Raw genomic sequence first — 57,671 nt, forward strand, 5'->3', positions numbered from 1 at the left:
GGAAAGGGGTAAGGGGAAAAGGAGAAAGATTAAATTTATTCCTTTTCCCTTTAACCTTTAACCTTTTCCCCTCCCCCCCTTGTCTCCCCCATCTCCCCGCGTCTCCCCTACTCCCCACTCATGAGCCTTTGTATCAATCCCGTTTGTCCCAAGCCAAATCACCCAAATAATCATCAAAACCGTTTTTGTCAAAGTTGTGGTTCTCATCTGGAATTGCTAGGGCGTTATCGGGTGGAGTCTCTGTTGAGTGACAAAACAGGTTTTAGTAAAGTTTATGAGGTATACGAACAAAATACTCCCAAAATTCTCAAAATACTCAGAGAAGATTTATCAAGTAATCCCGAAGCTGTAGAATTATTTCAGCATGAGTTTACTGTGCTTTTAAAACTCAACCATCCTGGCATTCCTCAGGAAGATAGTTATTTTCAATATCAAACTCGCAATGGTTTAGTTTTGCATTGCATTGCAATGGAAAAAATCGATGGTTATAACTTAGAAGAATGGTTTTATCAGCACAATAAACCTATTTCTCAAGAAAAAGCGATCGCCTACTTAAAACAATTAATAGAAATTTTGGATTTGGTGCATGGCAAACAATATCTACATCGAGATATTAAGCCATCCAACATCATGATTAAACCCGATGGACAATTAGTAATCATCGATTTTGGTACTGCTAATGAAATCGCTAAAAATTCGCTAGATGAAAGCCCTAAAATGACAGCACTGATGTCTTCTGGTTACAGCGCCCCAGAACAAATGAATGGTGAAGCTGTACCACAATCAGATTTCTTTGCTTTGGGACGTACCTTTGTGTTTTTGCTGACAGGAAAACATCCCTTAGATATGTATGATGTGCAGCACAATGTGTTGCGTTGGAAAAATTACACTCTTGATATTTCTCCGTTACTATTAGATTTAATTGATTGGCTGATAGCACCAGATATAGAAAAACGCCCCACCAATGCCCAGGAAATTTGGCAGCGTTTAGCAGAAATTGAAACTAAATTAACAACAAATCATGTTTCCCACATCGATGTTGTTAAAAATTTGGAACCAGAGCGATCGCTAGCAATTACTCCAAATTTTTCCCATGCAAATAACTATTTAGAAAAATTACCTTTACTGGGTATTTTTGCATCACTGCTAATAGTTTTAGGATTACTTAGTGCAGTAGTTATCGCGACGCAGACATCAACAAATTCTTCGCCCCAAAATTACGGACAACTTCCAGAAAAAAAAGGTAATATTGATTATTATCCTTATCGTGAAGGTAAAGATAATCAAGGTAGAATTGCCAAATTTAATATAGCTGTTTTATCACTACAATATAAATGGGTTGTCGGTAGCAATTTTCAAATTCAATATAACGACCAAATTATTAGCCTCAACCTTTTAAAATTGAATTTAGAACAACAAGCTATACAGAATATTATGGAAGAACCTAGTGAAATTATTTCTGTAGGTACAACTTCTTGCAAGGGCAATATAGAATCTCAAGAACGTCTAGCTTTAGAACGCTCCTTACAAATACAACTTTTAGTAAAAAAAATATTTATTAATCAACCCAACATCAAAGGCTATCGCTTATTAAACTTGGGTCAATTTCAACGAACTGATTGTCCAGGAAATCAGGATTTAACTACATATCAAAGAAGTATTATAGTTATTGGTGTTAAAAAACAATCAAGCAGCGTAAATCTAGATGAAGCTTTACGCGACAGGCTAGAAAAAAAGCCTTTTGCTGATTTTAAATTACAAGATTATTCCTTGGGAACGGCTGATAAATTTAAAACCACACCAAATAATTTATAATAAGCTGATGCGCTTTAAAATTGCATAACTCAACTCGTTAGAAAGACGCGGGGATACGGAGACATGGAGACACGGAGATGCAATTTGAATGACGATTAGCTTAAGATAGATTACTTAAGCTCCCATCCCCGAATACCGCTTCAAACCCGCACGCCACAACAAGCGATTCCCACCCAAAAATATTAATATCCAACCCACCATTGAGAAAAATCCTTGCCATAGATTTGTAGGTAGTCCCACCAAAATACTTGCAGGGAAATCAACCAAATATGGAAAAGGTGTAAACATTACTATTTGTCGCACGGGTTCTGGAAAAACTTCTAAAGGTGCTATCAAACCAGATAAAAATAGATAAAACAACAACCAAAAATTTTCTAAAGCACTGGCGCGTTCTGTCCAAAAAGCCAACATAGCAAAAGTGTACTGAATTATAAAACGCAAACTAAAAGCCAGTATCACTGCTAATATAAACAACAGCAATTGGCTGAAACTTGGTAACCAAAAAGCTTGGGGATAAAGAATAAAAAACAATCCCATTAATAAAAAAGCAAAACTCAAACGAGCGAATCTTTCAGAAATATGCCCCGCAAGATGATGCCATACTGGATCTATTGGTTGTAGCAATCTAGGAGAAAGTTTGCCTTCTACTACCTCTCTTTCAAAGTCCCAAATTACCCAAGCTACAGTAAATTGTCTAACAAGAAAAACTGTAATAAAGTAACGGGCAAAATCTACAGGTGATAGACCAAACTGCCCACTCTGGGCTGCTTGTATCCAAATACCCATCAGGATGATTGGCAAAGTTCCAGCCAAAACCCATAAAAAGAGTTCTGCTCGATACTCAACCATATAGGCATAGTATACCCAGAGAAAAGTTAAGGCTTTTCTAATTATTTGTTTCATCTATTTATTTTATTTCCCAAAAAAATTATTCCACACTCAACACTCAACAATCACTCCACAACCCCCGCCTGAAAAACTTGCCCAATTACCTGTTCTATAGACGGTTCAGTAACTGTTAAATCAATTACCTCTAAATCTGCCAAAATCTGAGATACAGTACGAGTGAGCGCCTCTCGTGGTACCAGATAACGCACTGTTCGCCCTTCTAAAAGCTCCACATCACCATAGGTCATGAGTTTTTGTATTGTTACGGGTTGGGCTAACTCAATATCCACTTCCCGATAAGGAGCAAAACGTTCCAACAGTCCATCTAAGCTACCGTCATACATTAAGCTTCCTTCATGAATTAATAGCACCCGTTGACACAAAGCTGTGATGTCAGCCATGTAATGACTCGTTAATAGCACTGTGGCTTGATAAATTTGATTGTACTCACGTAAGAAGTCCCGCACCGCTGCTTGAGCATTCACATCTAATCCCAGAGTTGGTTCATCTAAAAACAATACCTGGGGACGGTGCAAAAGTGCTGCTAATAATTCTGCCTTCATCCGTTCCCCTAAAGATAATTTACGCACTGGTTGGGTGAGTTTACCTTCCAGGGAAAGCATTTCTGTTAATTCTCCTACCCGCCGCTGGAACTCTTTATCAGAGATGTTATACACAGCAGCATTAATTTTCAAAGAATCTAACGCAGGTAAATCCCAAATTAGCTGTTGCTTTTGTCCCATCACCAAAGTAATTTTTTGCAAAAATGCTTCTTGGCGACGAAAAGGAACTTGTCCGGCTACTCTGACTGTACCGCTCGAAGGATAAATCAGCCCCGTGAGCATTTTCAGTGTGGTGGTTTTACCCGCACCATTTGGCCCCAAAAACCCTACCACTTCACCAGGAGCAATTTCAAAGGAAACATCCCGGACTGCTTGAATTGTGCGGTAGGTGCGGCGGAAAAAGTGGGTGATTGTGCCTTTAATACCGGGATTTTTGACCGCCACAGGATAAGATTTACTTAGTTTTTCAGCAATGATAATTGACATATTTTTATCTTAGAACCACAGAAAAACAATTCAAAAGTCAAAATCAAAAAAGACTTTTGTAGTCAATTTTTGATAACAAATTGCCATAGAAATTATTGTTTGAAATTATGGAACTTTGTAGTCAAGGCTTGTAATCCAAAATCTAAAATCCTAAATCGCTATTAGGGTTTTTATCGTTGGCAATTTAAATACACAGAATTTACACTAAATTAAATAACTCCCAAAAATAAACAACAGCACATAGTGATTGACAGTTCACAGTCAACGGTCAACAGTCAAGGCTTCGACTCCGCTCAGCCTTGACCCTGAGCGAAGTCGAAGGGTCAACAGTCTTCTCTGGAATATTTTTCCTTGTAAGTTCCTTTTGAGTGTTTGTCTGTGGTTTTAAATAATCCAATGCGGATTTAATAATCATTAATTCCCAATATGGGAATGATTCAGTTCTAAAGCATAAATTTTACCGCAAACGTCCCGATCGCAGTGTACTAATAATTAGCCACAAACCTAATAAACTAGCGGCTGCAAACAAAACGCTACTTAAAAAAGATAGCTGCGCTGTCTGCGCTCTAGTAGTAATAATTGCTGCTCCCATAATCAGCGAACCCACCAAAATGCTAAAAGACAAGCGGTTAGCAGCATCGTCCATAGTCCGCCGTACACCATCTAAACCCCGCAGGGATAAGTTCCACTGTAGGCTTTCGGAGGTAACTCGGTCTAATAACAGTTCAATTTGTCGGGGAGATTGCAGGGACAGACTTTTAAGGTCTAAGGCTGTTCTTAAGAGCGATCGCACTGGATTATCCCCTAATAACTGCCGACGAAACAAGTCTGTAATTAATGGCTGAATTTCATCGATGAGATTCACCTCTGGGTTAAAAGTACGCGCCACTCCTTCTAAGTTTGCCAGAGTTTTGGCATATAAACCCATGTTACTTGGTAAACGAATTTTATTGTTGCGAGCAACTTGCAAAATTTCGTAAATAATTTGACTGAAATTGATTTCACTCAGGCTGACATTGTAATACTTTCGCAGCATCCTGTCATAATCATTTTCTAATCGCGATAATATTACTGGCTGAGTTGAATCTGCTAACTGCAAAGTCAACTGAGCGCATCTTTGAGCGTCTAAATCTACGATCGCCAACAACATTTCTGTTAATATCTGCTGTGTGCGGGGATCGAGTCGTCCCACCATGCCACAGTCTAAAAGTGCAACCCGGCCATCTTTGAGATAAAATAAATTTCCTGGGTGGGGATCGGCATGAAAAAAGCCATCTATATATAGTTGTTGAAAAAATACCCGAAATAATAAAGTAGTTATTTCTTTACGCTCTACAGCAGGGTCTTTGTCATTGTTATTGCTGTTTAAATCTGCCGACAGAAACGGTACTCCATCCAACCATTCCATCACCAGTAATTTTTCTGTGGTCAAATCCCAATAAATTTTGGCAACTACTATTTGCTTGGGATCGAACCAGCGACTGTTGGATAAATTACGCCGCAGTTGGTCTGTAAAACTTGCTTCCCTTGTGAAATCTAACTCAGCTTCTAGAGCTTTGGTAAATTCCTCAGCGATGGATTTGATTTCATAGGTTTGTCCAAAATCAGTACGCGCTACTAAATCGGCAATACCTTGAATTAAAGCAATATCTTGTGCGATAGTAACATCAATTCCCGGACGCTGGACTTTAAGAGCGACTTCTCGACCATCTATTAATGTAGCTCTATGGGTTTGGGCAATCGAACCCGCTGCTACTGGAACGGGATTGATTGTACTGAAAGTTTCCGCTAGCGGTCGTTTTAGCTCCTTACGGATGATGATTTCCACCTCCGACCAGGGAACTGGCGGTACTTCATCTTGGAGGGTTGATAGTTCTTCTATGTAAGAGGCACTCAGTAAATCTGGACGAGTGGAGAGTAGCTGACCGAGTTTCACATAAACTGGCCCTAAATCTACCAGAATATTTTTTAAAACCGCAGGTGTCGGTAGCTGGGGTTCATCTGCTTTACCACCAGTTAGCAACCTCCGCATATAGTCCCAGCCATTGCGGAGGAAGACTTCAATAATTTCTCGTTGACGGGGAACTGTTTGAGTTAGGAACATTTTGGGATGTGGGGAGTAGGGAAAGGGGAAAGGGTAAAGGGGAAAGGGTAAAGGGGAAAGGGGAAAGGGTAAAGGGTAAAGGGGAAAGGGGAAAGGGGAAAGGGGAAAGGGTAAAGGGTAAAGGGGAAAGGGTAAAGGGGAAAGGGGAAAGGGGAAAGCGATAAATTTAATCTTTCCGCCTTACCCCTTTCCCTTTCACCATTCCCTGGAAAGCCCTGTTTGGCCAATGCCCCATGCCCCATGCCCCATGCCCAATTCCCAATACCCTCTTTTTCGACATTCAAGTTATAATGAGAAAATAGACTTTTTAGCCTCTGCCAAGAGTTTTAACTTTTAGAGCAGGTCGGTGAATCGGGAATCGCTCTGAAGAATTTTCAAGATCTGCTTAATTTCCTGTGTACGTTCTTTTTTAACAACGAGGGTGACGTTGCGATCGCGCACAATCACCACATCATCTAAACCAATAGTAACAACTACATCCTCTGGATTTGAAGCATAAATAATTGCTCCCTGGGTATCTAGTCCTACGTGGGTAGCAAGTTCTACATTTGAAGTCTGTTCTGTTTTTAGTAACCGTTCGATGGCATTCCAATCTCCTAAATCATCCCAGCCAAATTCAACCGGCAAGACGTATGCTAGACTTGTCTTTTCCATGAGTGCATAGTCTATACTCTTCTTAGGTAACTGGGGATAGATATCAGACCCCTGTTGTTGTAATGGTTCGATGATTTCTGGAGCATGGGTGTGTAGTTCCTTGAGAACAACTCCTGCCCGAAAGACGAACATACCACTATTCCAGCTAAAACGTCCCGTAGATAAAAAAGTTTCTGCTATTTCACGGTTGGGCTTTTCAGTAAAGCGGTTGACGTGATAAGCTGGCAACTCATTAAAGCTACCTATTTTTTCACCTTGTTCAATGTAACCGTAACCGGTTGATGGAAAAGTAGGCTTGATCCCCAATGTGACGATGGCTTCTGTGCTTGTTGCCAGTTGCACAGCTGCACTTAATGTGTGTGCAAAGGCTTCTTGGTCAGCAATCCAGTGGTCAGCAGGGAAAAAGCCAATAACAGCGTCTTCTCCATAACGTTGTTTGATTTCTAAACTTGTCCAAGCAACGGCGGCGGCGGTGTCTCTTCCTTCTGACTCAATTAGTAAGTTCTCAGGTGGTAGATCGGGTAATTGTTGTCGTACCCCTTCAGCTATCTGACTAGAAGTGATAACCCACAAGGAATTCCAACTGCCTGCAAGTTTTAACAAGCGATCGGCAGTTGCTTGTAATAAGCTTCTAGAGCTACCATCAAGACTTAAAAATTGTTTGGGTCGGTCTCGCCGACTTAAAGGCCAAAAACGTTCACCTTTACCACCAGCAAGGATTACAGGGAACAATAAAGTATTCATGTTGTCATACACGTCTACTGAAGAACATTACAAGTTTACAGTGAGGTTTTCCACTGGCAATATTTGTAGCTTGCATTAACATACTTTTAGGGAGTGGTTGAGTGGGGAGATAATTGTGATAAAACAAGTCGAATGGTCGGAAAATCAGGTCACATCTGGGCAAGTAGTATTTGAAGATGAAGTGCGATCGCCGGAACTCGAACATCCGGAAAATCAAGCAGCACTTCCATTAGTAGCAGACCCCCAAGAAGAGGTCGAACTCAAAGCGCCAGCAAATAACCGTAGCGTTGTCGAATCGGTGGGTGCAATTCCCAATCAGCTCTCTGAGAGATTGGGCTTGACAATGCCTCGATGGCTGTTATGGTTCATGACGATTGTTATCGGCATCATATTATCTGGTCTGCTGGTGTCAACGTTGGCGTTGTGGACTCCTTTATGGAGCAATTTAGACCGAACAGATGATGATTTAGGAACTGGTACTAAGGACGAACAAAAAGTTCCATTACCAGGGGAATTATGGAGCAAACTTTCTCAGTACAAACTTTCACGACCGATGAATATCCTCATTATGGGGATTGAACCAGTCAGTGGTACTGTTGATGGTTCCCCAGAAAGCTTTGCTGGTAAAAGCGATTCTATGTTGCTGGTACGGCTCAACCCCAATGAAAAATCTGTACGGGTGCTTTCTATCCCCAGAGATACGATGATTGCGATCCCAGAAAAGGGAGAAAAAGGCTTAACTAAAGTATCTGACGCCAATGCCCAAGGCGGGCCAGTCTTGGCTGCACGGGTAGTTAGCCGTACTTTAAACAATGCCCCAATCGATCGCTATATTCGCATCTCCACCAGCGGTTTACGCCAATTAGTCGATCAATTAGGTGGAGTTGAAGTCTTTGTTCCCAAATCAATGGAATATAAAGACTCCAGCAGCCAGCTGTCAATTAATTTAGTTAGTGGCTGGCAAACACTCAACGGCGAACAAGCAGAACAATTTGCCCGGTTCCGCGAACCAGGTTTGGGAGATCTACCAAGAGTGCAGCGTCAGCAAGCACTCATCGCAGCCTTGCTGCAACGCCTCAATAGCCCCACCCTTTTACCCAGGTTGCCTCAATTAACTCGCCTGATGCGAAAATACTTTGATACCAACCTGAAAATGGAAGAAATGATGGCGTTGGTAAACTTCGGTCTTAACTTAGATCGAGATAACTTCCAAATGACTGTTTTGCCTGGTACTTTTAGCCGCTTTAGCAAAGATCCTGATAGCTATTGGCTGAACATGACCGGACAACAAAGCCTATTGAATGATTATGTCGGGGTAAATGTACCTGGTCTAAAACCAGATACACGTCAGGTTCCTAACCTCAAAATTGCTATTCAAAATGCTTCCAATCAACCTGAGCTAACTGAAAAAGTTATTGCTTATCTTAAACAGAAAGGCTTTACTAAAATTTACAAAGTTCCTGATTGGCCAGATAACCAACGTCAAACTCAGATTATTGTGCAAAAAGGTAACCGACGAGTTGGAACTGATGTGCAACAAATCTTAGGTTTGGGTCAAATCGAAGTAGCGGCCATTGGTGATTTAGAATCTGACCTCACAATTCGTATTGGGAAAGATTGGAAATAATCATTGGGCAAACAGGGCATTGGTAATTGCTAAATAAAAAAGCATAAATCACAAAGTCTAAAGTATGAGTTGGGGAAACCTCAGCTCATATTTTGTAAGATAGGACAACAGACTAATGACTAATCAATACGATTCGGTTAAAGGGGAAAGGGGAAAGGGGAAAGGGGAAAGGGGAAAGGGGAAAGGGGAARGGGGAAAGGTTTYAAATACATCCAAATCCCCTTACCCCGGTTGGTGAGCTTGCCTGTCCTGAGCTTTGTCGTTGGCGTTGGCGAAGCCTCTCGTAGAGAAGCCTCTCGTAGAGAAGGGTCGAACCATTAACCTTTTCCCAGACCACAAGGGAAGTTCATACTGCTTATCCGAACCGTATTGAATGACTAATGACCAATGACTAATCACAAATAATTAAAGTTATGAAAAAGATTTTATTCCGCTTTTTGGGTTTGGTTATGATTTTGATACTAGCAGTGATGTGGATAGTACTTAATCCCAAACCTGCTTTTGCTCAACTAAACACAATCAACTACAACAGTACAAATTTGGAAAATCGCGATTTTTCCCATACTGATTTGGCGGGTGTAACTTTTGTCGCGGCAGAAATGCGAGGGGCAAATTTTCAAGGCGCGAATTTAACCAACGCAATTCTAACTAAAGGAGTTTTATTAAAAGCAAATCTAGAAGACGCGAACTTGACAGGTGCTTTAGTCGATCGCGTAACTATGGATGGTGCTAATCTGAAAAATGCCATTTTTACAGAAGCAACTTTAACCCGCAGCCGCTTTTATGATGCTGATGTCACTGGCGCTGATTTTAGCGATGCTTTAATTGACCGCTATCAAGTGTCGCTATTGTGTGAAAGAGCCGATGGCGTAAATCCAGTTACAGGTGTGTCAACGCGGGATAGTTTAGGCTGTAGGTAGATAATCTCAGCGTTGAGGTTCAAAACAGAGATATTTGACTCAAAAAATGGAAAATCAACCTTCTTTATTAGGTTATATATTATTAATTAGTAATCTGTTTTTATTTTGGTATTTTCTGAGAGGTAAAAATTTCAAAATTGATGAGCAAACACAGAATAAACTTAACTTTACTATTAAACCAAAGTGGTTTCTATTTATTGGGTTATTTATCGCACAATTAGGGATAATTTGCTTATATACTATTTTTACGATTATACCAGTCACACAACTAAGTTGTGAACGTGTACCGCAAAATTTGCAAGCTTCCAGTATTGAGCAAAAGTCATCAACAATTATATGTCAACTGAGAGAGTTTGATTTTTTTAGTCATCAAAAAAGCCAAAAAGAAATTTCTGGATTAATTGGAACTCGTTTAGAAAAACAAACTAAAACAGATAAAGAAGGAAAAATATTATATATATATCAAGTTCAGTTGTTAACTAATACAGAAAGTATTCCCTTTAGACGAATTGGTTACAGCGATTATTCTTTAGAAGAAGCAAAGTTAATCATTTTAAAAATTAAGAATTTCTTGGCAGAACCTTTAGAAAAAAGTTTAGTAGTTACGCAAGATGATACCGCAGGCGTTTATGCTGGAATTGGCGGAACCCTATTTTTCTTTCTAGTAGGTTTACTCATCATAGCAGCAGGTTCGTTTATCAACTGTAATTTTGATAAAGAATCAAATAGTTTAATTCTCAGCCGCTATCGATGGTTTGGGATATTGGGAAAATCTGTTTTTTTGTACTCTTTAAATGAAATTGTTGATATTAAAGTTGAAAGTTCTGATTCTAGCGAAGGTGGCATGGTTCATCGAGTTAGCTTAATGTTAGCATCTGGTGAAACCGTGCCTTTGAGTGGTTGCTATAGTTCTGGGTTTCAAGAAAAACAAGAAATAGTTAAGATGATAAAAAGTTTCCTCGCTGCAAATTAGTAGGTGTTTATAACTCAAGATGAATTGGTGCGATCGCACTCAAAATAATCCTAAACTATATTCAGTAGAGACGAAGGTAGCAACATGACTACAACTAAACAAATAGTTACCTTTGAAGAATATTTAACTTATAACGATGGCACTGACACACGCTATGAACTGGAACGGGGAGAATTGATACCAGTGGCTCAAGCTCGTGGCGGACATGGTGAAATCATGCACTTCTTAGAACGTGGTTTTACAACAGAAATTGAGCGACTAGGACTAAATTGGGTTGCGCGTCAAGCTGCTATTGGCATTAGAGTTCCTCAAGTTGGTAGGCGAGATACTTCTAGAGTTCCTGATGTTACAGTTTTGCCTTTGGAACAATGGAAAAGTCTGAGAAACAGAGAAGCTGTCATTGAACTTGATGAAGATCCGCCACTTTTGGTTGTTGAAGTTGTGAGTGCTGGAACCGAAAGCCGCGACCATCGAGCCAAAAGAGCAGAATACAATATTGTTGGCATCCCAGTTTATCTACTAGTAGATTTTCTGGACTTTGACCAAAATGGCAAAGCAATAGATAAGCGCGTAACAGTTCTGACTTTAGTTGAAGGTTTTTACGATGAAGCAGTTTACAGGGGAGAACAAATTATTGAAATTCCTACATTCCCCGAACTGAAACTGACTGTTAACCAAGTTATTAATGCTGGTGTATAGGTATATAGCAAGGAACAGGCAATGCGGGAACGCCTAACGGTGAATGGATTAACCTCCGCAATAGAAGATTATCAGGACTTACGCACAGGCTACGGAAAATCGTAGACGCGGAGCGGCTTGCCGCAGGCTACCACAGAGGCGCAGAGGTCACGGAGAAATAAGAGTTGGAGAGGTTTTTTGCGTAAGTCCTAATTATTTTATCAGGCGATCGCATCTTGAGGAAAAATCATCTTCAAATCCAACAAGGCATCTTCAAACCCAGGAATTCCTACTCGATCGTTTGGTAAATGGATTTGCTTACTGAGATATAGCGCTTTTCATTTGGATGGAATACATGCTTGAACAATAAATTATCGTAAGGGCACAACATTGTTGTGCCCCTATTGTGGTCTATTCAACTGCAAATTGCTGTAAGTTGACCGAAAACAAAAAGGATACAGAGCAACTAAATTTATTTATGGGTGTCTTGAATTTTGAATTTTGAATTCGGAGCAAAGCGACGTGACTCGTCCTTAATTATCAGTGGGAATTTTAATTAAAAACTCTGTCCCTTCTCCTGGTTTGGACAAACATTTAATTTCACCATGATGTTTTTCAACTACAATTTGATAGCTGATAGACAATCCTAAGCCTGTGCCTTTACCTGGTTCTTTGGTGGTGAAGAAGGGGTCAAAAATGTGCGATCGCACTTCTTCTGGCATACCCAAACCATTATCAGCTATTCTAATTAAAACTTGCTGATTAACTATTTGAGTACTAATCCAAATAGTTAAGGGAATCCTGGGGCGTTTTTCCCTTAAATCTAAATATTTTTGCTGTATGGTGTTGAATTTTTCCTCTAATGCATCAACACTGTTACTTAAAAGATTCATGAATACCTGATTTAATTGTGCGGGATAGCATTCGAGTAAGGGTAAAGTACTATATTCTTTGATAATCTCAATAGCTGGGCGATCGCTATTACTTTTCAATCGATGCCCTAAAATCAGCAAAGTACTATTTAATCCTTCATGAACGTCTACTGCTCTCGATTCTCCTTCATCTGTACGAGAGAAGTTTCGCAGTGATAGCACAATCTCATGAATTCGCTCTGCTCCTATCTGCATAGAGTCAACAGTTTTGGGTAAATCTTCAAGAATAAAGTCCAAATCCGTCTTTTCAAATTTCTTTTGCACATCTGGAAGTTGGTGATAAAACTTCACAGCTTCCAGTATTTCTTGAGTATATTCTTTTAAATGTATGAGATTACCAAAAATAAAATTAATTGGGTTATTGATTTCGTGGGCAACTCCAGCTAAGAGTTGTCCTAAACCAGCCATTTTTTCGCCCTGAATTAATCGGCTTTGAGTTTGTTTTAATTCTTGCAGAGTTTGAGTTAATTCTGAAGTTTGACGTTTAGTTTGTTCGAGTAATTCTGCCTGCTGAATTGCAATTCCTAATTGCACTCCCACTTGAGCTAGAAGATTAATTTCTTCTTCTTTCCAATAACGTGGTTGGGAATTTTGATAAGCAACTAACAAACCCCATAATTTTTCACCTTGGCGAATGGGAACGAAGGTTTCGTTGCGTGGAAGTTCATTATCATCATCTGTATCTTCAAAATTTTCTAAAATCAATGGTTGAGTGTTGACTACAGGTTTCCAACCATCTTTAAAGGAATCTGCGACAAATTTACCGCTCCAATCTGAGTTAAAGCGGTAAATAGCAACTCGCTCTACTTCCAGTAATTCTCGCACAGCTTGAGTGGTAGTTCTAAAAATAGTTTTAATATCGAGAGACTGACGTATTTTATCAACAGTTGCAGCTAATAATTCTTGTCGTTCCATTGCTTTTTCTCGTTCTGTAGCTTCTGCTAATTGGACAGCTTGCATTTGAACTTGTTTAATATAAGAATCTTGTTTTAATGCTACTCCTAATTGTTCGGCAATTTGAGTGGCAAATTCAATTTCTGATGGTTGCCATTGGCGGGGAGCATTGCATTGGTGAATACATAGTAAGCCCCAAAGTTCGCCTTGTTTCAAAAGTGGAGCAACCATATTAGCACGCACTTGGAAAGCTGCTAGAATTTGCACATAACAGCCTTGAAAACTTCCTTGATAAATATCAGCGATCGCATTTACTCGACCTTGGGCATAAAGCGGTGCAAAATGTTCGCTAAAGCAGTGGTCGTAAACTTGTTCTCCGATGGCTGAAGTCCAACCATCAGCTACATCTTCGTAAACAAATTCTCCTTCCCAGTCATTTTGATAATCAAAACGGAATACCCCTACTCGGTCGGCTTTGAGTAGTTGCCGCATTTCGGTGACAGAAGTTTGAAAAATTGTATCTAAATCTAAAGATTCACGAATTCTAGCAATTACGCTAGTTAATATCTTTTGTTGTTCTGCTTGATATCGAGCTTCATGTAAAAGTTTATTATGTTGTAAAGCAACCCCTAAATTTTCTGCAATTTGACTGACAAATTCAATTTCTGAAGGTTGCCAAGTTCGAGGGTTGCTACATTGATGAACGCAAAATAACCCCCACAATTCACCTTGCTTCAATAAGGGAACCACCAAATTAGCCCGCACCTGAAATTTGCTCAGAATCGCTGCATGACATTCACTTAATCCCGCCTCGTAAATATCTGCAACTGCTTGCACTCGACCTTGTTGATAATTAATAGCAAACTGTTGTCCAAAACAGTGGTCGTAGACTTTGGCTGCAATTACTGAGTTGCATTCAGTAACAACATCTTCGGAAATAAATTCTCCTTCCCAATCTTTTTGAGGGTCAAAACGAAATACTGCCACTCGGTCTGTTTGTAACATTTGCCGGACTTCAGTGACAGAAGTTTGAAAAATTGTGTCTAAATCCAGCGATTTACGAATACGAGTAATCACGCTGGTTAATGTTTTTTGTTGTTCTGCTTGATACTGAGCTTGTGCTAACAACTCATGATGCCGCAGTATCACACCAATTTGCGTACCAATTTTCGAGAGGGATTCCACTTCATAGGATTGCCATTGTCTAGGGGAGGCATTTTGATAAGCAGCAATAACTCCCCACAGTTTTTCCCCTTGGAGAATTGGCGCAGTTGCAAAGGCTTTTACTTGAAATTGTTCTAACAAAGTAATATGGCAATCTGTTAATCCAGCTTGATAAATATCGTTAACTGTAAACGTCTCATTTTTCAGGTAGCGCCCTCCTTGAGTTTGTTGTAGATAACTATCAGCGATCGCTCCTTGAATTCCAACTAAGGGAGTCCATCCTTCGGCAAATGATTCAGCCACAAAGCTACCACTCCAATCAGCGTTGAAGCAAAAAATAGCAACTCGGTCGGCTTGCAATAGTGTGCGTATTTCTTGGGCTGTTGTTTTAAAGATGATGTCAATATCGAGAGGCGAACGAATTGTATCAACAAGCTGAGCAATTACTTGGTCGCGCTGGGCTGCTTGAGCTAATTTTGCTGCTTGTAATTGGACTTCATGAAGATGCTTTCCTTGTTGAATTGCAACTGTTAAATGGTCAGCAATTTGGCGAATAAATTCAATTTCTGATTCTTTCCAATTCCGAGCCTCACTACATTGATGAATACAAATTAATCCCCATAATTTCTTCTCGCGTAACAAAGGAACAACAAGGTTGGCACGAATTTGAAATTGAGCCAAAATTGTTAGATGACAATCACTTAGCCCAGCTGCATAAATGTCAGTAACTGCTTGCGCTTTTCCCTGTTGATAACTGGTAGCAAATTGTTCTCCAAAGCAATGGTCGTGGATTTTGACTGCCATTGCTGAAGTCCAACCATCTGCAACATCCTCAGAAATAAATTCTCCTTGCCAATCTTGTTCAGAATCAAACTGGAAGACTGCAACTCGGTCAGCATTAAGTAACTGACGCACTTCTGTAACTGTAGTTTGAAAAATCGTCTTTAACTCAAGAGACTCCCGAATTCTTACAATCACACTCGCCAGAGCCTTTTGTTTCTCTAGTTGTTCTTGAAGTTGACTGCTTGACAATAGAAGTTGATTTTCCGCAAAAGTTGAATTGAGTTCCATTGCTATTTATTTCAGGGATTGTTCTACAAAAATTTATGATGTCAAACTTCATCAGGTTGAACAGCGCCAAGCTTATAAGTATGACCAACTTTTTCTTTAAGTATCCAATTCTTGTAAAGAAGATGGTTATTGTTATAGTTCCCTTCTCGTGGCTTATCTTCACAACTTGTTAACAATCAGTTATTAGTCCTTTGTCAACACAAATGACAAAGGGTAAACTCTTTTGGGTATTAGTTCAAAAAAGCAAGCTATCCAAAGGGTTTCGTAGAGAAGTTTGCAATCAATAGAACTTTCTCAGATAAGACAAATGGCAGCTTTTATCCATCGGGGTGCAATTTAAATGTGTTAAAGCTTAGCTCAATTGTTGATTGTTCGCTAATTTGTGTATAAATTAGTATAAAATTTAATGTTTTTCAATATACACAAAAACATATAGACGGACAGTGACTAATACCTCAGCTAATGCGCGCTAAAAAAGCATAACTAACAAAAGTGGTTGTTGACAGTTGACTGTCAACTGTCAATAGCCTCGTTACATCAATGTGCAAGTTAAATGCAAAACCAGTGATTTACACAATCAATTTTTGCCTTGTACTGTGGCTACAAGAGAAAAGGGGCATTGTAATGGAATAATTTAAACTGACACGGAGATGTAAATATGCAGTAATTATACAACACCCAAATTCTTAAATCATCCCGCAATTATGCAACCCTGGATAAAGCAATGTCTGGCAATAAGGCGCTTTGTGTCTACTGAGTTGACTAATTGCCGCTAGACTAATAACTGACTTATCAAAATTAGCCTGACAGACAATAAAATTTAGGTTAAATGTTTTCAGGTATGGACTTTGCAAGAGTATTCAGGTATTCTTCGTGACACAACAAGACCAAAAACCCTCTCGTTCTTTTGCTGGAATTGCTGGCATTGTTGCCATTGCCACATTAATTAGTAAAGTCTTTGGTTTGATTCGACAGCAAGCCATCGCTGCTGCTTTCGGTGTTGGTGCAGCTGCCACTGCCTATAGTTACGCTTATATTATTCCCGGCTTTCTATTGATATTACTCGGTGGTGTGAATGGGCCATTACACAGTGCCATCGTTAGTGTTTTAGCCAAACGCAAACAACAAGAAGCTGCCCCCCTAGTGGAAACAGTAACAACACTGGTGGGTGGATTGTTGTTAGTGGTGACATTTGCTCAAATTTTCTTGGCAGATGAAATAGTTGATTTAGTCGGTCATGGTTTAGATCCTACAACCAGAGCGATCGCCATCGAACAAATCCAAATCATGGCACCGATGGCTTTATTTTCTGGATTAATTGGTATCGGTTTCGGTACTCTCAATGCCGCTAATCAATATTGGTTGCTCTCCATTAGTCCTTTGCTATCCAGCATTACAGTTGTCATCGGCATTGCCTTCATGGCTATGCAACTGGGCAAAGACATAATCAAGCCAGAATACGCTTTCATCGGTGGTATGGTGTTAGCTTGGGGAACCTTGGCAGGGGCAATTCTTCAGTGGTTGGTGCAGCTAGTTGTGCAGTGGCGATTAGGACTAGGTACATTGCGGTTGCGGTTTGATTTTAAAACCCCAGCTGTCCAAGAAGTAATTAAAATCATGACTCCGGCAACAATTTCCTCCGGAATGATGCCAATTAACTTTGCCACCGTGCTTTACTTCGCCAGTCCCATCCCTGGTGCTGCTGCGGGCTTCAACTATGCTAATTTGCTGGTGCAAACTCCCTTAGGAATTATTTCTAACATCATTTTGTTGCCCTTATTACCCATATTTGCCAAGCTTGCAGCTCCAGAACATTGGGACGACTTAAAATTACGTATTCGTCAAGGACTGTTACTCAGTGCCGTCACCATGTTACCTCTGGGAGCGCTGATGGTGGCGCTATCTGTACCCATTGTCCAGGTAGTGTACGAACGCGGTGCTTTTAAGGGGGATGCGACGCAGTTAGTTTCCGAGTTGCTAATTGTTTACGGCATTGGGATGTTTGTTTATTTGGGGCGTGATGTGTTGGTGCGGGTGTTTTATGCTTTAGGCGATGGACAGACGCCCTTTCGCATCAGTACTTTTAATATTTTTCTCAATGCTGCACTCGATTGGATTTTGGTCGGGCCTTTTGGCGCACCTGGTTTAGTATTAGCAACAGTAGGCGTCAATTGCAGTTCTTTATTAATGCTGTTGTGGTTACTCGATCGCAAAATTAATGGTTTACCTTGGCGTGAGTGGAGTGTACCAATTCTCGGTTTAACTGCGGGAAGTGTAGTAGCTGGGGTAGCCAGTTATGGAACTTTGATTGCTTCTGCACAAGTTTTAGGTAAAACCGGTTTAATAGCTTTACTATTGGAACTATGTATATCTAGCTGCGTGGGAATTGCTATATTTGCAGTCATCGCTGCATGGATGAAAATACCAGAGTTGAATACTTTTGTGGATCGTCTGCTTCAACGTTTTGGCAAAAAAAAGAGAGCTTACGCACAGGTAACGGAAAATCCAACCGCAGAGAACACAGAGGAAACAGAGGAATAACAATTGCACAGAGTTAGGGACTTGCAAGTAAAAAATATTCCATAGAAGACTGTTGAGTGTTGATTGTTGACTGTTGACTGTGAACCGTCAACAGTCAATAGACTTCTAAGAGAAGTCAGGAAAAGGGGAAGGGGGGCCTTTCAAGGGCTTTTTTAAATACCTACCCTTGAAAGGATGGGGAGATGGGGAGGTAGGGGAGATGGGGAGATGGGGAGATGGGGAGATAGGGGAAAAGGTTAAAGGTTAAAGGGAAAAGGAATAAATTTAATCTTTCCCCTTTTCCCTTTCCCCTTTTCCCCTTTCCCCTTCCCTATACCCCATGCCCAATGCCCCACTTATAAACGCTCTGTATCTTTGGTAACTAATTTCCAACCATCAGCTTGGTCAATTAGCTTGATTGAGTCTAGTTGCAGATTGTTGAGAAGTGATGTGTGAAGCAGGAAGTAGGGTTGACTGTTGTAGTGCCAATAATATTGTAGTTCGCCAACAGAAGCAGGAATAATGGTGCGATCGCTGTAATAATCCAAGGAAGGACGAGAGTAGGGAAAAGATGTATAAATCTTTTTGGTAGCTGGATTTGCCCGCACAATCATTGCGGCTACTGGTTTAACTGGATAAGCCTCAGATAATTCCCAAACCCAATAATTTGATTTCATTAACAGAAGCAGCGAAATATAACTTCCCCAGAACAAAATCTTCAGAAATTGCCCGTCGCCTCGCTCTGCCAAAATAGATGCTAAGGTCATTGTTAAGGCCACTGCTGCAAAAATTAGCTGTAAGTCGGTTTTCGGTGTTGTACCCCAACTAAAATAAATGCTGCCGGCAGAAGCAACTACAGCTAAAATTGCTAAACCTGCTACCCAAGTACGGGGATAAGATGATACTAAAGGCGAATTTTCTGTCTCTGCTAACTGGATACCAAAAGCCAAGGCTAAGCTGGGATAAATTGGGAATGCATACCAGGGAAGTTTGGTAATCATCAAGGAAATTAGCAATAGATAAACACCACTCCACGCCAGTACTAATTTTGCCCAGCTAAGGTTGCGATTTTCCCAAGTTAAACGTACAGTTTGAGGTAAAAATAATAACCACGGCCATGTATACTTCAAAAGTTCAATGATATAGTACCAAGGTGGTTCAAAATTCATCTGTGCAACTGCACCTATTCTGGTGGATGAATTTACAAGACCAACTTGGGCGAACGTATAACCATAATGAATTAGTTGAGCGCTGTACCAACCAACCACAGGTAAAATACCAATCAAAATGGCTATCCACAGATAGTAACAGGTGAGTAATCGCGGTGTATCCCAAAATAAAAATACGATGGCGATCGCACCTAACAATATGCCTGCTAATCCTTGAGTTAAACAAATTAATCCAAAACCGATACCAACACCAAGGCAATAACGTAAATCCCGGCGCGATCGCAACACGCACAACATCATCACCATCAAAAAACTCACCACCACGCCATCTAACATTGCTAAACGTCCATGACGCACCACGGGTAACATTGTTAGATAAATCAAGGCACTGTAAATAGCTGCCCAACGTTGGCGAAATAATTCTCGACCGATACAATACAGTAAAGGTACTGAAATCGATGTTAAAATTGCTCCAGGAAGCCGCGTAGTGAATTCATTTTCGCCTCCTAGAGAATAAGCCCAAGCAATTAGCAAATGCATTAAGGGGGGCTTGTTATGGTAAGGTTCGCCTCCTAGTGTTGGGTAAAGCCAGCGCATTGAGCCTGCTGGTGCGTGCAAGATTTCTCTAGCGATTTGTGCCACAGTGCCTTCATCCCAATCTCGCAGGGGCAATCCTCCTAGATTGACGCTAAACAGTAACACTGCCGCTAACAGCAACACCACAAGCCATACCCAATCAACCCATCTGCCGACTGTGCGATGCTGTTTTTCTAGATGACCCCAAATAAAGCTTCCTTCTTGCATATTCTCTGGTAATCATTTTACTTGCTGGTTTGATTACATAGAGACCAAAGTGAATCTCCAATGTTGTCACCCAGTAACAACGTCTGTTCTTAACTATTGCTAGTTTCCAAGATTAACTCAACTTTCTTTAATTAGTACTATTTTTCCGGGAAAATTATTTTAATTATTTAACGATCATTTTTATAGATAAATGCTAAAAATAACACCTGTAAAAACAGGCTCATAGTAATTGGAGATTTGAGATTTTGAATTTAAATTAAAAAGACTTTATTCCCAAGCTATTTGCGTAATTTCAAACAATATATTACATCGCATTTTGGTACTAATCTTTCTAAGATACAATGTAAATAAATCTACAAGGTTCGATATTTAATTGAGTTTTTATTACTACTATATGACGTTATAGAAATTCACCAAAATATTGATACACATGGAATAGACTTCTAAGAGAAGTGGGGAAAAGGTTAAGGGGTAAAGGGGAAAGGACAAATAAAAACCCTTTTCCCAATAAAGATGAGTCCCTTTCCCCCCTATGAGCAAAAGTAACTTTTACAAGAGGTCTAATAACTTGTGGGTGCGAACAGTCTTAACCTACGAGAACTTCGAGCCTATGCCCTTACCTTTGTATTTGTATCATTTATCAAGTGAAGACGAATCAGTAGACCTCTTACATAAATATTTTTTGTATCATGCAAAAACGTAGAGATGCAGAGAAGAGAAAACAAAGTCAGGACTTTTGCCAGAGGTTTAGTAATTAAATTGACAATATTTCTGCAACCAGAATTATTAAAAAATGAAAATAACTTGTAAATGCCATTTTTGCTCTTGGCGAACAATTTCAATTTCTTTAATGAATTCCCGAAAGTAAAATCTTCGTTCTGTTTCGGACAAATCTAACCAGAATTGCGGAATTGAAACAGCAACAGCAACAGAACGCAAATTAACCGGAGGGAGAATTGCCAACTTGGCTTCGAGTGCAGAAATTTCTGTACGGAGTTTATAAGCTCTTAATTTTGCGGTTTCGGTATCTAAAATTCCAGTTTCAATTAAAGCAGGTAACTGAGTGAGTATTTCTTGCTGACGAGCGATCGCTTGGCTTAAATTATTTTTGACTGCATCCAACTGCGGAAAATTCATTCCCGCCACAGCTAAAGGTAAGTCATGGCAAACAATTTCAATTGTCTGTTGTAAAACTTCTTGATAGAAAATAGCCGCACACTTAGGGCGTCGGGGACAGCTAATACAACGTAAATACAAATACTCTTGGTCTTGATTGCGTTGGGTGACACGGGTAACCGTTAGATGAGATTGACACTCCCCACAAACAATCAACCCAGCCAAAGAACGCGGCGCACTAGCAGTGCGGGGTGGTAAACGGCTGTTACGCCGTAAAAGTCGGTCAACTTGAGCAGCTTCTTCCTTAGAAATGATGGGAATATGAGTGTCAGAGATAATTTCACCATTTTGGTAAGCTGTATTGCCGCGATAAACTGGATTAGTCAACCAACGCCGTCCAGTGGTAACAGAAATTTTCTTGCCGTATTTCTTCGCCAAGTAGCGGACTGAACCGCGCAGAGAACCGTAGAGTAAAAAATGGTCAAAAAAATCCTTCACCACTGGTGAAGTACTGCGGTCAATGATATATTTCCCCTTACCTCTGCGATAGCCATAGGGAACTTTACCGGGTGGTGGTGCAACCTCAAGACGATTGCGGGCGTGTCCTTGGCGGATGCGACGACTGCGTTGTTCGCGTTGGATTGCGTGTAGCAAATTCAGCAAATCAGCACCAACAGGAGAACTTTCTGAAGTGTAGGGTTGTTCTGTAGCAATTATCGCCACTCCCATTCCTTCGAGTTCATTGAGGCGATCGCTTACTTCTTCTAAAGTATCCCCCAATTCTTCCAAACGACGAATCAGTAAATAATCTACAGCTTCAGTTTGGCAATCTGCGAGTAATTTTTGTAATTGCGATCGCGCAGCGTATCCGGAAGACTCCCCCTTGCCCAAATCTTGATAAACTTTATCAACCTCCCATCCCCAACTGCTGTCATCAGCAGAAGACTCTAACAAAGGATCGGTGTAAGAATAGGCAATGATTTTCATTGGGCATTGGGCATTGGGCATGGGGCATGGGGCATTGGGCATGGGGCATTGGGCATGGGCAAGCAGGAAGTGTGGGAGGTGTGGGAGGAGACGGAGGTGTGGGAGGTGTGGGAGGATGGTGAAAAAATCTTTCCCCCCACACTCCCCACACTCCCCACACTCCCCACACTCCCCATCTCCCCATCTCCCCATCTCCCTCACTGCTGACTTAACTCAACAATATTCCCATCAGGATCTTGAGTAAACAGGGCAGGGCGTCCTGAGGCGCTGGGTTGAATGGGATAATTGCGATCGAGTAACTCTTGTTTAGCGGCTTCCAAGTCAGCAACAGAGAAAGCGAAGTGGGGGTTACGTCCCCATTTTTCGTTTGGGTTTTCAGTGGGGACAGTCGGTGCAACTATGAGATGAATTTGATAGTTGCCGACTTCATACCATGCGCCAGGATATTTCAGAGAACGATCTATTTTGGTTAATCCCAATACTTTGCCATAAAAGTGTTCAGAGCGTTCTAAGTCAGTTACAAGAATTGCTGTGTGAAGACTTTGGGTAATCTGCATTTTCGTAAGTGCGATGGCATTTATTTAAATTTTGGCGTAGTTTAGGACTTGGGGGGAGTAGGAAATATGAGAGATAAAGGTGCAGTTAAAATTATGAAATTTCAACCTGTATTTTCTTCAGCCACTTTACCAAACACAATAGACTTCTTGCAAAAGTCGGGAAAAGGGGGGAAAGGTTTGCTATTTTCCCTTTCCCCGGTTGGTGAGCTTGTCGAACCATTAACCTTTTCCCTTTTCCCAAAATAGTGCAAAAAGCACTTTTGCAAGAGGTCTAATAAAGGCGTCGTCTTCAGAATTCAGGCGAAAGGTTGAAAAATCTGTTCAGCAGTTAAATCTAATTCTGGGAAAATAGGCGAGACGATGCGCTCATTGCCTCTAAATTGAGTAACTTGGTATTCACCGTCAACTAATTGATAAACAGAAATAGTAGGTTGTTTGGGATTACCGAGAAACTTTTTACCACCAATACCTAAATAATCAACAATCCAATATTCTTTTATCCCTATTTCCTCATATTCACCTAGTTTTTTATGATAATCATCCCGCCAATTAATGCTAACAACTTCGATCGCTAAAGCAATGGAATCGGCAAATTTAACTGTAGAATATTTTTGCCAAAGTGGCTCTAATTTTAAAGCAGGACGGTTGAGTAATAGCAAGTCTGGAGAATAGCAAGACTGACTAGTAGGAGATTGGACTAATGCTGTTTTTGGGATGGAATAAGGTAGGCCATTACGAACGTACTCAACGGCAATTTTTTCAACCAAAAACCCGACAATATCCTCATGGTCTCCTGCTGGTTGTGCCATTTCAACAATCACCCCATCATGTAATTCATATCTCCCACCTTCAGGCCGCCATGCTGCAAAATCTTCAAAGGTTACTAGTTTTGGTATGGCTTGAGTCATAAATTGTTACCTTGGCAACTACTTAACCTATACAGCAATCTTATCTTAGGAGTATATCAATATAACTATTTGACATCACTCTGGTAATCTCTCTAACGCCTCCCGTGCGATCGCCCCCCAATATTCTTCTTTATACTCAACATATATCTCCAACGCTGTCTGCAAATTAACCCTCGCCTCTGGGTAATTTTCTTCTGCTAGTGCAAGCGTTCCTAAAGCGTGGTAAGTGATTGCTTGGGAATAGCGATCGCCAAATTCGATATTGATAGCCAAAGCTTGTTGGTAATAGCGTCGCGCCTCCTCAAATTCTCGTAATTCTTGGGCAATTGTTCCCAACCCGTAATAAGTGGCAGCACAAGAGGAGCGATCGCCAAATTCGATATTGATAGCCAAAGCTTGTTGGTAATTGCGCCGTGCCTCCTCAAATTCCTGCAATTGTTGGGCAATTGTTCCCAACCCGTAATAAGTGGCAGCACAAGAGGAGCGATCGCCAAACTCGATATTGATAGCCAAAGCTTGTTGGTAATTGTGCCGCGCTTCTTCAAATTCTTGCAATTGTTGGGCAACATATCCCAACTGGTTGTAAGTGCTGGCTTGTGAATAGCGATCGCCAAACTCAATATCGATAGCCAAAGCTTGTTGGTAATTGTGCCGCGCCTCCTCAAATTCTCGTAATTCTTGGGCAACTATTCCCAACCCATGATAGGTGTCAGCTTGGGAATAGCGATCGCCAAATTCGATATCGATAGCCAAAGCTTGTAGGTAGTACCTTGACAATCTCATCCCTGAGGAATCGCAAATTTTCATCAGAAAATTTCATATTTATAAACTGAATATTCTGACATTTCGGATTTGTTTTTAGTGCCTCAATTAATATTTCTACATCCAGGGAAAAATTAATTTCTACAAAACCAATGGTAAACTTTTCTGCAAAGTCTACAAAAGTGAGTAATTCAGCAAATACCTCTTGATTAAGCGCGATTATAGTATTAGCACGCTGATGATTCATTGGGTTTTGACTAAGTTTATAGATACGACTTTCTCAAGTTTAAATTTTAGGCGATCGCTGTGCGACTCTACATTTGATAAAACTTTACTGATTGTCTTGGCAATTTTAGTGCTTTTTTATACTTATGTTTGTAAATAACACTGCTAGGATTAAAGTTAAATATTTGGGAGAAAAAGTTTTGATAAAATCAAATTCATAGTTTATTGTCAATACCCCAAAGGGCACACATGAGCAAAGTAAAGTTTATTTACTATCAGCTAAGTAGGTTGGCATAATCAAATCAAACAATGTTCAGACAAATAATTTCGGCTAAAATCCTTATTATTGTCTATTGCCAAGGATACTGATTGACGTTGACTTACTTAATTGCCATTAAGTGATTCAAAAAATGCTAAAAGTTGTTTACAAGTAACGACACGGAGTTGGTACTAAAAAATAGTACACTTAATCAATTAATATGAATTTCAGTGAAAAAACTGAGTATTCGCAGCTTCTGTAAATTCTGACTCCATAGGCTTGTGTGTTGTTCAAATATTTGAAACAATAGCTAAAGAATCATCAGTGTGCTGATTTATTAATTGTTATTTCTGATTACTGAGTCATTAATTATCGATAAGATAGTAGTTTCACATAGCAATAGCTAAAATTTTTTTTTCTCTTTCCTGAAGTCTTCTAGCCAGTATTCAGGAGTCAAGCCGGAAAAGTTTCTTTTGAATCAGTCAGTGATGGAAATGCAGAAGATTTAGAATATTAATGGTTTGATAGCTGACTGATTTCGTTGAATTTATTAAGCTTGGATTCTAAAGCCTTCTTACTTCTGACTTATAAAATTCTAAATTCGCAGTTGTGATATCTTCTGTTTCCTCTAAATCCTCATTTTGCAAGCTCGGCTTCAAGCCTGCTCCCACACCACAATGAAAGACCAAGTATTAGACCGGATTTTAAATAAATCTTCTTTCCCACACAAATTTGAACGCTTGGAAGTGGACGATAATTTTTGCATTATTGATACATCGGAGCAAGTACAACGGTTTGCACATCGACCTGAGGAAATGACACTGGGTAAAGATATCCGGCTAAGCTTTCCGGAATTGATTGGACTGGAAGATATTTTAAAAGCTATTTTGTACGGCAAGCAAGAATTGTTTGAACTACAGGGAATTAGACGAGGTTTAAACCAACCATCTCATTTATATATAAATATATATATCATCCGCGAACAATATGAAAATTTTCAAAATAGTTTAATCGTACTGATTGAGGATGTGACTGATAAAATTGTTTTAAAACACAAATTGTTAAACCAAACGAATGAAGCAAATTTGTTATCCAGTGCTTTGATAAATTGTAAAAGTTATATGGAGCAAGTAATCGCTTCAATGCCAGATGCTTTTTTAGTAACTAGTAACTTGGGCAAAATCATCAAAATCAATCATGCTGCTGAAGAATTATTTGGTTTTAGTCAGGAAGAATTAATCAATCAACCTATTTCATTAATAATTGACGACCAAGTAGTCATAAAAGCAATTTATCAGCATTTTGCTGCTCAGCAAAATTTTCAGAATTTAGAGGTAGTTTGTAAAACTAAAACACGAGAAAAGCGCTTGATTGCTTTTTCCTGTTCGGTAATTTCTCAAGGAACAGAAAGTTTAGAAGATATTGTTTTTATAGGTCGAGACATTACTACTAGACAGCGCCGAGAACAGCGTACAAGTGCCCAGTATACTATCACTCGCATCTTATCAGAATCACAGAGTATCAAGCAGGCGATTCCTCAAATTTTGCAGTCGATGTGTCAAAATCTGGGATGGGATTTAGGAGAACTTTGGACGCCAAGCCAATATATCGGTACTTCGGTGAAAATACACAATGTTAATGCAGTATTAAGGTGTGTAGAAATTTGGTCGAGTCGATTAGTTTCCGGGAGAGAATTTAAAGGAGTTACATGGCAAACTACATATACTCCTGGTGTTGGCCTACCTGGTGAAATTTGGATTCGACGATCGCCCCTATGGACTGAGGATATCACACAAGATGGAGACAAAAGGCGATCGCCAGCTGCTGCTGAAGCTGGATTACATGCAGCTTTTGGTTTTCCCATCTTAGACGATAATGAAATCTTAGGGGTGATGGTTTTCTTGAGCCGAGACATCCAAGCAAAAGATACAGAACTATTGGAAATGGTAGGTTCTATTGGTAGCCAAATCGCTCAGTTTATTAAACGCAAGCAAGCAGAAATCGCTCTTGTTGAAAGCGAACAAAGATATCGAGATTTATTTGAAAATGCTAATGATTTGATTCAAGCTGTGAATGCTTACGGCCGTTTTTTATATGTCAATCGCGCATGGCGAGAAGCTTTTGGATATGATGAAATTGAAATTGCTTCTTTAAACGTTTTTGATATTATACATCCAGAGTTTAGACAATACTGTTGGCAAAAGTTTTATCGCGTGCTTTCAGGAGAAAAACAGGAGCAAATCAAAGCCGGATTCATTACCAAAAACGGTGAGACAATATTTTTAGAAGGTAACATTAACGGTAAATTCATCGAAGGTCATCCAATTGCTACTCATGGAATTTTTCGCAATGTTACCCAGTAATTAGCAGCAGAAAAAAGCGAATAGGACATGGGGAAAGGGCTATGGTTCGACAAGCTCACCAACCGGGGAAAAGGGGAAAGATAAAATTTATTCCTTTTCCCTTTTCCCTTTTCCCTTTAACCTTTTCCCTTGCTCCCCAGCTCCTACGTATTCGGAATCAACCTACCGCAAGGATAAGTGGCTGTCGGCTGTGAAGCATTTTCAGCTACGGCTGCTGGAACTCGTTCTGATGGTTGGGTTTTGGCTGCTAAATAATCTGTTTGCAGTTTCTTTAAAATGTCTTCTCGTTTGTCATACAGGCGTTTTAGGGGACGAGGTTGGCATTTGTTGAGGACGTATGCTGTGATCAGTGGTAGGGCGATGGTACTATCGGTATAACAAACAATTGTGTTAGGTAATTCTTCTGGGTCAATTTTACCCCAGCTTACTGCTTCTGATGGGGTTGCCCCGGACAAACCACCTGTATCTGGACGAGCATCGGTAAATTGTACAAAGTAATCATGTCCGCGTTCTTCTAGTCCTAAGACTTCGTGAATTTGCGGTTGTGTTTGTAGCAAAAAGTTTTTTGGACTGCCACCACCGAGAATAACGGCGGCGCTTTTACCTTCTCCTTCACGGGCATTGTAAGCGATCGCTGCTGTCTCATTCACATCAATTGCAGGGTCTAATATTAATTGCGAACCTTCTAATGCCAAAGCTGCTACGTTCATGCCAATAGAACTATCTCCAGGAGAAGAAGTATAAATTGGTACGCCATATTCATAAGCGGTAGCCAACAAACAAGAATTTTGCACCCCTAATTGCTTTTCTACTTCCCGGACATACTTCCCTAGTAAATGGTGAAACTCAGCAGTTCCCATACGTTTTTGGAAAGGTTCTGCTTGCAGAATTTTGCGAATAAAAGCATCGGTTTCCAGCAGTACATCGTAGCCAAAAATAATGTCATAAATCCGGATTGTACCTTGTTGGCGGAGTTTCACATCATCTAAAAACGGATTTCCAGCAAACAGTTCAAAACCCAAACCATAATGCATATCGTGGTAAAGATTTGCACCAGTGCTAATCATCCAGTCAATAAAGCCGTTGCGAATTAAAGGTGCAAGTGCTGAAACCCCAAATCCTGCTGGTGTCATTGCACCGGAAAGGCTAACTCCCACTGTGACACCTTCTGTTAGCACCTCACGACTAAGTAGTTGGCAGATTTCGCGCAAACGTGCTGAGTTGTACGCAGTGAAGTATCTATCAATTAAATCCACCACGCCAATATCATTAGATATAGGTGTGGGTGAGATTTTTTGACCCAGCTGTTTAGACATTTTGGCACTCCTGAACAGTAACACGCCGAATCTAATGTTATAGCAAAGTACTGGTTTCGGAGTTGGAAGTTAAGAATTATACTAATTTGTTGAAAAAGGCCAATTAATTAAAATAATGAGTATGAAAACTCCATAGAAGAATGAAATTTTAATTGATATAAATTTAACTTGAATCTAGGCTGTTTGATAATTTTCTAAGGTTAAGTATTATCATTTTGATATGCGAATCATTGCCCGCAGCACTTTACGGCAATTTTGGGAAACACATCCAAATGCTGAACAGTCACTAAAAGCTTGGTATAATGAAGCGTCTCGTGCAGACTGGAATAGTCCGACAGATATTAAAAGTACTTATATCAATGCCAGTATTATTGCTAATAATCGTGTAGTTTTTAATATTAAAGGTAATGATTACCGCTTAATTGTTCATATTCGTTATGACATTAAAATTATTTTTATCTGCTTTGTAGGAACTCACTCTGAATACGATAATGTAGACGCGACAGTAATTTAAGGTAAGTATATGCTTAAACCTCATCCCATCAGAACTGAAGCAGATTATCGTGCTGCACTTGATGAAATTGAAAGATTATTTGATGCAGAACCTAATACACCAGAATGCGATCTTTTGGAAGTCTTAACGATGCTGGTAGAAACCTACGAACAGCAACATTATCCTATTGCTGAACCAGACCCCATTGAAGCAATTTTATATTATCTCGAATCTCGTGGGCTTTCTTACCAGGATTTAGAGTCTGTTATTGGAAGCCGTAGAGAGGTTGAAGAAATTTTAAATCGCCAGCAACCACTTACACTAGAAATGATTCGGCGTTTGCATTCTACCTTGGGTATTCCTGCGGAGGTGTTGATTCAACCATACTCCTTAATGAAAGATTCAGTTTATAGCAGCAAACAGGGAACTATTAACAGGGAATAGCTTTCTAGCAAAGGCTCACAGCAAACCACTTTTAAAATAAGTTCTTATTTTTTGTATACATAAAATACTAAGCTGTCACGCATATAACTTATACCATTTCTTTGTGAGCCTGCGCCAAATTTTCTTTCTTTCTTTCTTTCTTTCTTTCTTTCTTTCTTTTTGTCCTTCTCTGACGAGACGCTGCGCGAATGCGCCCTTTGCGGTTTGTTTCTCATATAGTTTGGCGCATCTTCATACAGAATTGGTATTACATATCTTTTGATGTTGACTGTTAACTGTTGACTGTTGACAGTTAACCGTCAACAGTCAACAGTCAACGAACTTAACAGACAACCGTGCAATTTAAAAGCCCAATAGCTGATTCTTCCCTTTGATAGAAGTTAGAAGCAAGCAGGTTTTTCAAGATTTGAGTTAGGACTTACCCAGCGAGGTGATAAATCTGCATGACTCAAGATATCTTTGAATTACCGGGCCCAGAAACAAATTCTATTGTGGGTAGTCTGCTTGATTTTGGTCGCGATCCTTTGGAGTTTTTAACAAAATGCGCTCGTGAATATGGTGATATTGTACCTATACGTTTAGGATTAACCCCGGCTTGTTTGTTAACTAATCCTAGCTATATTGAACAAGTACTCAAAGACACAAATTTATTTGTTAAAAGTCGTTCTTTATATGCCTTGAAAACCTTATTAGGTGAAGGACTTCTCACTAGCGAAGGAGATTCTTGGTTTCGCCAACGAAGATTAATCCAACCTGTATTCCACCAAAAGCGGATTGCTACCTATGGCGATATTATGGTGGCTTACACCGAACAAATGCTTGATACTTGGCACGATGGCGAAACCCGTGACATTCACAAAGATATGATGCGTTTGACATTAAATATTGTGATGAAAACAATATTTAACCGCGACCTCGCCGAGGAACAAGCGCAAGATGTCGCCCATGCATTAGATGTCACATCACATTGGTTTGAAAGTAAACGGCAACAAAATTTTATCTTCTGGGAATGGTTTCCTAGACCGGAGAATATTCGCTACAAAAATGCCATCAAACAGATGGATAAAACTATTTATGAAATTATAAATCAACGGCGTGTTAGTGGTGAAAATCCTGGGGATTTATTATCAATGTTAATGGCAGCAAAAGATGAAGAAGATAGTAGCCAAATGAGCGATCGCCAATTGCGAGATGAAATCGCCACTTTAATGTTAGCAGGACATGAAACCACATCCAATACTTTAACGGGAGCATGGATACTTTTATCTCGCTATCCCGAAGTACGTACTCAATTATTAGCAGAATTACAACAAGTTTTAGCAGGGCGTTCTCCGACAATTGCAGATATTCCCAACTTGCGCTACACCGATATGGTAATTAAGGAGACGATGCGAATATTTCCTCCTGTGTACAACATGGCGCGTAAAGCCAGCCAAGATTGTGAAATTGGCGGTTATCAAGTGCCACAAGATTGTACAATTATGATGAGCCAATGGGTAATGCATCGCCATCCTCGTTACTTTGAAGACCCAGAAGTATTTAAACCAGAACGCTGGGCTAATGATTTTGAGAAAAAGCTACCAAGAGGAGTTTATTTTCCCTTTGGTGATGGCCCGCGCACTTGTATTGGTAAAAGTTTTGCTTTGATGGAAGCAGTTTTATTATTAGCAACCATCGCCCAAAAATTTGAATTAAACCTTGTACCAGACCATCAAATTGTTCCTCAAGCTTCAATTACCTTACGTCCAGCAACGGGGGTGCAAGTAACCCTGAAGCAAACTACAACCCTTAGCACAGTGTAGTAGCGTGGCAAAGCTAAAATGTTGCAATAGATTTTATTGTGGGATGGGTGTCCTCACCCGTCCGGGCGGGCAAGATGCCCACCCCACAAGAGTTTACTAATGCACTATTTTAGCCCGGTCACACCCTACTGGCGTGTCTAGACTAAAGTTGTGCATTAGCTTTATTGTTTGAGAGTTGCTAAGGTGCAACTAAAAATATTGTTTATTGCAACATTTTAGCCTTGACATGCCACTACATTAATTTTATTTTCACTTTATAAATAACCTCTCAAATAGGATTGCTGTAACTATTTGTGGTAATGGTTAACTGTCAACAGTCAACCGTCAACCCTCAACCGTCAGCTACGAGTCAATGTGCAATTTTTATCTGGAACAGCTTATAAGTGATTGTTGAAACTTGATGTTCACGTATAAGTTTTGTCGTTTCTTGTGGAATTCTATAAATTCAGTAATGTCATAAAAATCTCACATTTGTCCAGTAAAGTTGCAGATTTTTTGGGGATATTTTGGGGTTAATTAAAAACCACACTTTTTCCATCGGATTTGGGTGCAAAACACAGTAAATTGAGAGGCATATATTTTAAAATTTTTGCTGGATAAGGATTTTGGGTTGTGTGACATTGCCTCGCTATTATTTGAATTGAGGAAATTAGACACTAAAATTAAATTCCCACTTTTTCATGTGCCTATGTGGTTTTTCTGTCAATTTAGAGTTGTCACACTGCATAATTTTCAGTTATCTGGCGTAAATTAATTGTGTAGAAAGCGTCAAGTGAAACTGATACATCTTATGAATAACAATAATTTTAATCTAACAGTTTCTCCAGTTACTATTGCAATTATTGGTGGTGGTTTAAGCGGTTCTTTGGTTGTGGCTAATCTTTTACGTAATGCAACTGTGCCATTATCTATTAAATTAATTGAACGGAATTCTGAAGTAGGTAGAGGAGTTGCTTACGGTACGCCAGTGGATTGTCATTTGCTGAATGTCCCAGCCGGTAAGATGAGTGCATTTGCTGATGAACCAAATCACTTTCTCAACTGGCTGCACAGCAACGGACACGAACAGGTAACGGCATCTACCTTTGTTCCACGCCGGGTTTATGGGGATTATGTCCAGGCCACTCTAAAAGCAGCACAGGAAAAGGCATCGGTGAATGTGCAGTTAGAAAGAATTGTAGATGAAGCGATCGCCATTGAAACAAAATTCTCTAGCACAATCATATACCTCAGCAGCGGCCAATGTTTGGATGTACAAAAGGCTGTACTAGCTTTGGGGAATTTCCCAGCAATTTTACCGAAACCAATTGCCAGTTTAAACAAGCAATATGTCAAAGATGCTTGGTCGAGTAGTGCGATCGCTGACTTAAATCCAGAGGATGCTATTCTCTTGGTAGGCACCGGCTTAACAATGGCAGATACCGTAGTTGCCTTACGCCAACAAGGTTTCCAAGGAAAAATCCATGCTGTGTCGCGTCACGGTTTAATGCCTTGTCGCCACAAATCAACAACTCCTTACCCCGCATTTATTGATGTCGAAACCGCACCAAAAACCGCACGAGGACTGCTACACATAGTACGTCAACAACTGCGTTCGGCACTTCTCTCAAGTAATCACTCATCATTAACATCTCCCCGCGTCCCCGCGTCCCCATGTCCCCGCGTCAAAAATGGCGAACATGATATTAATTGGCGTGGGGTAATCGATGCCATTCGTCCAGTGACTCAACAACTGTGGCAAGCACTACCATTGCCAGAACAGAAGCGATTTTTGCGCCATGTCAAAGCTTATTGGGAAGTTCACCGCCATCGCATCGCCGAAGAAATTGCCCAAGTACTTGATGCTGCCATGGAATCTGGTCAACTCATCCATTACGCAGGTCGAATTCAAAGCTGTCAGCAGTTGGAAAATGGCGTAGATGTAAAAATCTGCCAACGCGGAACGCACAAAGATATTGTTCTGCGAGTCAACCGAATTATCAACTGCACCGGTGCAAATTGCGATTACCGCAGATTACAACACCCACTGGTGGCTAGCTTGCAAGAACAACGCTTGATTCGCGCCAATTCATTGTCAATGGGAATCGACACAGCCGCCAATGGTGCGCTGATAGATGCAGATGGCAAAGCATCTCAAATGCTTTACACCTTAGGGACACCGCGCAAAGGCAATCTTTGGGAAACCACCGCTGTTCCAGAAATTCGCCTTCAAGCAGCAAGTTTGGCGCAGGAGTTACTGAAATCCTTCAATTCTCATGCTACTGCTGAGGAAAGAAACCTATCATTCACGTTGAGGAAACCTGTTATGTTATTTCGTCAACTGTTCGATAAAGAATCGAGTACTTATACTTACTTAATTGCTGACTTAGAAACGAAAACAGCCATCTTAGTTGATTCTGTATTGGAACAAGTTGAACGCGATTTAAAAATATTGCAACAATTAGATCTGACTCTGCGCTACTGTCTGGAAACTCACATTCATGCCGACCACATCACTGGTACGGACAGACTAAGGTCACTGACAGGTTGTTTAGGTATTGTACCTGAAAATTCAGCAGTTACCTGTGCAGACCAATATATTGGCGATGGTAATATCTTGCAATTGGGCAGCGTTCAAATTCGAGCGATCGCTACTCCTGGTCATACTAACAGCCACTTGGCATACTTAGTCAACGACACTCATCTGTTAACGGGAGATGCCTTATTTATTGGCGGTTGCGGTCGTACCGACTTCCAAAATGGCGATGCAGGGGCATTGTATGATGCCGTTACTCAAAAGCTGTTCGCATTACCAGAAGACACCTTAGTATATCCCGCTCACGACTACCAAGGACGAACAGTATCCACCATTGGCGAAGAAAAGCGCTGGAATCCCCGGTTTGCTGGACGCACTCGCAACCAGTTCATCGAACAAATGAACAATCTCAACTTACCCAAACCGAAAAAAATATCCGAAGCTGTACCCGCAAATCAACAATGTGGCAGAGTTTTACTTGTATTGGACTACCAAATCTAACAATAATTAATACTTATATAGGTCATCGATCCTAGTCAAAAATAGGACACTTATACGATGCGTTCATTAGGGCGATCGCTGTAGGATATACTAATCCAACTAATTACAGCACTTTTCATGCATTTGAACCACATCTGTCGTAGGGGCATAGCAATGCTCATACGTGTCAACTTAACGTGAAACCCCGATCAAAACGTGATAAGCGAGTTCTACTCATTTACCATCCAGATCCGCGTTACCCCACCCCGGTTTTGCTGGCGCAAAACCGCCCCTCCCCTTGCCAAGGGGAGGGGTTGGGGGTGGGGTAAAACGATTGTGGGGCAAGAGTTTGAGCTTAAGTTGACACCAATGAGCAATGCTGTGCCCTTACCCCTTGGCTTCTCCAAAATCATTGGTTTGAAATTCAGGCTTTGAAAGGAGAACTCAATCAGATTAAGAGTGAAATCAAAGTCTTGAAAAAACCTACAGAATGCCAAAAAATACTTTTAATCAACTACAATCATGACCTCTTGTAACAAATGACAACACAAATAGTCTTAAATAAAAAAGTATCCTTATCTGCAAATGTTCTGACTCAAGACTTAGCAGGGGAGTCAGTTTTGTTGAATCTGCAAACTGAAGAATATTTTAGTCAAAACGAAGTTGGTACAAAAATATTCTTTGTGCTAACTGAGTCAGATTCTATCCAGACAGCTTACGACACCTTGCTAAAAGAGTATGATGTCGAGCCAGAGAAGTTAAAACAAGACTTACTCAAGTTTATTGATAAATTGGTTAAGGCTGGACTAGTGGAAATTACTGATTCTTAACCGAAAGCAAAAAATTAAATCATGCGTGTACTAATGATTGGTTCCGGAGGTATTGCCTTGACACGACCCCTAGATTGGGCAGTCAAAGCAGGTTATGAAGTTTGGCTACTAGGTGATGTAGATCCCTATGAAACCGAACCTCCTAAAAACTACCGCTATTTCCCCACTGTTTGGCAAAATTATGCAGAAAAATATACCAATACCTACCCTTATGAAGACCAAATGGCAGAGGAAATGGTAGAACCGTTACGTCAACTTGTCGATCGATTCCAACCTGATATCATCCATGTCCATGCCATTGGCTGGCACGCCTACTGTTGTACCCTAGCAAATCTTAAACCTCTTGTCGTCTCTGCTTGGGGATTTTTAAATCATTTGCTACAACCAGAAAAGGAATCCAGCAAGCATAAAGATAGGGTTAGCCAAGTATTTAAGCATACTGGTGTGCTGATTGTAGAGACACCCCATTTGATAGAAAAATCCAAAGCACTGTTGAACCCCGAACAACGGGTAGAATTAATTCCTCTAGGGACAAACCCTAAACATTTTCGCTCTGGAGTCACAAAAGATTTACCAAAGTGGCGACGGGAAATCTTGAAGATTTATGAAGAAGCCACAATTCTGCTTTCGCCCCGTGGTTGGTCTAAACTGTACAACCACGAGCAGATATTTACAGCCTATACACAGGCTTTTCCCCAATTCACCAAACCGACGGTACTCGTCTTTTCAAAGCTAGGGCGTGCTGGTGGGGAAGAAGCAGTAACTATATACGAAAGCATCAGCAAACAAGCTCAACAACTTGGCTTATTAGAAAACCTGCGCTGGATGCCTGCCCTACCTTATAGTTTCATGCCCACAGGCTACAACTTAGCAGATGTAATTATCAATTATCCTACTAACGATGCTTTTCCTTCCACACTCATTGAAGCAGTTGCCTGCGAACGCCCGGTGATTACTTGTGATTTGCCAGCTTATCGGGGTACTTTTATTGAAGAATTTTGTACTTTGGTAGAATCTGAAAACCCAGAAGCTTTGGCAAAGGCAATGATTAAAGTCGTCAATCAACCTCCCCAAGAACGAGAATCACATCTTGCAAAAGCACGGCAAGCGATTGTCGAACAATATGATGAGGCGAATTTACAAAATCGGCTGTTCCGAGTATATGAAGATTTGGCATCTACTACTAAGCCAATCTCTGCCTAAATTTTCCATTATTAAGTTTGATTATGTTTTACATCTAAATATAAATGACGAAATAGATAAACTTAGAAGATACAAAACAATGATATAGCTTCAGCAGAAAAGTAGGTTGGGTTACTCTACCAGATATCGTAGATTATCCTCAATTAAACCTACATCAATTGCAGTTTTTAGCATTAATTGAACACAATTGATTTTTATCTTTAAAATAATCTTTAATTATGGTCTTTTTGATAACTTTTAATAACAAAAAATAGCACATATTTTACACAAAATTTATAAAAACAACGACGCGCTCGTTGTACTGTATTCATAATCTGATAATTCCAAATCAGCAAAGCACAAAAAACAAGAATTACTCAAATGTTTCAATCTGAAAACATGAAAAAGAACTATTCTGAGCCTGAATTGAAAGCTCACGGCAAAATATCTGGTTTGACACAACAAGTCGGTGGTAGTGGTGGTTTTGGTACTACAACCGGATTACCCATATCTACTACCAATGTGTTTTTTCCTTAGAATTTAAGTATAAAAAACACCAAAAGCTCAACTTCACTCGCTGTCATATAAATGATGGCAGGGTAGAGTTAGCAAGTAGGAAAGATTTATTCGGCAATATTATTGACCTAATAAATCTAGACTAAATACACCTTTCTACTTGCCCTCTTATGAGGCTATTGTTTACACACATAAGGATTCTTCAAATGTCACAATCTGAAAACGCGAAACAAAACTATTCTGAGCCTGAATTGAAAGCTCACGGCAAAATATCTGGTTTGACACAACAAGTCGGTGGTAGTGGTGGTTTTAGTACTACAAGACCCGCACCCATCACTGGTCTTCCGTAATACATTTTCTACTTTTTTCTTCCATTGGAAGAAAATTATGTAAGTTTTAGTTTTCAAAAAATCCTGACTTTTTAAATAAGTCGGGATTTTAAAAATTTTGAATTTGCAAATAAAAATAAACACAAATGTCGATAAAAAATGATAATTATTCCTATCAATTTTATGGACTCAACCTATCTATTAATCGACTGCTTCCAGGGTTAGTTACTGTCAATAGCTCTGCACCGATAGATGTTGCTATTCACCTAGTTGGCGAACAGCAGAGTCAACCGCCATTACTCGACCAAGCTTTTTGGAATGTGCCGCTTGAGTGGTATCAACAAACAGGCTTCCATTTGTGGACAACGCACCGGGATGACGGTACTTACTGGAGGATAAGGTCTTTTGATGGGGTTGATTGCTTGGAATTCATTTTGAATCCTGATGGTAGTCAAGTTTGGGGTTTTTGGTCTAGAGATGCACTATTTACAGATGCGGTATCTTTGCTGCTGGGTTGTGTACTCGGTCATCTGTTACGGCTGCGGGGAGTGACTTGTCTTCATGCCAGTGTGGTTGCGGTTGATGGTAGTGCGATCGCCATTTTAGGACAATCAGGCGCAGGTAAATCAACCACAGCAGCAGCCTTGGCTAGCCGTGGATTCTCCGTATTGGCAGATGATATTGCCGCACTTATTCCTAATGAAAAAAGGTTTTGGGTACAATCTGCTTATCCTCGTCTACGCCTGTGGCCTAATTCTGTAAATGCCATTCACGGCTCAATAGAAGATTTATCGCTAGTATCAACTAGTCTAGATAAACGCTTTATAGATTTGCAAATAAAAGATAGAGAACAGTGGCAGTTTCAATCCCAAGCTTTGCCATTAATTGCTGTGTACATATTAGGAGAACGTGACTCAAACCTCACAGCACCTATAATTAACTCTCTTTCTCTGCCTGAAGCCATGAAGCATCTAATGTTCAATTCCTATGGACGTGCTTTCCTCACTTCTCAACAGTGTAGACAGGAGTTTCAAGAATTAGGTCAATTGGCAAAGACTATTCCTGTGCGGGAGTTATTACTTCCTGATAATTTGGGAAGTTTGGGGCAAATTTATGATGTTATTTTAGAAAACTTACACCTGATTCATACTTTGGTTTAGCAACACCAGTAATTTGGATATCTGCCTATATTTACTAAGCAAATTTTTAAATATGCAAGTTTTTGAGCCAACCGTCAGCGTTATTATTCCTACTTACCAGCGCGGCCATCTTGTTAGTCAGGCAATTAACAGCGTTTTGGCACAAACCTACAAAGACTACGAAATTATCGTCATCAACGATGGTTCTCAGGATAACACTCCACAAGTGCTGGCTGAATTTAGCGATCGCCATCACATTACCGCTATTCATCAAGCCAATCAAGGATTATCTGCGGCTCGCAATGCTGGAATTCGCTCTGCGAGAGGGAAGTATATCGCCTTTTTAGATGATGACGATCTCTGGGAACCTCAGAAGTTAGAAAAACAGATTTCCGTCTTGGAAGCCAATCCGCGCATTGGTTTGATCTATTCAGATTCACTCTTTTTTTCCGATCGACAGGGTTTGTTTCCAGGTTCGTACAATACAGCATTTCCTACCCCTAATCTTCAGGTATTATGGACTCTTTTTCAATATAATTACATTCCAGTTTTAACAGTTGTTGTGCGTCAAGACTGTTTAAATCAAGTGGGGTTGTTTGATAAAACTGTAACTCCTTGTGAAGATTATGATTTATGGCTGCGCGTGATTGAAAAATTTCCGATTTACTTTTTAAATCAACCCTTAGCGCGTTATCGGGAATCGCCGAGTAGTCTTTCTCAAGATCGAGAGCAGATGTTAACTAGCCACCTGCGCGTTAAGGAAAAAGTCATCGATCGCCATCCAGAATTCTTAAAAATCCCTGTTAAATTTCTCGATCCTTGCTTTTACAATATCTACCTCCAACTTGCCAATTTGCATATTCAAAATCATCAAATAGAGCAAGCACGTAGAGTTTTGCATCGCTATCGAGAAATACGGGGTGAAACCGCTAAGTATGAGAAATTGCGATTATCTATATCTACTGAGCAAATTTAAGATCATGCATTTTATTGTCACTGGCGGAGCCGGATTTATTGGCTCTCATCTTACAGAACAATTGTTATCAGAAGGACATCGTGTCACTGTAGTTGATAATTTGACCACTGGACGCTTAGAGAACTTACCGAAACATCCTCGTCTTAGGTTTATACAAAAAGATATTTTAATATGTCAACCAGAAGATTTTACACTTAAAGTTGATGGAATCGCACATTTAGCAGCTATTTCATCGGTGACAGAATCTTTATATCGTCCCCTAGAGGCTCATCACAATAATCTTTCGGCAACCCTAGCTGTGATTCAACTTTGCCAAGCTTTAACTATTCCTAAATTAGTGTTTGCTAGTTCCGCATCTGTATACGGCAATCTCACTCAATTACCGATTTCAGAAGAACAAAAAACCTTTCCTCTATCACCTTACGGCTTACAAAAATTAGTAAGCGAACAATACGCTAGTATGTTTGCTAAACAACTAGGTTTTTCATTTGTTGGCTTACGAATTTTTAACGTATTTGGCCATAGACAAGTTCCTGATTCCAGCTACTCTGGCGTAATTTCTCGTTTTGTTGATATTATGCAACGGGGCTTACCAATTACTATTTATGGCGATGGCAATCAAACCAGAGACTTTATTTATGTTAAAGATGTAGTAAAGGCTTTTTCTCAAGCATTAAAAGCGAATCTTACTCCTGGCTCATCCTTAATTTGCAACTTAGGAACTGGAAAATCTACTTCTTTAGTACAGTTGATTGATATCCTCAAAAATCATTTCCCGCAATGGCAATCAGAAATTAATTTCGTTTCTCCTCGTTTGGGAGACATTCAGCATTCACAAGCTGATATTTCCAGGATATCTTCATGTTTAGACTTTCATCCTCAGTGGTCAGCAGAGTCGGCTATTAATTTTTTTATTGCATCATCTTTGAAAAACAATGATAATTATTCAAAACCACGGTTGACTCTATCTGCTTAAGATTTAAAAAATGAAAACTGCATTTTCAATAAAAAATCATCAAATATTTAAGTAAAAATGAAGCATTTATCTAAGTTCCTCAAATTAGATTATCAAAAAAAACTACTTTTAATTAACACTTTTATTGTATTGACATTAGTTAGATTAGGTTTGTGGTTGCTGTCATTTAAAACCTTGCATCAACTTCTATTAAGGCTAAGTAACACCAAACCTAAATGCCAAGAAAAATACCACGTCTCTATTGACAAAATCATCTGGGCTGTTGAAGTGAGCAGTCATTATATGCCTGGTGTCAAGTGTCTGGCGCGTGCCTTGACTTGCCAGTTTTTCATGAGTCGCCACGGTTATACATCTAATCTCTGCATTGGTGTTGCCAAAGATATACAAGGAGAATTAAAGGCTCATGCGTGGTTAGAAAATCAGGGACAGGTTGTAATTGGCGATGTTGCAGACCTTTCTCATTTTAGCCAACTGGCATCTTTTACAAAAGAGCATATTTAAAAATATGAAAGCAGGCAAAACTTTAAGATATAAAATCCAGCACAGCTTACGCATTCTGCCTGCGTTGCGCCTAGTTTGGAATAGTAGTCCTCGTTTGACTATTGCTTTGGTTGCACTTTTGGTTATTCAAGGTTTATTGCCTCTACTCTCTCTTTACCTCACCAAACTGATCGTAGATACAATAGCCGCCAGTGTTAATGTTGCCGACAAAGGAGCCGCCTTTAATCAAGTATTACTTTTGCTTGGCTTCTTTGTTGCTATCACCCTGGTAACTAACCTGTGTTCTTCCCTGACGGAACTGGTGTATGCCGCCCAATCTCAGCAACTAACTGACTACATGCAAAACGTCCTCCATGCCAAATCAATTGAAGTAGACCTGGAGTATTACGAAAACTCTGAATATTATGATGCCTTGCAGCGAGCGCAAAAAGAAGCTCCTTCTCGACCGGGGCAAATCCTACATCGTTTGGCGTGGTTATGTTTGAGTAGTATCTCTTTGGTGGCGATGCTGGGGTTGCTACTGTCATTGCATTGGGCAATAGGAGTTATCTTATTTGTTGCCGCGATTCCGGCCTTGGTAGTGCGGGTGAGATACTCCGGCATCATGTATCATTGGCAGCGCCGAAAGACAGCCCAGGAACGCCAAGCAGGGTACTTAAGTCGGATACTGACTACAGAACAACACGCTAAAGAAATTCGCTTGTTTGATTTGGGTTCTTTCTTTAGTGAGTGGTATATGCGTGTGCGATCGCAACTATACCAAGAAAACATAGCCATGATTAAAAGACAATCTGTGGCTAATCTTGGCGCTCAAGCAACGGCGACAACTTTAGTTTTTGCTGCCTATGGTTTCATTATTTATCAAACTATGCAAGGCACTATCCGTTTTGGCGATTTAGTCCTCTATTACCAAGCATTACAACGGGGACAAAACGACCTAAAAAGTCTCTTGGGTGGTCTGTCTGGTTTATATGAAGACAACCTATTTCTCGTCAACTTATATGAATTTCTAGATTTGAAACCAAAGGTTGTAGAACCATCATATCCAAAACCATTTCCCATACCAATGCAACATGGCATTGTATTTGATCGCGTCAGCTTTCAATATGCAAATACAAAGCGTCAGGCACTCCAGGATATTAATTTGACTATTCGCCCAGGAAAAGTTGTCGCGTTGGTAGGAGAAAACGGCTCCGGTAAGACTACTTTAATTAAGCTTTTGTGTCGCTTATACGATCCCACTTTTGGAAGTATTACCATTGATGGCATAGATTTACGCCAATTTCAAATTGCTACCCTCCGCAGTCAAATTAGCGTGATTTTTCAAGATTATACAAAATATCATCTAACTGCTAAAGAAAACATTTCGATAGCAAATATTAATCTGTCATTTGCCCAGGACAAAATCATCGCTGCTGCCCGTCGTTCCGGTGCTGATGATGTCATCAGTAAACTACCTCAAGGTTACGACACCATACTAGGTAAATTGTTTGAACAAGGAGAAGAATTGAGCATCGGTCAATGGCAAAAAATTGCTTTAGCCAGAGCATTTTTGCGAGATTCACAGTTAATTGTGTTGGATGAACCAACTAGTGCTTTAGACCCGAAAGCCGAAGAAGAGGTGTTTCATAATTTCCGCCAACTTATTAAAAATCAAGCTGCTATCCTCATTAGCCATCGCTTATCAACTGTCAAAATGGCTGACTGTATCTACGTAATGGCAAACGGTTCAATCATGGAAAGTGGCACCCATGAGGAACTGATAAATCTGGGTGGTAGCTATGCAGACTTGTTTGAAACGCAAGCCCAACACTATAAGTAAGTAATTTATGATTACCTTAAACCAGCCTATTATTCAATTACCAATAAAGGTTAAACGTCCAGAAATTGAGCTACTTCTGTGTTGTACCCGAACTCACATAGACTCCGAAACCGCAGAGCGAATTAAAACTTTACTCCAGCAAAACATAGACTGGACATTGCTCATAGAAATAGCAACATATCATGGAACAATACCACTTTTATACCAAAGTTTCAATAACATTGGAAAAGAAGCTATTCCCGAAACAGTCTTAACTCAGCTTCGGAATCGCTACCATGCTAATGCTAGCCGCAACTTATTTTTGAGTCATGAGTTGCTTAAAATCGTTAAAGTTTTTGAAGCTCACAAAATTAGGGCAATTCCTTTTAAAGGGCTTGTTTTAGCTATTTCTATTTATGGCAATTTAGCCATGAGACAGTTTAGCGACCTAGATATTTTGGTGAAACAAGAAGATATAGCCAAAGCTCAAGAATTATTGATTGCTCAGAAATATCAATTAGAAGCTGATTACTATGGTTGGCAACAAACTTTTGTCCATAGCCAGAAACCAGAAATAGTAGTGGATCTTCACTGTGAACTGACTCCCTTATCTTACTTTCCTTTTAAACTCCCCGACTTTGAAACTTTGTGGCAACGAAGCAGGTCTTTATCTCTCAATGGTGAATCTATCGTCGATTTATCTTTTGATGATTTGTTGATTATTCTCACTGTACAAGTTGCCAGAGGAGTTAATGAAGGTAGAGAATCTTTAGCTCAAATTTGCGATTTAGCTGAATTATTGCGTATTCAACAGACATCAGATTGGGAAGAATTATTGCACAAAGTAAATAGTCTGGAACTTAAAAGACCATTCTTTATTAGTCTGTTAATAGTTAATACTCTCCTGAATACGCCTTTACCAGACCAACTTAACCAGGCTATTCAACAACAGATCCAAATCGATCCAACAATTGTAATTTATGCTGTACGAATGCAGAAACAGCTTTTTACTCAAGTTAAAACTCCACGGTTGATTAAACTTTTTTTTCAACACTTGATGATCGATGGGCCACTTAGCAGAATGCCAGTTCGTGTTTATCTAGTGTGGCAATTTTTGAGTTTTACAACCAGGCTGGCGATCGCTAATTCTAATCAAGCAGACAGAGAAGTTTTCCCATTGCCATCTGGTCTTTCTTTCCTATACTACTTAATTCGACCAATACGCTTGGTAAGTAGATACATAACTAATAGTACATATAGGTAAACTACCAGAGCAAACGCATCTAAATATTAGACCTCTTGCAAAAGTAACTTTTGCAAGAGGCGGGAAAAGGGGAAAGGTTTTTTTATTCCTTTTCCCTTTCCCCCTTACCCTTTTCCCTACTTCTGCAAGAAGTCTATTGAAATACGAGAACCATAAAAGCGATCGCTTCTACCGTTGTATAAAAAACAAGCGATGCCTGCGGCGGTAAACTACGCATCTAAGAGTACTTGTAATTCAACCGCTTAGATCGTAGGTAATTAATTTTCTTGGTATAAAAATATAAAATCTTAGGGTAACAAAAAAATATTTTATTAACATATGTCTAATGAGACATAGCTTTTATTGAAGAATAGTTTAGATTTGTAACAGGTTACACAGAACTAGGTAAAACACATGGCTAACATCATCGACACCGCTGTTAATGCTGGTTCTTTCAACACCTTAATTGCAGCGCTTGAAGCAGCTAATCTAGAAGATACCTTGAAAGGTGCTGGCCCATTCACAGTATTTGCACCCACAGATGAAGCGTTTAATAAGCTTCCAGCAGGTACAGTAGACGCTTTACTTAAAGACATTCCCAAGCTCAAGAAGATTTTGACCTATCATGTTGTCTCAGGTAAAGTACTGGCTGCTGATGTGGTGAAACTGAAAACAGCTAAAACAGTTGAAGGTTCAGATGTAAAAATTGATGCTTCTAATGGCGTCAAGATAAATGATGCGAAAGTTGCAACCCCGGATGTTGCTGCTGATAACGGTGTTATCCACGTCATCGATAAAGTTTTGATTCCTGCATAAGCAAGCATCAAAATAGCATTTGCTATTTCTGAGGGGGTGACTATCTATAGTCCCTTCTCCCTAAGTGTTTGAACGTTTTTTAGTAAACACCAGCTACGAATAAATCCATCTAGATACTGTCTAGATGGATTTGTTGTTTGAACGAGTGGAATCAAATTTTCAATTTTGCCAAACCCAAATAACGGATACCTTCAGGGGAAATATCAAAACGGCAAGGTAGCACTTCTAAACCAAGAGCGATCGCCTGCCGCAACAACATACTATATACTGGGTCAGTGCGATCGCCAGGTGAAAATTCAGTACAATCACCCCGATTGATAAAATAAAGCATCACCCCACGAGTTAAAGGTAACAGCGCCATTAATTCCCGCAAGTGTTTTTGTCCTCTGGTAGTTTCTGTATCTGGAAATAAAGCTAACCTTCCATCACAGAAAGTTGTATTTTTTACTTCTAAATAAATTGGCCGTTCCTCAAGACTTCCTGTTAAGAAAAAATCCACTCGACTTTTGTTATCTACTCCATAAACCACTTCAGTTTTGATGTGGTTATAATCACCCAATTCTGAAAAAAGATGTTTTACCAAAGCTAACTTTACCACCCGATTAGGCAAAAGAGTATTCACACCCACCCAAGTCGGATCGTTGTCATTGACCTGAATTAGTTCTAAAGTATAAGCCAATTTGCGCTTTGGATTATCACTTTTAGAAAGCTGTACCGCACTTAAAGGAGTCGATACTCCAGTCATCGGCCCTGTATTTGGACAATGTGCTGTCACTATCTCGCCAGAAGTCAGTTGAACGTCCACAAAAAACCGCTTGTAGCGTTTTAGCAAAATACCTGAATATAAAGGCGGGTAACGGTAAAGCCAATCACTCATCATCAAACTTTGTAGCTGCACTCAATAGAGTAGCTTGAAAATAATCTACAGAGGTGCGTTAGCCTACGGCATAACACACCCTACTGGACTACTGGACTGACACAGCTAAAATAGTGCATTAGTAAACTCTTGTGGGTGGGCATCCTGCCCGCCCGGACGGGTGAGGACACCCATCCCACAATCAAATCTATTGCAATATTTAAGGCTTGCCACGCCACCACATTTATTCACATCTACGTATGACGTTTTTTTAGGTTGAGCTACTTAATACAATGATTACATAAAATAATTCTTTCCCAGTCATCAGTCATCACTCAACAATCATTCTGATACCATACATTGTCAATTTTTGTAGTCAAATTTACGACAGTTTAATAAAAAGTAGCATATACTAAGTGTCATAACCCTCCCAGTAAACAACAATTCGGGAGAAATTCAACGTGCAAGGAGGTAAATCCTATGCAAAAAATATGGACATCAAGGGAATTAGAATATGCTTTTCTGTTTACTTTCAGAAAAGTAAATTCAATTAATGTAGAAGGTTTTAAGTCATTTTTTCAAAATCTGCCCATCGACCCTTATATTAAAGGCAACTATCGTTCCAGAAGATTATCTCGGTTCATAGTTGCTGAGGATAAATTAATCAAATTACCTCATGGCTACCTTTTCCAAAGTAAAGAATATAATCCGTTATTGGGAGACATCAAAAGAGAGTTTGCAGAATTAGAAGATGCACTAATTGAACTTGATATTTTTAGAGATCTGATTTTAGCATTTCATGATTCTTGTAAACTTCATCCAGAAGCAGAAATTGGAGTTCATCAAATCAGAACCATTTGTTCGCCTGATAATTTAGGTAACCCTGCACCTGAAGGTATCCATCAAGATGGTACTGATTTTATTGGTATTTTCTCTGTGGATCGAGAAAATATCCAAGGTGGAGAAACACATTTATATGCTGCAAAAAAACAAAAACCTGTGTTTAGCAAAGTTCTAAATCCTGGAGAACTTTTATTGGTCAATGACCATGAATTTTTCCACTTTACAAGTCCTATCAAACCAGAAATTGAAGCTCAAGGAAGTAGGGATGTGTTTGTACTAACTTCTCCTAGCTTATTAACAGAATAAATTTAATATTAAATAATTTAACTGCGTTGGTTGGACTGTAAATATTTTCCCAGTAGAGAGATATGGCAGAATTCAAAATTAAGATAGGATTTATACCTTGCTTTGAGTGAAAGCTCGTATACTTAGCTTGAATCTGTTGTATGACAATCCTAGTTAATTTGTAAAACTCGCAGTGTTGAGATACCCGATTTCTGAATGAAGTCGGGTTTCTAATTTTCATGAATAGATGGTCACGATCAATAGTCTCTAATTTTAGTTTTGCTAAGTTATTGTAAATGAAATGGATCGGAGTATTTGTCATGAAACAGCCAGCAACCCCACAAATTCCAAAAATTATACAACTGCTTCAGTGGGTTTTTAATCCTTTAAAACTCATGGAAACATCTGCAAAGGCCTATGGCGAATGTTTTTCGCTACAGCTAACTGGTAATAACCCACTTGTGTTGTTTAGTAATCCCCAAGCAATTCAAGAGATTTTTACAGCTCCACTTGAGCAGTTAGACGCTAAAGGTTCAGCACAACTTTTAAAATCTTTATTAGGTGACAACTCGTTAATATTGCTATCTGGCGCATCTCATCAACGCCAACGGCGATTATTGACCCCGCCTTTTCATGGCGATCGCATGAAAGCCTACGGTCAAATTATCACCAATATCACTCATGAAGTCATCAGTAAATGGAAAATTGGCGAACCTTTTTCTATCCGTGACTCCATGCAGGAAATCTCCTTAAAAGTAATTCTCCAAGCTGTATTTGGTCTAAATCAAGGAGAACGTTTAACAAAATTGCAAGGACTGTTGCGTTCCGTTCTGGAGTTATCCGGTTCTCCCTTGCGTGCTTCCATAACATTTTTTCCCATACTGCAAGTAGATTTGGGTAACTGGAGTCCTTGGGGGATATTTTTGCGTCAAATGCAACAAATTGACGAACTCCTCTACAGCGAAATTCAAGAACGCAGAGATCGTCCAGATGCTTCTCGTAGCGATATCCTCTCCTTGATGATGTCAGCACGCGATGTTAATGGCGAACCGATGACTGATGTCGAATTGCGCGATGAATTAATGACTTTGTTAGTCGCAGGTCACGAAACCACCGCTTCAGCTTTGACATGGGCAATTTACTGGATTCACCATTTACCACAAGTACGAGAAAAGCTGCTCACTGAGTTAGATAATGTGAATGAGAATGCTGATTGGAATGACATTTCTCGCTTACCTTATCTAACAGCGGTATGCCAAGAGACACTCCGCATTTACCCGATTGTCATGCTGACTATCCCTCGCATAGTCAAGAAACCCATAGAAATTATGGGCTATGAATTCCAGCCGGGGACATTATTAACAGGTTCTATATATTTAATGCATCACCGCGAAGATTTATATCCAGAACCAAATCAGTTTAAGCCAGAGCGATTTTTACAACGCCAGTATTCACAGTATGAATATTTACCCTTTGGTGGCGGTAATCGTACCTGTATTGGTATGGCATTTGCCATGTTTGAAATGAAATTGGTATTGGCAACAGTGCTATCACAAATGAATTTAGCATTAGTTGACAATTATCAAGTAAAACCTACCCGTCGTGGCATAACTTTAGGCCCTTCTGGCGGTAAGTGGTTAATTGCAACCAGTCAGCGACAAAAGGTGAAAACTCCTGTGGGTGTGTAATTTTAGAAGAATTCAGGAGTCAGAATTCAGAATTCAGGAGTCAGAATTCAGGAGTCAGAATTCAGGAGTCAGAATTCAGGAGTCAGGAGTCAGAATTCAGGAGTCAGAATTCAGGAGTCAGAATTCAGAATTCAGAATTCAGGAGTCAGAATTCAGAATTCAGGATTCAGGAGTCAGAATTCAGGATTCAGAATTCAGAATTCAGAATTCAGGATTCAGAATTCAGGAGTCATAATTCAGAATTAAGCAAGCAAGGGTAGTTTAACGCCGTAAGTAGAACAACTTGAAAAAACCAAACTATGTTCAGTAATGTAAAAATAATAAGATTTAGTTCGTAGTCAGGACTTTAGTCCTTTTTTGAGAATTTTAGTTCTCACTACAAACCTTTAATTATTTACCCTGTTCTACTTAGGCATCGCCTAAAATCATTCTAGAAAGTGCGATCGCTATTCTGACTCCTGACTCCTGACTTCTGACTCCTGACTCCTGACTCCTGACTCCTGACTTCTGACTCCTGACTCCTGACTCCTGACTCCTGAATTCATACTTCCAAATTTGCACCCAAGGGAGAAGAATCATACTGCTGTAGCAAATCTTCTGGGTCATCATAAATTGCCAGCGCTTGGGATAATTGTTCGTCGCTAAAGCCACCACAGCGCAAAGCAATTACACATACCCCTGCTTTGCCAGCAGATTCAATATCATAGGGCGAATCTCCTAGCATTACTACTTTACCAGGTGTCATTTGTCCTTTATTCAAAGCGGCTTGTACAATGTCTGGAGCAGGTTTAGATGCTTCGGCATCATCGGATGTAGTGACTTCTGTTAGCAAATCCTCTACTTGGGCAATTTTGAGCATAATCTCAAGTTCTTGAGAACTGGCTGAACTGGCAACAACCAAATGCAATCCCGATTTTTGCATTTTTAATATTAATTCTCTGCTACCCTTGGCAGCTGTAATTTGTGGTATGTATTTATCAAATAATAGTTGTTTGCGTAAATCGGCGATCGCTTTACCAGTTCCTTCTTCACCATTTAATTCTGGTACTACTTTGGGAATAAGTTGGTCTCCCCCCATACCCATAAGCGGTCTAACTTTTTCAAAAGGCACCTCGAAGTTATAACCTGCAAATGCTTCCACCCAGGAATTTGCATGACTATCATTACTTAAAACCAGCGTGCCATCAATATCTAAAATCACCCCTTCTAATGCCATGAAAAACCTCGCCCTTTGATTTCATAGCTGATGATGGCATGGCAAATCAGGTTATATCATCGTCCCAACAGCAGAGAAGGAGGTTAGAGAAAAAATGGCGATCGCTTATAATTATCTGCAATTGCGCTTGCCGTTCGAGACACTTGGGCGATCGCACAGCGCCTCAGACAGACCCGAACAAAGCTTGTAAAATTTGTTATATCATAACCGCCTAATCACTTATCAAAAAAAAACTCCCCACCTCCCCACCTCCCCACCTCCCCCCGTCAGTCTAAACAATAAGTCTTTAACCAGACATGATATGAGAGGTCAAGATGGTACAAACACCCGCTAGTCCAGAAACCGAAACCCTATTGATTGAGTTGCCCAAGTCCATTGGGCTGTATGTTACCCAAGAACAGTTTGCTGCTTTAGCCGCAGCCAACCGAGAATTGAGACTGGAAAGAACCGCACAAGGAGAATTAATAGTGAACCCACCAACAGGCTGGGAAACAGGAGAGCGAAATTGCAGTATTTCTGGAGAATTGTATTTGTGGTGGCGTAATGCCGGCGAACCTGGTAAGGTCTTTGATTCTTCTACAGGCTTCATTTTACCCAATGGTGCGACTCGCTCCCCCGATGCCTCTTGGGTGAGTCAAGAACGATGGCAAGCGCTGACTTCGGCACAAAAAGGAACCTTTGCTAATATCTGTCCCGATTTTGTGGTTGAGTTACGCTCTAGTTCAGATACCCTCAAATCCCTGCAAGATAAAATGAGGGAGTATATCGACAATGGCGCTAAACTTGGTTGGTTAATCGACCCACAGCAGGGACGGGTGGAAATTTATCGACTGGCTAAGGATGTGGAAGTATTGGAAAATCCTGCCCAGTTGTCAGGTGAAGCGGTGTTGCCGGGTTTTGTCTTGAATTTGCAACGGGTGTGGGATTGAAAGCATCTTGCTTGCTATGGGTTAGAGAAGAAATAGCATTGCCTGAGATAATGTGAGAGAGAGCGTAAATGCAAAGCAAGCGATCGCCAGAATTAAAAACATTACAATGTTGGTCACCAAGGTTACGATGTTGGTCATCAACGTTACAATGTTGGTCATCAACGTTACGATGTTGGTCACCAAGGTTACGATGTTGGTCATCAACGTTACGATGTTGGTCACCAAGGTTACAATGTTGGTCACCAAGGTTACAATGTTGGTCACCAAGGTTACGATGTTGGTCACCAAGGTTACGATGTTGGTTGCAAATGTTTAAATATAGCTGTTCTGAACTGGGAACACTGCGGTGTTCTTCAACCAAGAACCGCTTGGCTGTTACTTGATATTGTCGCAGAGATGGCGATCGCTCTGGCTTACATTCGGGTTATTGTGCAAATAATCATGTAACCATTCACAGCCACGCACCAGTAAGTTATCTAACTTATCTAGAGAATTTAACTGTTGCAAATCCCACAAAATCACAGTGTTATCAGCACTGCCTAATGCCAGAGTCTTGTCATTGGGTGAAAAACTGACACTTAATATTTCTTTGCTATGTCCGCTAAGAGTTCTGATGAGAGTGCCATTTACCCGCCAAAGTTTTACTGTCTTGTCATCACTGGCAGTGGCAATGGTGCGATCGTCGGATGAGAAACTTACACTTTTGACTTCATCGTTATGTCCGATTAACTGTTTATAGAAGCGAAACTCACCTCCACTGTCTTGCTTCCAAAGAATCGCCGTTTTATCATTACTCGTCGTGGCAATAATTTTGCCATCGTGTGAAAAGCTAACGCTATAAACCCAACTTTTATGCGCGTTTTCTCCGGTGAGACTTTTGTAAATTTTAAACTTTTGATTGCGATCGCGCTGCCAAAGTTTTATCGTGTTGTCATCACTTGCTGAAGCAACAAATTTACTATCTGGCGACCAAGCTACACTTCTGACCCAATCGCGATGAGCTTTGAGAACTTGGTAAGGTAGGGTTTCAAACTCACCTTTGGCATCTCGCCGCCAAATTTTCACTGTATTATCCACACCACCCGCAGCCAAAAGTTGACCGTCGGGTGAAAAACTCACATCTAATATTTTGTCGCTATCATCACTCAGGGTTTTGATGAGGCTACCGTCCAGCTTCCAGAGTTTTACAGTTTTATCTGCACTGGCAGAGGCAATGATTTTACGATCGGGGGAGAAAGCGACACTATTAACTTGATCTTTATGCCCCTCAAGAGTTCTGAACAAGGTACCATCATCAGATTTCCAAAGTTTCACGGTTTTGTCATAACTAGCAGAAGCAATTATTTTGCCATCTGGTGAGAAACTCACCTTATTAACCCGATCGTCATGAGAATTGAGGGTACTTAGCACACCACTTCCTAGCCGACCACCTTTCATGGTACTGTCAGCGCAAATGGACGCATTGCGATCGCCCTTGTGTAACAAACTTCCAGCATCAAGCTGCCAAATTTTTATCGTACTGTCAGCACTGGCGGTGACAAGAACTTTACAGTCAGGCGAGAAACGTGCAGCATAAACCCCATTTGTATGTCCTGAGAGAGTTGTCAGTAATGTACCTTCAAGCTTGCCATCAGATTTTTTGTCAAGCTTCCAAAGCTTCACTGTTTTGTCTTGGCTAGCTGAGGCAATTATCTTGCCATCGGGACTAAAACTTACATTCATAACCCTCTCTCTATGCCCTTTAAAAACTTCTAGGACTTTGCCGTCTAGGTTCCAAACTTTTACGAAGTTGTCCCGCCCAGCAGTGGCAATTATCTTACCATCCGGCGACCAAGCTACAGCCCAAACAAAGTCCTCATGCTTATCTTTAAAAGGTTTGAGGAGTTTACCGTTGGGTCTCCACAATTTTACTTTCCTGTCCCGGCCACCCGTGGCAATGATCTGACCATCAGGTGAGAAAGCAACGCTAGTAACTCCATCTTCATATCCTGTAAATGTTCTTATTCCATAGCCGTTAGGTTTCCAAAGTTTCACAGTTTTGTCCCGACTAGCTGTAGCAAACATCTCGCCATCCGGAGAAAAACTTATTCCATAAACTCCATTGCTATTTTTGCTATTGTGAGCTTTGAACTTTTTGAACTCTTTGAATTGAGTACTTTCACGCTTCCAAAGTATCACGGTACCATCGAAATCGCCTGAAGCAATCATCTGACCGTCAGGTGAAAAATTAACGCTCAAGACTTTATCTTTATGTCCTTCAAGAGTTTGTATTAATCTACCTTCACGATTCCATAGTTTTACCGTGTGGTCAAAACTAGCTGAGGCAATTATTTCACCGTCAGGTGACAAATTCATGCCCCAAATTAGACCTTTATGGTCTTCTAAACGATTGCGCTCTACTAACCAGTAAACTGGTTGTTGTAGTGCTGTTACAACTTGTGTAGCAATGTATTCTTTATCCTGACTTTGTATAAAAGGTAATTGTTTTAGCAATATTCCCGCCTTGATGCCTTCTTTGAGAGCATCAAACCTTTGACCTGAGGCAAAAAGAGCTTCTGAAGTTTTACTAATGGCTATTATTCGGTTGTTTTCTACTTCTCGTTTTTGAGATTCTGCTTGCGCCCAAAATCTTCCTGATAGAACTGCCAGAATTGTCATCATAGCAACTCCAGCGATCGCCCAGTTGCGTTGCTGTTTAAGAACGCGATTTAGCTGTGCTTCAGCCTGTTGTCGTTTTTTCTTTTCCTTTTTCCGTTCTTCTAACTCTCTTGCTTGTTGTGAATGCCTAATAAAAGATACTAAATAATCATGAACTAATTGATATCGATCGGCAGGGTCTTCAGGAATATTTAACACCAACCCCGAACCAACTAAAATTTCTAAGACTAAATTTAGTTGTTGTTCATTTGAGACAATATCTGCTGTTTTTAAATCTTCTGCTAAATTGTCAGCAGTTTTCAGGGGACGAGTGCGATTTTCGTCTGTGAGTAAATATAAAACTACTCTGGCACAACGTTCATTTTCAAAACCACAGTCTTGAATAACTTCTTCTAAAAATCCCTCTACCAACTTTTCTTTTGTGCCTGCCTGAAGATATTTTTCTAAAGTTGTAATTTTATGTGTTTGGAGTTGCGCTCCTACAATTTGCAATTCAATCGGGCGTACTTCTCCCTGGTCTGATAAATCTTCCAGTAATTTATCAATTAACACAGGTTCTAAATAAAAGTTGGTTTGCTTAGTTAAACTCTGGACAACAGCTTTGGCATCTTCCGAAGATAAATTTTTTAATTCATAACGAATATACTTATCTAGAATATTATTATTAATTGCTGTAAAATTAAATAAGCGATCGCATTCTAATAAATAATGTAAATAATCTTCTCTCAAACAAAGAATCACCTTCACAAAAGGAATATCTAAGCAAAAGTGCAAAAAATTATAAAATGGCTGCCTTTTACTTTTATCTGTGTAAACAAAGAAAAATTCTTCAACCTGATCGAAAATCAAAACTGTTAACAGATTACGCTCGGCATTTTTATGTAAATTTTCACATATAGATTCTATGGAAATACTAGACGTACCATTATTGGCTAAACGTTTTCCTAATATCCCCATCCAATCTGTATAGACTCTGACGATAATAGGTAATACGTCACGAGCATCAATTGATTGCAGTTGCAGAGCAGGTATTAAACCGCCGATTAAAATCGAACTTTTACCTACACCGGAATGACCATGAAATACAGTTAATTTATGGTCATTACGGCTCATTCTTTCTCGTAATCTATCCACATCTTTTTGACGGCCAGAAACAGCAATTTCTTGGGCAACTTTTACTGAATTTTCTATTTGCACTAATGCCGGATTAATTACCTCATACTGAGGATTTAAATAAGCTGCTCCAATGAAAGCGCGAAAACCATATTGATGTTCAATTTGAATTTGTTCTTGCTTAATCTGAAAAGCTTCAAGATATTGACGTTGATGATAATAAATTTCTCGTAAATTTTTTAATATGGAAATATAAAGCTCTGGATCGTATTGAGGTTTAGTTTTTTGTTTGGCAGTTTTTAGAGTAATTAAAGCATCTTGTATCTTCTTAAGCTGTTGTTGCGCTCTAGCTAGTGCAAATAAATACCAACCCTGATGAGAATATAAGACTAATTCTAAATTAGCATTGGCTTCAGTAGATTGATTAGCAGCTACAATAGAAAGAGCTTGTTCCGCAGCTTGTTTGGCTTTATTCCAATCAGATTTAGCCAGTGCTACCTCAGAAATAAATCCGTAAGCTCTCGCTTCTCTAAACCAATCAGGATAAGTTTGATATAGCTTTAAAGCTTTTTGTGCAACCTTTTCTAACTCATCCCATAGTTCGAGTTTTTGCAGTACTTCTCCTAGAGCATTGATAAATTTTGCGATTAAGTCGGGACAATTTGCTTGTTCAAATACCTCCAGACATTTTTGATAATAATCTTTAGCTTGTAAGCAAGCAGATTGCTCTTGTGTTAAGTGTTGCACTGCATAAGTACGCCACCATAACCCCAAATTGTACAGTACACATCCTTGCTGCTCTAGTTTAGAAATCTGCTGCCAAAGTGTTAAACTGCGTTCATAATGCTGGCGTGACTGTTCCATCGAAACCGCATCTCGACCGAGAACAAATTCTAAACTAGCTTCTAGTTCTGCGTCTAACTTCACACCGCGTTTTTGCAGTTCGGTTTGTGCTAATTCCAGTTCCACGCGCTGCGGCGAACCAATTGCGAGATTGAGTGCAGAATTATCAAGAAATTTTCCTGCACCAGCATCCATAACTTGCTCAAAAACTGACTCAGCAGTTTGTTTGATTAATTTAACTAAATCAATAGTAGCGATCGCAGTGGGAATTATTGTTGCCCAATTCTCGAAATCTGTTGCTAATCTTATCAACTTTTGTAGAACTTGGTCATTAACCAATAAAATCACCGGGAACGGTAAATTTTTTCTAAACTCCTCTCGTACTTGGTTAGCTGAAGTTAAAACTGTATCAATATCTTTAACCGATTCCAAACCAAAAACCATTAACGCTGGTGGCTGTTCATCTGCGAGTTCTTCACCTATACAGGTGTAAAGAGTTTTCACTGACGTAGGTAAGGTGATTTCACGAATTTTAACAGGAGATAGTTCCTGTAGACGTTGTACTATATCCTGACGTAAAACTGCATAATTACAACGCAATAAAATCAGCAAAAATTCTCCTTGAGAAAGGGTAATTGCTCGCACCAGAGTTTGCAATGAACGTTCATTTTCAACGTTCAAATATTCTGGCTCGTTTTGATTACTCATAACCTGAATTCCTTAGTTTCAGTCAAAATCGGATTGATATCAAACCACGAACCATCCTCATTTCGGTATTCAAATACAAACATATTGCGAAGCAAAAGTTCGTATCTTTCATGACCTCTTAAGCTTTTTTCTTGTGCTACTTCCCGCAATAGTTCCCATTCATCAGCTGTAATTGCCAAAGTTAACTCGTTGCAACGTTGTTTAATGACTCTATTCAGGCACTCTTGTGATATTGGTGGGTCTTCTTGTTGAAGACAGCAAAATAATAACTTCAACAAATTTCGTAAATGACCACCGCTAACTAAACACAGTCTTTCTAAAGTTTTAGGACTATCAAAAACTTCGGTAATTAAATGCTGGCTTTGTTCCCAACTGACACCAGGAAAAGCCCTCGCCATCACCATTTGTTGCAGTAGCGTAATTCCTTGTGAAAATTGCGAACCATCCTGTAGTTGTACGGGAACCATCGGCAAAACCTTGGGGTCTAAGCCGAAGCGATTTGTTAATCTGCCTAAAGCATTGGAAAAAATCAACACCAAGGGAATTGTATAAACAACGTGACAACTAAGTTTATTTAATTGTTCGCCCCGTTCTACAAATAAATATTCTGGTTGATAATAACCAGAAGGCTTCCAAGAATTATAAACTCGGTCGAGGTTATCGACAATTACCACGAGTCCTTTTTTACCTTGCTGCTTGAGTTTTTCTCTGGCAGGCTTGAGCAATTCTTTGTTAAGTGATTCTAAAATACCATTGGTGCGCGGTTCTAAATATTGTCGCAACTGGCCGCGAAGCTTGGGACTATCTTTCGTTTTGGCGGTGATTTTGGCAATACCCACAGACAATTCAGCCTCAACGCCAATATCTAAAGGTGTTTGCAAAAATTCTGAAATTTCCTGAAACAGATTTTTAAAATATCCTGGCTTCAGATTAATTTTGATTGCTTCCAGACTTTGACTGACTTCACGAGCTACTGCCAGTAAAATATCTGTAACATCAATATCAGCCATATCCAGGCTTTGGCTAGACTCAAAATAAACTGTATGAAAACCTTGGTGTTCTAACTCTGCTTTCAGACGCAATAATTCAGTAGACTTGCCACAACCGATATGTCCAGTAAATAATTGACAGGTGGGTTCTTCCGGCGAAAGCCTGGTGATAGTCCGCCCCAGTTCCTCAATAATCCTGGCACCACGCACTTTAGAAAAATCAATATAATACTGCCTATCTTCCGGTTTACTCACAACCAGAGTCTTACTAGGGTTGCAAGCCTGAAAAAACCTGATTAAATCTAGTTTCATCCCAAATCACCCGATATCAGCTTGATATTTTTGCCCATCCCAGTGATTATACAGAGGGCAAAGCCACGATTTCGGATAATTGCCTTGAGAATTTCCAATCAAAATAGTACATTAATAAACTCTTGTGGGATGGGCGTCTCGCCCGTCCGGTGCGGGCAAGATGCCCACACCACAAAAGCTAAATTTTATGCACCATTTTAGCCTTGCCACGCCACTACAAATACTTAGATTTTTCACCAAATCAAATATGATTCTTATATCTCATAGAGTAATTATGAATTCTGACTTCTGACTTCTGACTTCTGTTATAAAACCACAGCTTCTTTTAACACTTTTTGTTTAATACATTCATGTAGAGTTTTGGGTTCAGTCACATCTACTTTGCGTCCTAGCAACTCTTCCAATGATTGCATCAAAGCAATTTGATCTAATAAAGTTCGTTGCGGTTCCAGTTCTACTAGAAAATCTACATCACTATCTGGTGTTGCTTCACCCCTAGCAACTGAACCAAACACTCGCACATTATATGCTCCATACTTGGTAGCAATTGTCAGAATTTCTTCACGATTAGCTTTAAGTATTTCATCAATTCCCATAACCTATCACCTAAAATAACAGGACTTACGCAAAAATAACGTAATTGGGTCATTACGAGCGATAGCGTACTCCTACCCAGAAGTAAGCTACGC

At 39.9% G+C, this 57,671-nt stretch carries 44 protein-coding genes and 1 pseudogene; 26 read left to right on the top strand and 19 right to left on the bottom strand.

All coding sequences use genetic code 11. The annotated features are described in order from the left end of the window. Window positions 1–120 precede the first annotated feature (120 nt). Entirely contained in the window at window positions 121–1,815 is a 1,695-nt protein-coding gene (locus tag VF06_RS00240; protein ID WP_099067577.1) for a serine/threonine-protein kinase, read from the top strand. Window positions 1,816–1,929: 114 nt separating this feature from the next. Here VF06_RS00240 and VF06_RS00245 read toward each other — a convergent pair whose 3' ends face one another. From VF06_RS00245 to VF06_RS00260, 4 genes are all read right to left on the bottom strand, one after another. After that, entirely contained in the window at window positions 1,930–2,718 is a 789-nt protein-coding gene (locus VF06_RS00245; protein ID WP_099067578.1) for an ABC transporter permease, read from the bottom strand. 50 nt (window positions 2,719–2,768) lie between these two features. After that, window positions 2,769–3,752, bottom strand: coding sequence for an ABC transporter ATP-binding protein (locus VF06_RS00250; protein WP_099067579.1), 984 nt, complete (start codon window positions 3,750–3,752; stop codon window positions 2,769–2,771). A 457-nt stretch (window positions 3,753–4,209) separates the two neighbouring features. Beyond that, entirely contained in the window at window positions 4,210–5,856 is a 1,647-nt protein-coding gene (locus VF06_RS00255) for an ABC1 kinase family protein (protein WP_099067580.1), read from the bottom strand. Window positions 5,857–6,189: 333 nt separating this feature from the next. Then, window positions 6,190–7,254, bottom strand: a complete 1,065-nt coding sequence (locus tag VF06_RS00260) for a mannose-1-phosphate guanylyltransferase (RefSeq protein WP_099067581.1) — start codon at window positions 7,252–7,254, stop codon at window positions 6,190–6,192. Window positions 7,255–7,369: 115 nt separating this feature from the next. On the opposite strand from VF06_RS00260, the gene VF06_RS00265 reads away from it, so the two are divergent. From VF06_RS00265 to VF06_RS00280, 4 genes are all read left to right on the top strand, one after another. Beyond that, window positions 7,370–8,881 (top strand): LCP family protein, encoded by a 1,512-nt coding sequence (locus tag VF06_RS00265; RefSeq protein ID WP_099067582.1) that lies wholly within the window; start codon window positions 7,370–7,372, stop codon window positions 8,879–8,881. A gap of 413 nt (window positions 8,882–9,294) precedes the next feature. After that, complete coding sequence (locus VF06_RS00270; RefSeq protein WP_099067583.1) at window positions 9,295–9,801, top strand: pentapeptide repeat-containing protein; 507 nt, start codon at window positions 9,295–9,297, stop codon at window positions 9,799–9,801. Window positions 9,802–9,847: 46 nt separating this feature from the next. Then, window positions 9,848–10,774: a hypothetical protein gene (locus VF06_RS00275; protein WP_099067584.1), complete on the top strand. Its 927-nt coding sequence runs from the start codon at window positions 9,848–9,850 to the stop codon at window positions 10,772–10,774. Between the two features lie 84 nt (window positions 10,775–10,858). Continuing rightward, on the top strand, window positions 10,859–11,473 hold the full coding sequence (locus VF06_RS00280) for a Uma2 family endonuclease (protein ID WP_099067585.1): 615 nt from the start codon (window positions 10,859–10,861) through the stop codon (window positions 11,471–11,473). A gap of 512 nt (window positions 11,474–11,985) precedes the next feature. On the opposite strand, the gene VF06_RS00285 is transcribed toward VF06_RS00280, so the two are convergent. Beyond that, on the bottom strand, window positions 11,986–15,513 hold the full coding sequence (locus VF06_RS00285; RefSeq protein ID WP_099067586.1) for a GAF domain-containing sensor histidine kinase: 3,528 nt from the start codon (window positions 15,511–15,513) through the stop codon (window positions 11,986–11,988). Window positions 15,514–16,386: 873 nt separating this feature from the next. On the opposite strand from VF06_RS00285, the pseudogene murJ reads away from it, so the two are divergent. After that, window positions 16,387–17,988: pseudogene (gene murJ, locus VF06_RS00290) on the top strand (murein biosynthesis integral membrane protein MurJ); the annotation flags it as partial. Window positions 17,989–18,389: 401 nt separating this feature from the next. Here the strand turns inward: murJ and VF06_RS00295 are convergent. The 4 genes from VF06_RS00295 to VF06_RS00310 all read right to left on the bottom strand — a co-directional run bounded on the left by VF06_RS00295 (window position 18,390) and on the right by VF06_RS00310 (window position 22,666). Continuing rightward, window positions 18,390–20,006 (bottom strand): ArnT family glycosyltransferase, encoded by a 1,617-nt coding sequence (locus VF06_RS00295; protein ID WP_099067588.1) that lies wholly within the window; start codon window positions 20,004–20,006, stop codon window positions 18,390–18,392. A gap of 786 nt (window positions 20,007–20,792) precedes the next feature. Continuing rightward, the gene (locus VF06_RS00300; RefSeq protein WP_099067589.1) at window positions 20,793–22,109 is read right to left on the bottom strand and encodes a recombinase family protein; all 1,317 of its coding nucleotides are present in this window, start codon (window positions 22,107–22,109) and stop codon (window positions 20,793–20,795) included. Next, complete coding sequence (locus VF06_RS40070; protein WP_180267459.1) at window positions 22,057–22,293, bottom strand: hypothetical protein; 237 nt, start codon at window positions 22,291–22,293, stop codon at window positions 22,057–22,059. The genes VF06_RS00300 and VF06_RS40070 overlap by 53 nt, the downstream gene beginning before the upstream one ends. A gap of 13 nt (window positions 22,294–22,306) precedes the next feature. After that, window positions 22,307–22,666, bottom strand: coding sequence for a VOC family protein (locus tag VF06_RS00310; RefSeq protein WP_099067590.1), 360 nt, complete (start codon window positions 22,664–22,666; stop codon window positions 22,307–22,309). A 66-nt stretch (window positions 22,667–22,732) separates the two neighbouring features. Between VF06_RS00310 and VF06_RS00315 the strand changes: the two genes are divergently transcribed. Continuing rightward, window positions 22,733–22,912: a hypothetical protein gene (locus VF06_RS00315; protein WP_099067591.1), complete on the top strand. Its 180-nt coding sequence runs from the start codon at window positions 22,733–22,735 to the stop codon at window positions 22,910–22,912. A gap of 50 nt (window positions 22,913–22,962) precedes the next feature. Here VF06_RS00315 and VF06_RS00320 read toward each other — a convergent pair whose 3' ends face one another. The 3 genes from VF06_RS00320 to VF06_RS40075 all read right to left on the bottom strand — a co-directional run bounded on the left by VF06_RS00320 (window position 22,963) and on the right by VF06_RS40075 (window position 24,583). Continuing rightward, complete coding sequence (locus VF06_RS00320) at window positions 22,963–23,574, bottom strand: Uma2 family endonuclease (protein WP_099067592.1); 612 nt, start codon at window positions 23,572–23,574, stop codon at window positions 22,963–22,965. A gap of 75 nt (window positions 23,575–23,649) precedes the next feature. Further along, a complete protein-coding gene (locus VF06_RS00325) occupies window positions 23,650–24,351 on the bottom strand; it encodes a tetratricopeptide repeat protein (protein WP_244917986.1) in 702 nt (233 codons plus the stop codon). After that, window positions 24,284–24,583: a hypothetical protein gene (locus VF06_RS40075; RefSeq protein WP_143861637.1), complete on the bottom strand. Its 300-nt coding sequence runs from the start codon at window positions 24,581–24,583 to the stop codon at window positions 24,284–24,286. Before VF06_RS40075 ends, VF06_RS00325 begins: the two co-directional genes overlap by 68 nt. Before the next feature lie 914 nt (window positions 24,584–25,497). Here VF06_RS40075 and VF06_RS00330 point away from each other — a divergent pair. Further along, window positions 25,498–27,183 (top strand): PAS domain S-box protein, encoded by a 1,686-nt coding sequence (locus VF06_RS00330; RefSeq protein WP_099067593.1) that lies wholly within the window; start codon window positions 25,498–25,500, stop codon window positions 27,181–27,183. 143 nt (window positions 27,184–27,326) lie between these two features. Here VF06_RS00330 and VF06_RS00335 read toward each other — a convergent pair whose 3' ends face one another. Further along, window positions 27,327–28,499: a homospermidine biosynthesis protein gene (locus VF06_RS00335; protein ID WP_099067594.1), complete on the bottom strand. Its 1,173-nt coding sequence runs from the start codon at window positions 28,497–28,499 to the stop codon at window positions 27,327–27,329. Window positions 28,500–28,719: 220 nt separating this feature from the next. Between VF06_RS00335 and VF06_RS00340 the strand changes: the two genes are divergently transcribed. The 15 genes from VF06_RS00340 to VF06_RS00400 all read left to right on the top strand — a co-directional run bounded on the left by VF06_RS00340 (window position 28,720) and on the right by VF06_RS00400 (window position 44,542). After that, complete coding sequence (locus VF06_RS00340; protein ID WP_099067595.1) at window positions 28,720–29,013, top strand: type II toxin-antitoxin system HigB family toxin; 294 nt, start codon at window positions 28,720–28,722, stop codon at window positions 29,011–29,013. A 9-nt stretch (window positions 29,014–29,022) separates the two neighbouring features. Next, window positions 29,023–29,436 (top strand): helix-turn-helix domain-containing protein, encoded by a 414-nt coding sequence (locus VF06_RS00345; protein ID WP_099067596.1) that lies wholly within the window; start codon window positions 29,023–29,025, stop codon window positions 29,434–29,436. A gap of 443 nt (window positions 29,437–29,879) precedes the next feature. Next, complete coding sequence (locus VF06_RS00350) at window positions 29,880–31,238, top strand: cytochrome P450 (RefSeq protein ID WP_099067597.1); 1,359 nt, start codon at window positions 29,880–29,882, stop codon at window positions 31,236–31,238. A gap of 790 nt (window positions 31,239–32,028) precedes the next feature. Continuing rightward, the gene (locus VF06_RS00355) at window positions 32,029–34,254 is read left to right on the top strand and encodes an FAD/NAD(P)-binding protein (RefSeq protein WP_099067598.1); all 2,226 of its coding nucleotides are present in this window, start codon (window positions 32,029–32,031) and stop codon (window positions 34,252–34,254) included. Between the two features lie 518 nt (window positions 34,255–34,772). Continuing rightward, window positions 34,773–35,063 carry a PqqD family protein gene (locus VF06_RS00360; protein WP_099067599.1) on the top strand — a complete coding sequence of 97 codons (291 nt, stop codon included), beginning with the start codon at window positions 34,773–34,775 and terminating at the stop codon, window positions 35,061–35,063. A 21-nt stretch (window positions 35,064–35,084) separates the two neighbouring features. After that, window positions 35,085–36,266 (top strand): glycosyltransferase family 4 protein, encoded by a 1,182-nt coding sequence (locus VF06_RS00365; protein WP_099067600.1) that lies wholly within the window; start codon window positions 35,085–35,087, stop codon window positions 36,264–36,266. 360 nt (window positions 36,267–36,626) lie between these two features. Beyond that, window positions 36,627–36,782 carry a hypothetical protein gene (locus VF06_RS40080; RefSeq protein ID WP_180267854.1) on the top strand — a complete coding sequence of 52 codons (156 nt, stop codon included), beginning with the start codon at window positions 36,627–36,629 and terminating at the stop codon, window positions 36,780–36,782. 185 nt (window positions 36,783–36,967) lie between these two features. Continuing rightward, window positions 36,968–37,111 (top strand): hypothetical protein, encoded by a 144-nt coding sequence (locus tag VF06_RS40085; protein ID WP_180267458.1) that lies wholly within the window; start codon window positions 36,968–36,970, stop codon window positions 37,109–37,111. 125 nt (window positions 37,112–37,236) lie between these two features. Next, the gene (locus VF06_RS00370; protein ID WP_099067601.1) at window positions 37,237–38,250 is read left to right on the top strand and encodes a serine/threonine protein kinase; all 1,014 of its coding nucleotides are present in this window, start codon (window positions 37,237–37,239) and stop codon (window positions 38,248–38,250) included. Between the two features lie 52 nt (window positions 38,251–38,302). Further along, on the top strand, window positions 38,303–39,205 hold the full coding sequence (locus VF06_RS00375; protein WP_099067602.1) for a glycosyltransferase: 903 nt from the start codon (window positions 38,303–38,305) through the stop codon (window positions 39,203–39,205). 4 nt (window positions 39,206–39,209) lie between these two features. Continuing rightward, window positions 39,210–40,181, top strand: a complete 972-nt coding sequence (locus tag VF06_RS00380) for an NAD-dependent epimerase/dehydratase family protein (RefSeq protein WP_099067603.1) — start codon at window positions 39,210–39,212, stop codon at window positions 40,179–40,181. A 57-nt stretch (window positions 40,182–40,238) separates the two neighbouring features. Next, window positions 40,239–40,682 carry a lasso peptide biosynthesis B2 protein gene (locus VF06_RS00385; protein ID WP_099067604.1) on the top strand — a complete coding sequence of 148 codons (444 nt, stop codon included), beginning with the start codon at window positions 40,239–40,241 and terminating at the stop codon, window positions 40,680–40,682. 4 nt (window positions 40,683–40,686) lie between these two features. After that, the gene (locus VF06_RS00390) at window positions 40,687–42,504 is read left to right on the top strand and encodes an ABC transporter ATP-binding protein (RefSeq protein ID WP_099067605.1); all 1,818 of its coding nucleotides are present in this window, start codon (window positions 40,687–40,689) and stop codon (window positions 42,502–42,504) included. A 7-nt stretch (window positions 42,505–42,511) separates the two neighbouring features. Next, window positions 42,512–43,747 (top strand): nucleotidyltransferase domain-containing protein, encoded by a 1,236-nt coding sequence (locus VF06_RS00395; protein WP_099067606.1) that lies wholly within the window; start codon window positions 42,512–42,514, stop codon window positions 43,745–43,747. Between the two features lie 393 nt (window positions 43,748–44,140). Next, a complete protein-coding gene (locus VF06_RS00400) occupies window positions 44,141–44,542 on the top strand; it encodes a fasciclin domain-containing protein (RefSeq protein WP_099067607.1) in 402 nt (133 codons plus the stop codon). A 151-nt stretch (window positions 44,543–44,693) separates the two neighbouring features. Here the strand turns inward: VF06_RS00400 and sfsA are convergent, their stop codons facing one another. Then, complete coding sequence (gene sfsA / locus VF06_RS00405; RefSeq protein WP_099067608.1) at window positions 44,694–45,419, bottom strand: DNA/RNA nuclease SfsA; 726 nt, start codon at window positions 45,417–45,419, stop codon at window positions 44,694–44,696. A 459-nt stretch (window positions 45,420–45,878) separates the two neighbouring features. Between sfsA and VF06_RS00410 the strand changes: the two genes are divergently transcribed. Next, entirely contained in the window at window positions 45,879–46,547 is a 669-nt protein-coding gene (locus VF06_RS00410) for a 2OG-Fe dioxygenase family protein (RefSeq protein WP_099067609.1), read from the top strand. Window positions 46,548–46,846: 299 nt separating this feature from the next. Beyond that, window positions 46,847–48,214, top strand: coding sequence for a cytochrome P450 (locus VF06_RS00420; protein ID WP_099067611.1), 1,368 nt, complete (start codon window positions 46,847–46,849; stop codon window positions 48,212–48,214). 541 nt (window positions 48,215–48,755) lie between these two features. On the opposite strand, the gene VF06_RS00430 is transcribed toward VF06_RS00420, so the two are convergent. After that, window positions 48,756–49,430 (bottom strand): HAD family hydrolase, encoded by a 675-nt coding sequence (locus VF06_RS00430; RefSeq protein ID WP_099067612.1) that lies wholly within the window; start codon window positions 49,428–49,430, stop codon window positions 48,756–48,758. 314 nt (window positions 49,431–49,744) lie between these two features. Here VF06_RS00430 and VF06_RS00435 point away from each other — a divergent pair, with 314 nt between their 5' ends. Continuing rightward, window positions 49,745–50,359 (top strand): Uma2 family endonuclease, encoded by a 615-nt coding sequence (locus tag VF06_RS00435; protein WP_099067613.1) that lies wholly within the window; start codon window positions 49,745–49,747, stop codon window positions 50,357–50,359. Between the two features lie 21 nt (window positions 50,360–50,380). Here the strand turns inward: VF06_RS00435 and VF06_RS38785 are convergent, their stop codons facing one another. The 4 genes from VF06_RS38785 to VF06_RS00455 form a co-directional block, all read right to left on the bottom strand. Continuing rightward, window positions 50,381–50,560 (bottom strand): hypothetical protein, encoded by a 180-nt coding sequence (locus VF06_RS38785; protein WP_143861638.1) that lies wholly within the window; start codon window positions 50,558–50,560, stop codon window positions 50,381–50,383. Window positions 50,561–50,734: 174 nt separating this feature from the next. Further along, complete coding sequence (locus tag VF06_RS00445; RefSeq protein WP_099067615.1) at window positions 50,735–55,681, bottom strand: WD40 domain-containing protein; 4,947 nt, start codon at window positions 55,679–55,681, stop codon at window positions 50,735–50,737. Next, window positions 55,678–56,982: a P-loop NTPase fold protein gene (locus VF06_RS00450; RefSeq protein ID WP_099067616.1), complete on the bottom strand. Its 1,305-nt coding sequence runs from the start codon at window positions 56,980–56,982 to the stop codon at window positions 55,678–55,680. The genes VF06_RS00445 and VF06_RS00450 overlap by 4 nt, the downstream gene beginning before the upstream one ends. A 305-nt stretch (window positions 56,983–57,287) precedes the next feature. Beyond that, window positions 57,288–57,578, bottom strand: a complete 291-nt coding sequence (locus VF06_RS00455) for a nucleotidyltransferase family protein (protein WP_099067617.1) — start codon at window positions 57,576–57,578, stop codon at window positions 57,288–57,290. Window positions 57,579–57,671: the final 93 nt, after the last annotated feature.

This window comes from Nostoc linckia z4 (assembly GCF_002608075.1).
GTDB lineage: Bacteria > Cyanobacteriota > Cyanobacteriia > Cyanobacteriales > Nostocaceae > Nostoc > Nostoc linckia.

Bases quoted from the DNA above. Each gene is read 5' to 3' on its own strand.
- VF06_RS00330 (WP_099067593.1), top strand. From the start codon at position 25,498: ATGAAAGACCAAGTATTAGACCGGATTTTAAATAAATCTTCTTTCCCA.
- VF06_RS00285 (WP_099067586.1), bottom strand. From the start codon at position 15,513: ATGGAACTCAATTCAACTTTTGCGGAAAATCAACTTCTATTGTCAAGC.
- VF06_RS00445 (WP_099067615.1), bottom strand. From the start codon at position 55,681: ATGAGTAATCAAAACGAGCCAGAATATTTGAACGTTGAAAATGAACGT.
- VF06_RS00260 (WP_099067581.1), bottom strand. From the start codon at position 7,254: ATGAATACTTTATTGTTCCCTGTAATCCTTGCTGGTGGTAAAGGTGAA.
- VF06_RS00365 (WP_099067600.1), top strand. From the start codon at position 35,085: ATGCGTGTACTAATGATTGGTTCCGGAGGTATTGCCTTGACACGACCC.
- sfsA (WP_099067608.1), bottom strand. From the start codon at position 45,419: ATGAGTGATTGGCTTTACCGTTACCCGCCTTTATATTCAGGTATTTTG.
- VF06_RS00390 (WP_099067605.1), top strand. From the start codon at position 40,687: ATGAAAGCAGGCAAAACTTTAAGATATAAAATCCAGCACAGCTTACGC.
- VF06_RS00345 (WP_099067596.1), top strand. From the start codon at position 29,023: ATGCTTAAACCTCATCCCATCAGAACTGAAGCAGATTATCGTGCTGCA.
- VF06_RS00335 (WP_099067594.1), bottom strand. From the start codon at position 28,499: ATGTCTAAACAGCTGGGTCAAAAAATCTCACCCACACCTATATCTAAT.
- VF06_RS00435 (WP_099067613.1), top strand. From the start codon at position 49,745: ATGGTACAAACACCCGCTAGTCCAGAAACCGAAACCCTATTGATTGAG.
- VF06_RS00380 (WP_099067603.1), top strand. From the start codon at position 39,210: ATGCATTTTATTGTCACTGGCGGAGCCGGATTTATTGGCTCTCATCTT.
- VF06_RS38785 (WP_143861638.1), bottom strand. From the start codon at position 50,560: ATGACCAACATCGTAACCTTGGTGACCAACATCGTAACGTTGATGACC.
- VF06_RS40075 (WP_143861637.1), bottom strand. From the start codon at position 24,583: ATGAATCATCAGCGTGCTAATACTATAATCGCGCTTAATCAAGAGGTA.
- VF06_RS00355 (WP_099067598.1), top strand. From the start codon at position 32,029: ATGAATAACAATAATTTTAATCTAACAGTTTCTCCAGTTACTATTGCA.
- VF06_RS00385 (WP_099067604.1), top strand. From the start codon at position 40,239: ATGAAGCATTTATCTAAGTTCCTCAAATTAGATTATCAAAAAAAACTA.
- VF06_RS00275 (WP_099067584.1), top strand. From the start codon at position 9,848: ATGGAAAATCAACCTTCTTTATTAGGTTATATATTATTAATTAGTAAT.
- VF06_RS40085 (WP_180267458.1), top strand. From the start codon at position 36,968: ATGTCACAATCTGAAAACGCGAAACAAAACTATTCTGAGCCTGAATTG.
- VF06_RS00370 (WP_099067601.1), top strand. From the start codon at position 37,237: ATGTCGATAAAAAATGATAATTATTCCTATCAATTTTATGGACTCAAC.
- VF06_RS00360 (WP_099067599.1), top strand. From the start codon at position 34,773: ATGACAACACAAATAGTCTTAAATAAAAAAGTATCCTTATCTGCAAAT.
- VF06_RS00270 (WP_099067583.1), top strand. From the start codon at position 9,295: ATGAAAAAGATTTTATTCCGCTTTTTGGGTTTGGTTATGATTTTGATA.
- VF06_RS00455 (WP_099067617.1), bottom strand. From the start codon at position 57,578: ATGGGAATTGATGAAATACTTAAAGCTAATCGTGAAGAAATTCTGACA.
- VF06_RS40080 (WP_180267854.1), top strand. From the start codon at position 36,627: ATGTTTCAATCTGAAAACATGAAAAAGAACTATTCTGAGCCTGAATTG.
- VF06_RS00350 (WP_099067597.1), top strand. From the start codon at position 29,880: ATGACTCAAGATATCTTTGAATTACCGGGCCCAGAAACAAATTCTATT.
- VF06_RS00420 (WP_099067611.1), top strand. From the start codon at position 46,847: ATGAAACAGCCAGCAACCCCACAAATTCCAAAAATTATACAACTGCTT.
- VF06_RS00320 (WP_099067592.1), bottom strand. From the start codon at position 23,574: ATGACTCAAGCCATACCAAAACTAGTAACCTTTGAAGATTTTGCAGCA.
- VF06_RS00250 (WP_099067579.1), bottom strand. From the start codon at position 3,752: ATGTCAATTATCATTGCTGAAAAACTAAGTAAATCTTATCCTGTGGCG.
- VF06_RS00375 (WP_099067602.1), top strand. From the start codon at position 38,303: ATGCAAGTTTTTGAGCCAACCGTCAGCGTTATTATTCCTACTTACCAG.
- VF06_RS00310 (WP_099067590.1), bottom strand. From the start codon at position 22,666: ATGCAGATTACCCAAAGTCTTCACACAGCAATTCTTGTAACTGACTTA.
- VF06_RS00340 (WP_099067595.1), top strand. From the start codon at position 28,720: ATGCGAATCATTGCCCGCAGCACTTTACGGCAATTTTGGGAAACACAT.
- VF06_RS00300 (WP_099067589.1), bottom strand. From the start codon at position 22,109: ATGAAAATCATTGCCTATTCTTACACCGATCCTTTGTTAGAGTCTTCT.
- VF06_RS00315 (WP_099067591.1), top strand. From the start codon at position 22,733: ATGAGAGATAAAGGTGCAGTTAAAATTATGAAATTTCAACCTGTATTT.
- VF06_RS00245 (WP_099067578.1), bottom strand. From the start codon at position 2,718: ATGAAACAAATAATTAGAAAAGCCTTAACTTTTCTCTGGGTATACTAT.
- VF06_RS00295 (WP_099067588.1), bottom strand. From the start codon at position 20,006: ATGCAAGAAGGAAGCTTTATTTGGGGTCATCTAGAAAAACAGCATCGC.
- VF06_RS00255 (WP_099067580.1), bottom strand. From the start codon at position 5,856: ATGTTCCTAACTCAAACAGTTCCCCGTCAACGAGAAATTATTGAAGTC.
- VF06_RS00280 (WP_099067585.1), top strand. From the start codon at position 10,859: ATGACTACAACTAAACAAATAGTTACCTTTGAAGAATATTTAACTTAT.
- VF06_RS00410 (WP_099067609.1), top strand. From the start codon at position 45,879: ATGCAAAAAATATGGACATCAAGGGAATTAGAATATGCTTTTCTGTTT.
- VF06_RS00430 (WP_099067612.1), bottom strand. From the start codon at position 49,430: ATGGCATTAGAAGGGGTGATTTTAGATATTGATGGCACGCTGGTTTTA.
- VF06_RS00395 (WP_099067606.1), top strand. From the start codon at position 42,512: ATGATTACCTTAAACCAGCCTATTATTCAATTACCAATAAAGGTTAAA.
- VF06_RS40070 (WP_180267459.1), bottom strand. From the start codon at position 22,293: ATGGGGAGATGGGGAGTGTGGGGAGTGTGGGGAGTGTGGGGAGTGTGG.
- VF06_RS00400 (WP_099067607.1), top strand. From the start codon at position 44,141: ATGGCTAACATCATCGACACCGCTGTTAATGCTGGTTCTTTCAACACC.
- VF06_RS00450 (WP_099067616.1), bottom strand. From the start codon at position 56,982: ATGAAACTAGATTTAATCAGGTTTTTTCAGGCTTGCAACCCTAGTAAG.
- VF06_RS00240 (WP_099067577.1), top strand. From the start codon at position 121: ATGAGCCTTTGTATCAATCCCGTTTGTCCCAAGCCAAATCACCCAAAT.